The 57671-nt window shown below is 43.3% G+C and carries 63 protein-coding genes, 1 tRNA gene, 1 other RNA gene and 1 pseudogene (1 of these 66 running past the window's edge); 28 read left to right on the top strand and 38 right to left on the bottom strand.

The window, feature by feature from the left end; all coding sequences use genetic code 11:
• The first annotated feature begins 180 nt into the window (after window positions 1–180).
• The 4 genes from B5J93_RS13475 to B5J93_RS04720 all read left to right on the top strand — a co-directional run bounded on the left by B5J93_RS13475 (window position 181) and on the right by B5J93_RS04720 (window position 4014).
• Window positions 181–342, top strand: a complete 162-nt coding sequence (locus B5J93_RS13475) for a hypothetical protein (RefSeq protein ID WP_158080688.1) — start codon at window positions 181–183, stop codon at window positions 340–342.
• Window positions 343–645 (top strand): META domain-containing protein, encoded by a 303-nt coding sequence (locus B5J93_RS04710; RefSeq protein WP_079325049.1) that lies wholly within the window; start codon window positions 343–345, stop codon window positions 643–645.
• A gap of 370 nt (window positions 646–1015) precedes the next feature.
• The gene (locus tag B5J93_RS04715) at window positions 1016–3241 is read left to right on the top strand and encodes an NADP-dependent isocitrate dehydrogenase (protein ID WP_079325051.1); all 2226 of its coding nucleotides are present in this window, start codon (window positions 1016–1018) and stop codon (window positions 3239–3241) included.
• 161 nt (window positions 3242–3402) lie between these two features.
• A complete protein-coding gene (locus B5J93_RS04720; protein ID WP_079325053.1) occupies window positions 3403–4014 on the top strand; it encodes a rhomboid family intramembrane serine protease in 612 nt (203 codons plus the stop codon).
• Window positions 4015–4085: 71 nt separating this feature from the next.
• Here the strand turns inward: B5J93_RS04720 and exaC are convergent, their stop codons facing one another.
• Window positions 4086–5600, bottom strand: coding sequence for an acetaldehyde dehydrogenase ExaC (exaC, locus tag B5J93_RS04725; protein WP_079325055.1), 1515 nt, complete (start codon window positions 5598–5600; stop codon window positions 4086–4088).
• A 287-nt stretch (window positions 5601–5887) separates the two neighbouring features.
• Here exaC and B5J93_RS04730 point away from each other — a divergent pair, with 287 nt between their 5' ends.
• Genes B5J93_RS04730 through B5J93_RS04745 form a run of 4 tightly spaced genes read left to right on the top strand, consistent with a single transcriptional unit; the run spans window position 5888 to window position 7940 of the window.
• Window positions 5888–6406, top strand: a complete 519-nt coding sequence (locus tag B5J93_RS04730) for a GbsR/MarR family transcriptional regulator (protein WP_079325057.1) — start codon at window positions 5888–5890, stop codon at window positions 6404–6406.
• Between the two features lie 9 nt (window positions 6407–6415).
• A complete protein-coding gene (locus tag B5J93_RS04735) occupies window positions 6416–6913 on the top strand; it encodes a hypothetical protein (protein WP_079325059.1) in 498 nt (165 codons plus the stop codon).
• 9 nt (window positions 6914–6922) lie between these two features.
• Window positions 6923–7438 carry a hypothetical protein gene (locus B5J93_RS04740; RefSeq protein WP_079325061.1) on the top strand — a complete coding sequence of 172 codons (516 nt, stop codon included), beginning with the start codon at window positions 6923–6925 and terminating at the stop codon, window positions 7436–7438.
• A gap of 52 nt (window positions 7439–7490) precedes the next feature.
• Window positions 7491–7940 carry a thiol-disulfide oxidoreductase DCC family protein gene (locus B5J93_RS04745; RefSeq protein WP_079325063.1) on the top strand — a complete coding sequence of 150 codons (450 nt, stop codon included), beginning with the start codon at window positions 7491–7493 and terminating at the stop codon, window positions 7938–7940.
• Here B5J93_RS04745 and B5J93_RS04750 read toward each other — a convergent pair.
• From B5J93_RS04750 to B5J93_RS04760, 3 genes are all read right to left on the bottom strand, one after another.
• Window positions 7937–8221: a 30S ribosomal protein S21 gene (locus B5J93_RS04750; protein WP_079325065.1), complete on the bottom strand. Its 285-nt coding sequence runs from the start codon at window positions 8219–8221 to the stop codon at window positions 7937–7939. The two genes, B5J93_RS04745 and B5J93_RS04750, sit on opposite strands and share 4 nt — an antisense overlap.
• 108 nt (window positions 8222–8329) lie before the next feature.
• Window positions 8330–8743: a hypothetical protein gene (locus B5J93_RS04755; protein ID WP_079325067.1), complete on the bottom strand. Its 414-nt coding sequence runs from the start codon at window positions 8741–8743 to the stop codon at window positions 8330–8332.
• Window positions 8740–9072 (bottom strand): hypothetical protein, encoded by a 333-nt coding sequence (locus B5J93_RS04760; protein WP_143823493.1) that lies wholly within the window; start codon window positions 9070–9072, stop codon window positions 8740–8742. Before B5J93_RS04760 ends, B5J93_RS04755 begins: the two co-directional genes overlap by 4 nt.
• A gap of 486 nt (window positions 9073–9558) precedes the next feature.
• On the opposite strand from B5J93_RS04760, the gene metK reads away from it, so the two are divergent.
• From metK to B5J93_RS04785, 5 genes are all read left to right on the top strand, one after another.
• Complete coding sequence (metK, locus tag B5J93_RS04765) at window positions 9559–10725, top strand: methionine adenosyltransferase (RefSeq protein ID WP_079325071.1); 1167 nt, start codon at window positions 9559–9561, stop codon at window positions 10723–10725.
• Window positions 10726–10937: 212 nt separating this feature from the next.
• On the top strand, window positions 10938–11270 hold the full coding sequence (locus B5J93_RS04770) for a DUF3144 domain-containing protein (RefSeq protein WP_079325072.1): 333 nt from the start codon (window positions 10938–10940) through the stop codon (window positions 11268–11270).
• Window positions 11271–11374: 104 nt separating this feature from the next.
• A complete protein-coding gene (locus B5J93_RS04775; RefSeq protein WP_079325074.1) occupies window positions 11375–11977 on the top strand; it encodes a hypothetical protein in 603 nt (200 codons plus the stop codon).
• Window positions 11974–12570 carry a hypothetical protein gene (locus B5J93_RS04780; protein WP_079325075.1) on the top strand — a complete coding sequence of 199 codons (597 nt, stop codon included), beginning with the start codon at window positions 11974–11976 and terminating at the stop codon, window positions 12568–12570. The genes B5J93_RS04775 and B5J93_RS04780 overlap by 4 nt, the downstream gene beginning before the upstream one ends.
• Window positions 12571–12580: 10 nt before the next feature.
• A complete protein-coding gene (locus B5J93_RS04785; RefSeq protein WP_079325077.1) occupies window positions 12581–13180 on the top strand; it encodes a hypothetical protein in 600 nt (199 codons plus the stop codon).
• A gap of 64 nt (window positions 13181–13244) precedes the next feature.
• On the opposite strand, the gene guaB is transcribed toward B5J93_RS04785, so the two are convergent.
• The gene (gene guaB / locus B5J93_RS04790; RefSeq protein ID WP_079325079.1) at window positions 13245–14714 is read right to left on the bottom strand and encodes an IMP dehydrogenase; all 1470 of its coding nucleotides are present in this window, start codon (window positions 14712–14714) and stop codon (window positions 13245–13247) included.
• A 240-nt stretch (window positions 14715–14954) separates the two neighbouring features.
• Here guaB and B5J93_RS04795 point away from each other — a divergent pair, with 240 nt between their 5' ends.
• The 3 genes from B5J93_RS04795 to B5J93_RS04805 all read left to right on the top strand — a co-directional run bounded on the left by B5J93_RS04795 (window position 14955) and on the right by B5J93_RS04805 (window position 16341).
• The gene (locus B5J93_RS04795) at window positions 14955–15221 is read left to right on the top strand and encodes a hypothetical protein (protein WP_079325081.1); all 267 of its coding nucleotides are present in this window, start codon (window positions 14955–14957) and stop codon (window positions 15219–15221) included.
• Between the two features lie 72 nt (window positions 15222–15293).
• Window positions 15294–15635, top strand: coding sequence for a hypothetical protein (locus B5J93_RS04800; RefSeq protein WP_079325083.1), 342 nt, complete (start codon window positions 15294–15296; stop codon window positions 15633–15635).
• Between the two features lie 304 nt (window positions 15636–15939).
• Window positions 15940–16341 (top strand): hypothetical protein, encoded by a 402-nt coding sequence (locus B5J93_RS04805; protein WP_079325085.1) that lies wholly within the window; start codon window positions 15940–15942, stop codon window positions 16339–16341.
• Window positions 16342–16423: 82 nt separating this feature from the next.
• Here B5J93_RS04805 and B5J93_RS04810 read toward each other — a convergent pair whose 3' ends face one another.
• From B5J93_RS04810 to cysS, 3 genes are all read right to left on the bottom strand, one after another.
• Window positions 16424–16810 (bottom strand): hypothetical protein, encoded by a 387-nt coding sequence (locus B5J93_RS04810; protein WP_143823494.1) that lies wholly within the window; start codon window positions 16808–16810, stop codon window positions 16424–16426.
• Window positions 16811–16917: 107 nt separating this feature from the next.
• Window positions 16918–18033, bottom strand: a complete 1116-nt coding sequence (locus tag B5J93_RS04815; protein ID WP_079325089.1) for a DUF4268 domain-containing protein — start codon at window positions 18031–18033, stop codon at window positions 16918–16920.
• A gap of 22 nt (window positions 18034–18055) precedes the next feature.
• The gene (cysS, locus tag B5J93_RS04820; protein ID WP_079325091.1) at window positions 18056–19453 is read right to left on the bottom strand and encodes a cysteine--tRNA ligase; all 1398 of its coding nucleotides are present in this window, start codon (window positions 19451–19453) and stop codon (window positions 18056–18058) included.
• A 99-nt stretch (window positions 19454–19552) separates the two neighbouring features.
• Here cysS and B5J93_RS04825 point away from each other — a divergent pair, with 99 nt between their 5' ends.
• Complete coding sequence (locus tag B5J93_RS04825; protein ID WP_079325093.1) at window positions 19553–20680, top strand: WG repeat-containing protein; 1128 nt, start codon at window positions 19553–19555, stop codon at window positions 20678–20680.
• 113 nt (window positions 20681–20793) lie between these two features.
• Here B5J93_RS04825 and B5J93_RS04830 read toward each other — a convergent pair whose 3' ends face one another.
• Complete coding sequence (locus B5J93_RS04830; RefSeq protein ID WP_079325095.1) at window positions 20794–21753, bottom strand: hypothetical protein; 960 nt, start codon at window positions 21751–21753, stop codon at window positions 20794–20796.
• A gap of 152 nt (window positions 21754–21905) precedes the next feature.
• Here B5J93_RS04830 and B5J93_RS04835 point away from each other — a divergent pair, with 152 nt between their 5' ends.
• Window positions 21906–22679: a methyltransferase domain-containing protein gene (locus tag B5J93_RS04835; protein ID WP_079325097.1), complete on the top strand. Its 774-nt coding sequence runs from the start codon at window positions 21906–21908 to the stop codon at window positions 22677–22679.
• A 13-nt stretch (window positions 22680–22692) separates the two neighbouring features.
• Here B5J93_RS04835 and yiaA read toward each other — a convergent pair whose 3' ends face one another.
• Window positions 22693–23157, bottom strand: coding sequence for an inner membrane protein YiaA (gene yiaA / locus B5J93_RS04840; RefSeq protein WP_079325099.1), 465 nt, complete (start codon window positions 23155–23157; stop codon window positions 22693–22695).
• Window positions 23158–23410: 253 nt separating this feature from the next.
• On the opposite strand from yiaA, the gene lon reads away from it, so the two are divergent.
• The 5 genes from lon (at window position 23411) to B5J93_RS04870 (ending at window position 29922) form a co-directional block, all read left to right on the top strand.
• On the top strand, window positions 23411–25825 hold the full coding sequence (gene lon / locus B5J93_RS04850) for an endopeptidase La (RefSeq protein ID WP_079325103.1): 2415 nt from the start codon (window positions 23411–23413) through the stop codon (window positions 25823–25825).
• Between the two features lie 246 nt (window positions 25826–26071).
• Window positions 26072–27181 carry a WG repeat-containing protein gene (locus tag B5J93_RS04855; RefSeq protein WP_079325105.1) on the top strand — a complete coding sequence of 370 codons (1110 nt, stop codon included), beginning with the start codon at window positions 26072–26074 and terminating at the stop codon, window positions 27179–27181.
• A 95-nt stretch (window positions 27182–27276) separates the two neighbouring features.
• On the top strand, window positions 27277–29016 hold the full coding sequence (gene argS, locus B5J93_RS04860) for an arginine--tRNA ligase (protein ID WP_079325107.1): 1740 nt from the start codon (window positions 27277–27279) through the stop codon (window positions 29014–29016).
• 61 nt (window positions 29017–29077) lie between these two features.
• Window positions 29078–29506, top strand: a complete 429-nt coding sequence (locus tag B5J93_RS04865) for an ASCH domain-containing protein (RefSeq protein WP_211278850.1) — start codon at window positions 29078–29080, stop codon at window positions 29504–29506.
• Window positions 29503–29922 (top strand): RNA-binding S4 domain-containing protein, encoded by a 420-nt coding sequence (locus tag B5J93_RS04870; RefSeq protein WP_079325109.1) that lies wholly within the window; start codon window positions 29503–29505, stop codon window positions 29920–29922. Before B5J93_RS04865 ends, B5J93_RS04870 begins: the two co-directional genes overlap by 4 nt.
• A gap of 213 nt (window positions 29923–30135) precedes the next feature.
• Here the strand turns inward: B5J93_RS04870 and ffs are convergent.
• Window positions 30136–30232: signal recognition particle sRNA small type (gene ffs, locus B5J93_RS04875), an RNA gene on the bottom strand.
• A 423-nt stretch (window positions 30233–30655) separates the two neighbouring features.
• Here ffs and B5J93_RS04880 point away from each other — a divergent pair.
• Window positions 30656–31345, top strand: a complete 690-nt coding sequence (locus B5J93_RS04880; protein WP_079325111.1) for an SIMPL domain-containing protein — start codon at window positions 30656–30658, stop codon at window positions 31343–31345.
• A gap of 245 nt (window positions 31346–31590) precedes the next feature.
• On the opposite strand, the gene B5J93_RS04885 is transcribed toward B5J93_RS04880, so the two are convergent.
• The 4 genes from B5J93_RS04885 to dxs form a co-directional block, all read right to left on the bottom strand.
• Window positions 31591–32421 carry an inositol monophosphatase family protein gene (locus B5J93_RS04885; RefSeq protein ID WP_079325113.1) on the bottom strand — a complete coding sequence of 277 codons (831 nt, stop codon included), beginning with the start codon at window positions 32419–32421 and terminating at the stop codon, window positions 31591–31593.
• Between the two features lie 121 nt (window positions 32422–32542).
• The gene (locus B5J93_RS04890) at window positions 32543–33049 is read right to left on the bottom strand and encodes a WG repeat-containing protein (RefSeq protein WP_079325114.1); all 507 of its coding nucleotides are present in this window, start codon (window positions 33047–33049) and stop codon (window positions 32543–32545) included.
• A 107-nt stretch (window positions 33050–33156) separates the two neighbouring features.
• Complete coding sequence (locus B5J93_RS04895) at window positions 33157–34512, bottom strand: WG repeat-containing protein (protein ID WP_079325116.1); 1356 nt, start codon at window positions 34510–34512, stop codon at window positions 33157–33159.
• 24 nt (window positions 34513–34536) lie between these two features.
• Window positions 34537–36612, bottom strand: coding sequence for a 1-deoxy-D-xylulose-5-phosphate synthase (gene dxs / locus B5J93_RS04900; RefSeq protein WP_079325118.1), 2076 nt, complete (start codon window positions 36610–36612; stop codon window positions 34537–34539).
• Between the two features lie 220 nt (window positions 36613–36832).
• Between dxs and ribA the strand changes: the two genes are divergently transcribed.
• Window positions 36833–37447, top strand: a complete 615-nt coding sequence (gene ribA, locus B5J93_RS04905) for a GTP cyclohydrolase II (RefSeq protein ID WP_174700910.1) — start codon at window positions 36833–36835, stop codon at window positions 37445–37447.
• Between the two features lie 32 nt (window positions 37448–37479).
• On the opposite strand, the gene B5J93_RS04910 is transcribed toward ribA, so the two are convergent.
• Genes B5J93_RS04910 through B5J93_RS04945 form a run of 8 tightly spaced genes read right to left on the bottom strand, consistent with a single transcriptional unit; the run spans window position 37480 to window position 43225 of the window.
• The gene (locus B5J93_RS04910; RefSeq protein ID WP_079325120.1) at window positions 37480–38124 is read right to left on the bottom strand and encodes a hypothetical protein; all 645 of its coding nucleotides are present in this window, start codon (window positions 38122–38124) and stop codon (window positions 37480–37482) included.
• Between the two features lie 9 nt (window positions 38125–38133).
• Window positions 38134–38571 carry a surface-adhesin E family protein gene (locus tag B5J93_RS04915; RefSeq protein WP_079325122.1) on the bottom strand — a complete coding sequence of 146 codons (438 nt, stop codon included), beginning with the start codon at window positions 38569–38571 and terminating at the stop codon, window positions 38134–38136.
• A gap of 44 nt (window positions 38572–38615) precedes the next feature.
• Window positions 38616–39029 carry a hypothetical protein gene (locus B5J93_RS04920; protein ID WP_079325124.1) on the bottom strand — a complete coding sequence of 138 codons (414 nt, stop codon included), beginning with the start codon at window positions 39027–39029 and terminating at the stop codon, window positions 38616–38618.
• 10 nt (window positions 39030–39039) lie between these two features.
• Complete coding sequence (locus tag B5J93_RS04925; RefSeq protein WP_079325126.1) at window positions 39040–39243, bottom strand: hypothetical protein; 204 nt, start codon at window positions 39241–39243, stop codon at window positions 39040–39042.
• 28 nt (window positions 39244–39271) lie between these two features.
• Window positions 39272–39625 (bottom strand): hypothetical protein, encoded by a 354-nt coding sequence (locus B5J93_RS04930; RefSeq protein WP_079325128.1) that lies wholly within the window; start codon window positions 39623–39625, stop codon window positions 39272–39274.
• Window positions 39626–39657: 32 nt separating this feature from the next.
• Window positions 39658–40122, bottom strand: a complete 465-nt coding sequence (locus B5J93_RS04935; RefSeq protein ID WP_079325130.1) for a hypothetical protein — start codon at window positions 40120–40122, stop codon at window positions 39658–39660.
• 38 nt (window positions 40123–40160) lie between these two features.
• Window positions 40161–41969 carry a DnaJ domain-containing protein gene (locus B5J93_RS04940; protein WP_079325132.1) on the bottom strand — a complete coding sequence of 603 codons (1809 nt, stop codon included), beginning with the start codon at window positions 41967–41969 and terminating at the stop codon, window positions 40161–40163.
• 8 nt (window positions 41970–41977) lie between these two features.
• Window positions 41978–43225 (bottom strand): DUF805 domain-containing protein, encoded by a 1248-nt coding sequence (locus B5J93_RS04945; RefSeq protein ID WP_079325134.1) that lies wholly within the window; start codon window positions 43223–43225, stop codon window positions 41978–41980.
• A 101-nt stretch (window positions 43226–43326) separates the two neighbouring features.
• On the opposite strand from B5J93_RS04945, the gene B5J93_RS04950 reads away from it, so the two are divergent.
• Window positions 43327–43743: a helix-turn-helix domain-containing protein gene (locus B5J93_RS04950; RefSeq protein ID WP_079325136.1), complete on the top strand. Its 417-nt coding sequence runs from the start codon at window positions 43327–43329 to the stop codon at window positions 43741–43743.
• Window positions 43744–43905: 162 nt separating this feature from the next.
• Window positions 43906–44241 carry a hypothetical protein gene (locus B5J93_RS04955; RefSeq protein ID WP_079325138.1) on the top strand — a complete coding sequence of 112 codons (336 nt, stop codon included), beginning with the start codon at window positions 43906–43908 and terminating at the stop codon, window positions 44239–44241.
• A gap of 82 nt (window positions 44242–44323) precedes the next feature.
• On the opposite strand, the gene secB is transcribed toward B5J93_RS04955, so the two are convergent.
• From secB to B5J93_RS05000, 9 genes are all read right to left on the bottom strand, one after another.
• Window positions 44324–44764 carry a protein-export chaperone SecB gene (gene secB / locus B5J93_RS04960; RefSeq protein ID WP_029103669.1) on the bottom strand — a complete coding sequence of 147 codons (441 nt, stop codon included), beginning with the start codon at window positions 44762–44764 and terminating at the stop codon, window positions 44324–44326.
• A 53-nt stretch (window positions 44765–44817) separates the two neighbouring features.
• Window positions 44818–45078: a glutaredoxin 3 gene (gene grxC, locus B5J93_RS04965; RefSeq protein ID WP_062498975.1), complete on the bottom strand. Its 261-nt coding sequence runs from the start codon at window positions 45076–45078 to the stop codon at window positions 44818–44820.
• A 94-nt stretch (window positions 45079–45172) separates the two neighbouring features.
• Complete coding sequence (locus tag B5J93_RS04970) at window positions 45173–45598, bottom strand: rhodanese-like domain-containing protein (RefSeq protein ID WP_079325140.1); 426 nt, start codon at window positions 45596–45598, stop codon at window positions 45173–45175.
• Between the two features lie 66 nt (window positions 45599–45664).
• The gene (rsgA, locus tag B5J93_RS04975; protein ID WP_079325168.1) at window positions 45665–46711 is read right to left on the bottom strand and encodes a ribosome small subunit-dependent GTPase A; all 1047 of its coding nucleotides are present in this window, start codon (window positions 46709–46711) and stop codon (window positions 45665–45667) included.
• 150 nt (window positions 46712–46861) lie between these two features.
• Entirely contained in the window at window positions 46862–47503 is a 642-nt protein-coding gene (locus B5J93_RS04980) for a LysE/ArgO family amino acid transporter (RefSeq protein ID WP_079325141.1), read from the bottom strand.
• Window positions 47504–47559: 56 nt separating this feature from the next.
• A tRNA-Ser gene (locus B5J93_RS04985) sits at window positions 47560–47650 on the bottom strand.
• Between the two features lie 88 nt (window positions 47651–47738).
• Entirely contained in the window at window positions 47739–48458 is a 720-nt protein-coding gene (locus B5J93_RS04990; RefSeq protein ID WP_079325143.1) for a YdcF family protein, read from the bottom strand.
• A complete protein-coding gene (murB, locus tag B5J93_RS04995; RefSeq protein WP_079325145.1) occupies window positions 48458–49507 on the bottom strand; it encodes a UDP-N-acetylmuramate dehydrogenase in 1050 nt (349 codons plus the stop codon). Before murB ends, B5J93_RS04990 begins: the two co-directional genes overlap by 1 nt.
• Entirely contained in the window at window positions 49500–49982 is a 483-nt protein-coding gene (locus tag B5J93_RS05000; RefSeq protein ID WP_079325147.1) for a low molecular weight protein-tyrosine-phosphatase, read from the bottom strand. The genes murB and B5J93_RS05000 overlap by 8 nt, the downstream gene beginning before the upstream one ends.
• 240 nt (window positions 49983–50222) lie before the next feature.
• On the opposite strand from B5J93_RS05000, the gene B5J93_RS05005 reads away from it, so the two are divergent.
• Window positions 50223–50462, top strand: coding sequence for a YMGG-like glycine zipper-containing protein (locus B5J93_RS05005; protein WP_079325149.1), 240 nt, complete (start codon window positions 50223–50225; stop codon window positions 50460–50462).
• Between the two features lie 129 nt (window positions 50463–50591).
• On the opposite strand, the pseudogene B5J93_RS05010 reads toward B5J93_RS05005, so the two are convergent.
• From B5J93_RS05010 to leuS, 6 genes and pseudogenes are all read right to left on the bottom strand, one after another.
• Window positions 50592–52582: pseudogene (locus B5J93_RS05010) on the bottom strand (MacB family efflux pump subunit).
• Window positions 52583–52595: 13 nt separating this feature from the next.
• The gene (locus tag B5J93_RS05015) at window positions 52596–53897 is read right to left on the bottom strand and encodes an efflux RND transporter periplasmic adaptor subunit (protein ID WP_079325151.1); all 1302 of its coding nucleotides are present in this window, start codon (window positions 53895–53897) and stop codon (window positions 52596–52598) included.
• A gap of 513 nt (window positions 53898–54410) precedes the next feature.
• Entirely contained in the window at window positions 54411–55421 is a 1011-nt protein-coding gene (gene holA, locus B5J93_RS05020) for a DNA polymerase III subunit delta (RefSeq protein ID WP_079325153.1), read from the bottom strand.
• Between the two features lie 11 nt (window positions 55422–55432).
• Window positions 55433–55921, bottom strand: a complete 489-nt coding sequence (locus tag B5J93_RS05025; protein ID WP_079325155.1) for an LPS-assembly lipoprotein LptE — start codon at window positions 55919–55921, stop codon at window positions 55433–55435.
• A gap of 26 nt (window positions 55922–55947) precedes the next feature.
• The gene (locus tag B5J93_RS05030; RefSeq protein ID WP_078274011.1) at window positions 55948–56241 is read right to left on the bottom strand and encodes a hypothetical protein; all 294 of its coding nucleotides are present in this window, start codon (window positions 56239–56241) and stop codon (window positions 55948–55950) included.
• Window positions 56242–56326: 85 nt separating this feature from the next.
• Window positions 56327–57671 carry the 3' portion of a leucine--tRNA ligase gene (gene leuS, locus B5J93_RS05035; RefSeq protein ID WP_079325157.1) on the bottom strand. It continues 1247 nt past the right edge of the window, so 1345 of the gene's 2592 nt are visible here — the last part of the coding sequence; its start codon lies beyond the right edge, outside the window — the gene reads right to left on this strand; the stop codon is at window positions 56327–56329.

The following is a 57671-nucleotide window of genomic DNA, read 5'->3' on the forward strand; positions in this document are numbered from 1 at the left end:
TTTTGCAGGGGGTCTAATAAGTATTTTTCAATTAAAGATAATTCTAAAAACTGGGCGTATGGGGGCGAACACAACACCCAAAAATCAAGACATTACATAGAGCAAATTGCAATTTTCCCCACAAATCCATCCAAAAATATCATCAATTAGCGATATAAAATTTTTAACAAAGGTCTTTTTATGAAACGCTTAACCTCTCTATTTATCATCACCATTCTACTAAGTGCTTGTTCTGCCATGCCCGATAGCACAGCTACCCATTCCACCGCCCAAGCCCAAACCACAGATGTCTCCCACGGGTCACAGCCTAATACCACAAGCCAGCTTAACCAAGAATGGTAACTGACCGCCGTACAAGGCGTGGATTATCAAGGCAGACCTGTCGCCACACTTGACTTGACCGACCCTGCCAAAGCCAGTGGTCATGCAGGGTGTAACACTCTAATGTTTGGCATCAGCGACATCCATGATGACACCTTACACATCAGCTCGGTGGCGTCCACTCGCATGGCATGCCCTGACATGAGATTAGAGCAGATACTGGGGCAACTCTTACCCACGCTCACGCATTATAAAGTCAGTACCACCGACCTGATACTTTCTAACAGCCAGGGTCAAGCATTATACTTTAAAGTGGTAAAATAACCTCATGTTGGTAAATATGCCATTTTAAAAAGACTTATTTTTCAAAGAGCTTAAAGGGCAAATCATTTTTGCCCTTTATCAAAACCATGCCTACTAATCACCATGTCAATTTAATCACTACGCCAATCGCTCAACCCTTAATTTTAGCACATCTTTTTAAATTTGCCCCAATCATCAAAAATGACTTATGTTTGGTATTTTATTTAAAAATAATACTTGACTTATTTCACAAAAAAAGTTAGGAAAATTGGCAAAAATATGGCATAATAGGCACTAATTTTGGGTTATCTGTGAACGACTGTCATACCCAAAACAACATATTCCCTTGCAAAGCGAACTTGCATTTACAATCACCAAACTCGGAGTTTTTATGTCAAAACCGACCATTGTTTATACCTATACCGATGAAGCCCCTGCCCTTGCCACGCACTCTTTACTGCCGATTATCCAAGCCTTTACCAAAAGCTCAGGCATTGACATCACCACCAGCGACATCTCTTTGGCAAGCCGTGTCCTATCTCAATTCCCAGAATATCTAAAACCTGAACAACAACGTGAAGACAGCCTAGCCAAATTGGGCGAACTCGTCACCAAGCCTGACGCCAACGTCATCAAACTGCCTAACATCTCAGCGTCCATGCCACAGCTTTTGGCGACCATCAAAGAGCTACAAGATGACGGCTATGCGGTGCCTAACTATCCTACCGAACCCCAAGACGACAAAGAACGTGACATCCAAGCCCGTTATGACCGTGTCAAAGGCTCAGCGGTAAACCCCGTTCTGCGTGAAGGCAACTCTGACCGCCGAGCTCCCAAAGCGGTGAAAAACTTCGCCAAAAAATTCCCACATTCTATGGGCGAGTGGTCAGCCGACAGCAAAACTCATGTCTCCACCATGAGCGATAACGACTTTTTCCACAACGAAAAAGCCATCACTCTCGACAAAGCCACCACCGTTCACATCGTCTTTACCGACAAAAACGGCAACAGCAAAGAGTTGCGTAAACCCCTACCGCTACTTGCTGGCGAGATTTTGGACGCCACCGTGCTAAACAAAAAAGCATTGGTCAAGTTCCTAGACGAGCAAGTCGCTGACGCCAAAGAAAAAGGCGTGCTATATAGCCTGCACATGAAAGCCACGATGATGAAAGTGTCTGACCCCATCATCTTTGGTCATGCGGTCAAATCATTCTTTAAGCCTGTCTTTGACAAATACGGCAAAGAGCTAGAAGATGCTGGTGTGAATGTCAATAACGGTTTTGGTGATTTGCTTGCCAAGCTTGACAACCTTGACCCTGCGGTCAAAGCCGATGTTGAGAAACTCATCGATGAGACCTACGCCAACAACCCTGATGTGGCAATGGTTGATTCCGACAAGGGTATCACCAACCTGCACGTTCCAAGTGACATCATCATTGATGCTTCTATCCCTGCGATGGTGCGTAGCTCTGGCAAGATGTGGAATAAAAATGGTGAACTTCAAGACACCAAAATCATCATTCCTGACAGCACTTATGCCCCTCTATATGAAGCTGTGGTTGAGTTCTGTAAAGAACATGGCGCCTTTGACCCAACCACGATGGGTACTGTGCCAAACGTAGGTCTGATGGCTCAAAAAGCCGAAGAATACGGCTCGCATGATAAGACTTTTGAGATTGAAGCGGACGGTAAAGTTGAAGTCAAAGACCAAAATGGCAATGTCCTACTGTCTCATGACGTTGAAGCAGGCGACATTTGGCGTGCTTGCCAAACCAAAGATGCCCCCGTCAAGGATTGGGTTGCTTTGGCGGTCAATCGTGCCAGACTGTCTAACACGCCTGCGGTATTCTGGCTCAACGAAAAACGAGCCCACAGTTTTGAGGTCATCAAAAAAGTCAATGCCTACCTTGCCGAGCTTGACACTGACGGTCTAGAAATTCACATTCTACCACTTGCCGCCGCCGCTAAGTTTACCCTAGAACGCTTGGTCGCAGGTCAAGACACCATCAGCGTTACAGGTAATGTCATGCGTGATTACCTGACTGACCTATTCCCTATCATGGAGCTTGGCACTTCTGCCAAGATGCTCTCTATCGTACCGCTTATGAATGGCGGCGGTATGTTTGAGACAGGAGCAGGCGGTAGCGCACCGAAACATGTTCAGCAGTTTAATAAAGAAAACTACCTGCGTTGGGACTCACTTGGCGAGTTCTTGGCATTGGCGGTATCACTTGAACACCTAGCCCAAAAAACAGGTAATCAAAAAGCCCAAATCCTAGCCGATGCCCTAGACAAGGCAACCGAAGAGCTACTGATGAACGACAAGTCGCCACAGCGTAAACTGGGCTCTATCGACAACCGTGGTAGCCACTTCTACCTAGCCAAATACTGGGCAGAAGCCTTGTCTGAACAAACGGACGACAAAGCCCTAGCCGACGAGTTCGCTCCCATTGCCAAAGCATTGAACGAACAAGAAGAAACCATCGTGAGCGAGCTAAATGGCGTACAAGGCGAGGCCGTTGAGACCGAAGGCTACTATTTTGCCAACCGTGATTTGCTTGACAAAGCCATGCGTCCAAGCGCTACCTTTAACGACATCATCGCCAAATTGGGCTAATAAGCCAATCAAAGCATGATGTTAAAGATGATAAAAATGCCGTCCTAGGATGGCATTTTTATTTGTTGCAAATTGTAATGATGGTTGCACCCCTGTACAAATTTGATATACTGACCATCATTTAACTTATTACCACTTATCATCATTTACCATTATTTATCATGAATCACACCACTGTCATCATCATTATTACTGTCGCTGTCAGCCTTATGGCATGGCAAAACAAAACGTTTCTTGGTAGGCTCATCTTCGACCCCATCTCCATCACTCGCCATAAGCAATACGACCGTTTTTTGACCAGTGGCTTTGTGCATGGAGACGGCATGCACCTGCTGTTTAACATGATTACGCTATACTTTTTTGGGCGCACCATGGAACGGTTTTATATTCATGAGCTAGGAGCGTTAGGCTTTGTGGGCTTTTATACCCTTGCCATCATCGCTTCTAGCATTCCTGACTACATCCGCCACAAAAACAACCCACGCTTTGCCAGTCTTGGGGCGTCAGGCGGTGTGTCGGCGGTGTTATTTGCCTTTATTCTGCTAGCACCATGGCAGACCATTTATCTGTTTTTTATCCCCATTCCTGCGATTATTTTTGCCATTGGCTACATCAGTTATAGCATTTGGGCGGACAGACGTGGTACAGGACGGATTAACCATCTTGCTCACCTATCGGGGGCGGCATTTGGCGTGATTGCCACCATCATCATCAAACCTGCCATTGTGATACATTTTGTGAATGCTTTGTTAAACCCTGCTTTTTTAAGGTGATTTAAGAACAAAAACAGACAACTTTTCATTGTCTGTTTTTTGTTTAAAGGCTTTAAAGACCAAGTAAAAACTTAGACAAATCCCATTGCCTTTGGCGAATAGCTGACAAGCAAATTCTTGGTTTGCTGATAATGCTCTAACATCATCTTGTGGTTTTCACGCCCAATCCCTGATTTTTTGTAGCCACCAAAGGCAGCGTGGGCAGGATAGATGTGATAGCAGTTTGTCCACACACGCCCTGCCTGTATCGCACGCCCTGCACGGTAGGCAGTCGTGCCAGAACGAGACCACACGCCCGCACCCAAGCCGTACATGGTGTCATTGGCGATTTGCATGGCTTCATCAAAGTCCTTAAAGGTCGTAACGGTCAAGACAGGACCAAAGATTTCATCACGGAACACCTGCATTTCATTAGTGCCTTTAAAGACAGTCGGCTCAATATAAAATCCACCATCTTCGTTCTCTTTACGCTCACCGCCACCCGTCAAAAGCTCCGCCCCTTCTTTTTGACCGATGTCGATATATTTTAGGATTTTGTCCTGCTGTTCTTGACTTGCCTGAGCCCCAATCATCGTCTCGGTATCAAGCGGATGTCCTGTTTTGATGTTTTTAACCCGTTCAATGGCACGCTTGATAAACTCATCAGCAATACTCTCATGCACCAACGCACGAGACGGACAAGTACACACTTCGCCTTGGTTTAGGGCGAACATGGCAAAGCCTTCTAGGGCTTTGTCCAAAAACTCATCATCTTTGTCCATGACATCAGCAAAGAATATGTTGGGCGATTTACCACCTAGCTCCAAGGTAACAGGGATGATGTTTTCGGTTGCGTATTGCATGATGTATTGACCGACTTCGGTCGAGCCTGTAAAGGCGATTTTGCTAATGCGTGGGTTCGTGGCAAGTGGTTTACCCACCTTTAAGCCGTCCCCATTGACGATGTTTAGCACGCCTTTTGGCAAGATGTCTTCGATGAGCTCGGTCAGCACAAGGATGCTCACAGGCGTTTGCTCGGCAGGTTTTAGCACGATACAGTTGCCTGCTGCCAGTGCAGGGGCGATTTTCCATGCCGCCATAAGAATGGGGAAATTCCAAGGAATGATTTGCCCAACCACGCCCAACGGTTCATGAAAATGATAAGCCACCGTGTCATGGTCAATCTCGCTGATACCGCCTTCTTGGGCTCTAATGCACCCTGCAAAATAGCGAAAATGGTCAATGGCAAGGGGAATGTCCGCCGCCAACGTCTCACGCACAGGCTTGCCATTCTCCCACGTCTCGGCAACGGCAAGCGTCTCCAAGTTCTCTTCTAGGCGGTCGGCGATTTTTAGTAAGATATTGCTTCGCTCCATGGGGGATGTCTTACCCCAAGCGTCCTTGGCAAGGTGTGCGGCATCTAGGGCAAGCTCGATGTCTTCGCTGGTGGAGTCTGGCACTTTGGCAAAGGCTTTGCCGTCCACAGGCGAGATGTCGTCAAAATACTCGCCTTTGACAGGGGCAACCCATTCGCCACCGATGAAGTTTTCATATTGGGATTTGAAGTTGACTTTTGAGCCGTCTGTATTGGGATTGGCATAACGCATACAATTTCCTTATAAACATGGTAAACGAAAAGCAAGGTGTATTAACCTGCGACTTGCACCTATCCGCTTGCCAATTTACCTAAGTACAAATTACCTAAGTACAAACCCACCCAAGCTGTTGGCATTGCCGATATGTACAGTTGTAAATTATCTTAAAATTGACCAAATTGCAAGGGTGAAATGTTGTTTGATTGTAAAAATGATTTTGTTAAATTTCTAAATTTCAGTATTGACAGAAATTATAAAAATATCTAAAATAATCATAAATTCTAACAAGGTAAAACACCATGAAACTCTCCCCCACCACCGAAAATTTTGTCCTGCATTGGGGCGAAATGGGCAGTAAATGGGGCGTAAACCGCACGGTCGCCCAAATTCATGCCCTATTATTCATCACAGCAAAGCCCATGAACGCCGAACAAATCGTAGATACGCTCGGGGTCGCTCGCTCCAACGTCTCAAGCAGCATTAAGGAACTACAAAGCCTAAATCTTGTGCAGACCACGCACATATTAGGCGACAGACGAGACTATTTTACCACTAACACTGATGTATGGGCTCTGGCTCGGGTTATCGTAGAAGAACGCTACAAAAGAGAGCTTGCCCCTACCGTGCAGTTTTTAGATGAACTCATGAATACGCCTGAATTTGAACTGGAAAATGAAGGGGTCAAACAACGCATTAAGGACACGCACGGCTTTGTGGATACGCTCACCACTTGGGCAAATGAAATGCTAAAACTCTCCACAAATACGCTCAATAAAATCCTAAAACTTGGGGCAACGGTGCAGAAGTTTTTAAAATAAGAAAATAAAATGCAAAATAGCAAACCCTATCCCACCAAAAAAGTAATTTTTACTTATGGCTTGATTGCTCCATTTATTGGCTCATTGATTTATATACTCATGTCTTTTATGGCAAATATTGGTAATTTACCCAATTTATCAAGTCTGGGATTGGCTATTTTACAACTTATCATCATCATTGGCACTTTATTATCAATTATTCCAGCTTTTATAACAGGTTTTTGGATTGCAAAAAATAAAACATATATCAGATACAAGAAAGATTATGCTTATTTATTTGCCAAAGGTTTGATTTCTTGTTGTGTGTTTTTAATTCTGCTTGCGATTTTATTTAGCATCAATGATGTGATGTCAGGATTGCCCTTTGAGTATTTGCCGGAAAGAATTTATGTTAATTTTTTAAAAGAATATCAAGCCATGTTGATATTTGCAATCATTGGCGGAATATCAGCGATAATTTGTGGTAAATTATTTTTGCCAAAATTACCTAAAAACTTTGATAAATAGGACAGTAAAATGGCAACCAAAAAAGAAATCTTAGCTTATGCCAAACAACATGGCTTTATTTATCCAAAAGAAAAGGTGATTTTATTATTTATCTTGTTGGGCGGTGCGGTAGGTGGTTTTGTTGCCATATTATCAATGGGACTATGGCTATTATTGATATCCATTCTTAAAAATCCAAGTGGCATATTTGATTACCTTCAATATTTTATCGTCTCATTTTTAACAATACCCTTATTTATGCTTTATGGCATATTGCTTGGTTTTATTCCTGCTTTATTGACAAGCATTTATTTATCCATAAAAGAATTTATTATCATTGAGACAAAAGATTATGGATTTTTGTTTTTAATTGGTAGTTTATCCGTGTTATTTTCTATCACTATCTTAATCATCATAGCTGACCCAAATCCATTTATCTTTGATTTTAATGATACTATACTAACCATATTATTAGCTATCATTGGCGGAATATCAGCGATGATTTGTGGTAAATTCTTTTTACCAAAATTACCCAATAATTTTTAATTTTTTTTGCATTATTATTTCTGTTTTAACAGAAATTTCAAAAGGAAATATCATGAAACTCACCATGTTCTATGACAGCAGTTGCACCCTATGCCGTAGCGAAGCAATGTCTTTATGGCATCTGAGTGGTGGCGATATTATCATCATCAGCGTATCGGACGGTCAAAACGAGCTTGCCCAAGCAGGTATCAGCTACCAAGAAGCCATGACTCATCTGTGCGTCAAAAACGAATGGGGAGCTTGGTACAAAGGCATGGAAGCGGTGCGAGTGTTGTATAAAACGGCAAATATACGACTATTTGGCGTGGGGGCGTTTTGGTTATTTAATCTGCCCGTAATGTATGCCTTATTAAATATCGCCTATCCGTATTTTGCCAAACGCCGTCATTTAATCCCTGCCTATTTGGTAAAATGGTGGTATGGGGCGGTTTATGATATAAAATTAAATAAAATCAATGACTTATGTGATACTGGCAACTGTTATATTTATCCAAAACCTTAACGCCCAACGGCATTGGGGGCATCTCGTGCTAGGCTTTTATCCAATTCTATTTTTAGCCAGAGATTGGGTAATGGGCTATCACAAACACGGGCATTATAAGTTTGTCGTTGGCTCAATAGACGTTTCATTTTTTGGCGTTTGCGTTTTAGAACGGACGGTTTTTCATAACAGCCCAAACGTTTTTTATACCAACGCCTTGCTTTATTATAATAGACCTTTTGATGAAAGTTGGTTAAGGCATTATCAAGAGTCTCAAAATCTTGGGGGTAAATGGTTGTCAAAGTAGGTATTTTTAGACTTATGTTTGTCTTTTAGAAAGGTTTATCATAGCAGGTTTTTATAACATTAACAATCATTACATTTTAAAAATACTTTTTAACTTTTTAATTTCACGTTTTAATTTTAAAAACAATCCATGACAATATCAAAACAAAAGCAGACACCAACAATCCCGACATAAACATCAGCATAAAACCCTTAAAATATGGTATATAATAAAACCCTGCTATCATCGTTAAAATTTTTATCGCCAATAACGCCACCACAAATTCTGTAAGAATGCTAAATTGTAATAAAATCCTACCCATTGCCATGTCATGTAATATCAGACTAAATGTCGGATAATGTGCTAAGGCATATTTATCTATCATCACATAAATAGGCACAAATACCAATACGCCCAATATTAAACTTAATATCTCCACCCAATGACTAAAATAACCCCCAAAAGACCCCAAGAATAAAAATCCAACGATTGCATTGGAGCATACCAGACCTGTCCATTTTAACCAAATATTATTCATCTTTTATCCCCATTATTTTTTAAATAATCACCAAAAGTCATTATTGTCATAAGCACCACCGTTAATATCGCCCCCACAAAGGACAATACCCCACCTGTTACCACCGTTAAGAAGAACGCCCCAAAAAATCCTATGTCTGCTGGGTGAGTACTTACATCAAAACCCATGATGCCGCCAACCAATACAAATGCCATACCACCTGCAAATATATCCACAACCATAATTAACTGCATGAATACTCGAATAACCACGCTAATCCATAAAAATTTTCTAAATCGTTCATATTGATAATCCAACGCATATTTATCCAAAAATACATAGATTGGCACAAATACCCAAATCCCAAAAAAGATACCTGCACAATATGTCAAATCGCTAAAACCAATAAAAAATCCATTGATTGCCAACCCAAAAATGGCATTTAACCATACCAATGCCGTCCATTTTAATCAAAGATGTTTTATGTTATATTCTGTTGCCACGTTATGCCTTTTTGTGTTGATAAATTGGTAGTATTATAATCACTTGCTCTTTGTATGATTGTGAAAAAATCATGGAAAAGTCATGGAAAAATAACAAACCCTACAGAATTTTTCATGGTTTGCCAAATTTTTTTCATCTATTTTTTTACATTTATCCGCCAAAATGGGGTATAATTTTCCGCCAAATATCTATGTAAAATTCAGATATTCTCGCCTTACGATGTAGAGTTTTGCTCATTCTGTCAAGCCTAGATTTGCCCTTTTGTTTTTTGGCAAATAATGAAAAGCCACCAGAATGTCGTAAGTTTTTTTAATCTATTTAAGTGATTTTTTATGAATTATCAATTATTTACATCAGAGTCCGTTTCCGAAGGACACCCTGATAAAATGGCAGACCAAATCTCAGATGCCATACTTGATGAGATTTTGACCCAAGACAAGGACGCTCGTGTGGCGTGCGAAACCCTGACCAAAACAGGGGCGGTTGTGCTTGCGGGCGAGATTACCACCACCGCCAACATTGATGTGGAAGCCATCGTCCGCCGTACGGTCAATAAAATCGGCTACAACCATAGCGATTTGGGCTTTGACGGGTCAAGCTGTGCGGTCATCAACATGATTGGCAAGCAGTCGCCCGAGATTGCCCAAGGCGTGGACAGAAGCCACCCCGAAGAGCAAGGGGCAGGCGACCAAGGCTTGATGTTTGGCTATGCATGCGTTGAGACAGACGTACTTATGCCTGCTCCCATTCAACTCTCACACCGCCTAATGGAACGCCAAGCCGAACTGCGTAAAAACGACACGCTGTCATGGCTACGCCCAGACGCTAAGGCACAGGTAAGCCTACGCTATGATGACAATCATCGCCCACTAGCGGTAGATGCGTTGGTACTATCCACTCAGCATGACCCCGACATCAGTCAAGCCGACCTATATGAAGCGGTCATGGAAGAGATTATCAAACAAGTCATTCCTGCCGAACTGCTCCACGCAGGCACAAAATACCACATCAACCCAACGGGCAAATTCGTCATCGGCGGTCCTGTGGGGGATGCAGGTCTGACTGGACGTAAAATCATCGTGGATACCTATGGCGGTATGGCTCGTCATGGGGGCGGTGCGTTTAGCGGCAAAGACCCGTCCAAGGTGGACAGAAGTGCTGCCTATGCAGGGCGTTATGTCGCCAAAAACATCGTGGCGGCAGGGCTTGCCGACCGCATTGAAGTGCAAGTGTCCTATGCCATTGGCGTGGCAGAGCCGACTTCTATCTCGGTCAATACCTTTAACACAGGCAAGGTGTCTAATGATGAGATTATCCGCCTTATTCGCACCCATTTTGACCTACGCCCCTATGGTATCACTCGTATGCTAGACTTGCTACAACCCATGTACGAAATCACGGCAAGTTATGGGCATTTTGGGCGACATGGCACGGACAATGCCTTTACTTGGGAAAAAACCGATAAAGTAGAAGCGATTAAAGCGGATACGAATTGGTGATTTGCCAAAATATATCCAACAAATTTGATGTTTACCACAGGCTTTGTGGGGCGTGCTTTCCACGCCCTTGATGATATGGCGATTTATCGGACATGCTTAGCACGTCTCTACACCCACATATTATAAATTTGTGGCAATTTTAAAGTTCTTTATCTATAAAAGCCAGTCAAAAACTGGCTTTTGTTAATTTTTATCAACCTTATGGAAAATTTATGTCAAACCTTAACGAACAAATGACCAACAACACCGCCGAATTACCCCAAGATGCCAATGCCTTTTTTGAGCGGGCGGACAGCGTGATTACCCTTGCCAACAGCCAATTATCGCCAAACTCCCACGCAGGGCAAGTGGCAGCGTCTTTGACTTATGCCGCTGCTCGTTTTGCGGTGTCAGCAGCGAGCATTGGTTTTGTCAAGGGGTCGGATTTTGTCAAAGAAAAAGTGGACATTATCGCTTTTTATACCGAGCGATACCAAAAAATGCTTAGCGATAATATCGATGATTATGCCGAGAATTTTGAGAAATACACAGGGATTAAAAAGTAGCGTTAATGATATTTTAAAACCAATGGTATCTTAAAAAGATTGTTAGGGGCGGATATAAATTATTCGCCCTTATGATAGCATTTTAAATTACCCCAGACATAACCATGAGCGATAAAATCCCCCTACCCTTAATCTTATACCCCAAAAAGCGAGTGCATTGGGTGTTGATTGTGTTTTATATTTTTTTGGCGGTATTATTTGGTTTGGGATTTTGGGTTGCCAAAGATGAATTTTTTATCAGAATTTTATTTGGTGTTTTATTTTTGATTGCTTTGGGTTTTGCTTTTTATCAGTTTTTTAAAGTGGTCAGAGATGAGTTTTTCTTTGTTATTGATAAAGACCACCTTTCATTTTTTCACATCACACAGCAAGCAATTTATTTTAGGGATATTCAAGCCCACAACCAAGATGTTGGCATATTGGATTATCAAAGCTATCGTGATTTTAAATTTTGGCACATACAAATCCATAAAAATAATGATATACAACAAATATCTTTGAATGCCTATCGCCACAATCATTTACATCTTGATGAAAAACAGCTATTTGACCTAATCAATCAAGCCTATCAGGGTCGAGATGTTTTAATCATTCCCACAACAAAAATGGGAATTTTTGACAGAGTCAATGTAGGCGGTTTATTGATGATTGTCTTTATGACAAGTATGCTATTATTGGCGATTATCATGGGAATTAAACACGCATGAGCAATAAAATCCCCCTACCGATAGAGCTTTATCATTCCAATAAATTCCTGCTATTTTCTTTGGCTTTTGGCAGTGCGATGTTTTGGCTTGGGCGGACTGTTAGTGTGATTGCTGACGAATGGTTTATTATTGTCATCTCTATTATATTCATGGCTTTTGGAGCATTGATTGTCTTGGTATGTATCATCTCTTTCATCAACCCCAAGCCCGTTTTGGTAATTGCCCGTTATCGCATTAGTGGCGGACATGAATTATTAAAAAGATTATTTAATAAAAATAACGCCATTGCTTTTAAAGACATTCGCTCGTTAGAATTGGATTATCATACTCATCAAGACGTGAAACATTGGCATATTGCTATCTTATTAAATACTGGCAAAAAATTACACCTGCCGATTAGAAGTATGAAATATGAAACAGTAATGATAAATGAAAAAGAAATCTTTCATCTTATCAATCAAGTTCATCAAGGCAACATACCGCCCACATTTGAAGATTTTGATATGGACATTCATGACCGAATGACAACATGGGGATTGTTTATGATTGGTTTTGTGGTGCTGATATTGGTTGTTGGTCATTTGATGAAATGACGGTAAAAACATGGTTAATTTTCGCTTGCCCCTATATCTATATCCTACCCAACGCTCCCTTGTGATACAGCTTTTTATTTTTGCCGTTTGTATCGGGGCGACTTATTGTTTTTGGTATGTGTTATCTGATGTTGGTAGTTGGTTTATCAATGGGGCTATTTTATTATCGGGCTTGTTTTGGTTATTTTTTCTGATTATCTTTTTAAAAAATTTAATCACCAAAAAACCCATGCTTATCATTGATAAAGATTATATCATTGGTCGGGGTATTTTTAATGATAAACTCATAGAGTTTGACGACATTGCGGATTTATCACTGCACATTCAAGCAAATCACCGTTTTGGATTTATGGTGTATCGCATGGATATAAGCTTAAAGACAGGCGATGATGAATTTTTGGTATTAAATACTTGCCGTTATGGACGAACACTCATCAACGAGAAAGAGATTTTTGCACTCATCAAACAAATTCATAAAGGCACAACACCGCCACGTTATGAGCCGTTTTATATCGGTAATGACGAACGCATGACATCAACCGCCAAAGTGTATTGGACGGTTATGGCGATTGGGGCGGTATGGGTTGCATACAAGATATATACGCTATAACAAAAATCCGCCCAACCTTGATTGAGCGGATTTTATCATCTTGCAAATTGGCTTTGATAAGTCTTTAACTTTGACGATAATTCGGAGCTTCTTTGGTAATCTGCACATCATGAACGTGCGACTCTTTCATGCCTGCCGATGTTACTTTGATAAACTCAGGTTTGGTGCGTAGCTCTTCGATGGTGGCACAGCCTGTATAACCCATGGACGAACGCAGACCGCCCGCAAGCTGATTGATGATGCCTGTTACCGAGCCTTTGTATGGCACACGCCCTTCAATGCCTTCTGGGACAAGTTTTTCCACGCCTTCTTTGGCATCTTGGAAATAGCGGTCAGACGAGCCATTTTGTCCGCTCATCGCCCCAAGCGACCCCATGCCACGATACGCCTTATAATAGCGACCTTGATACAGCTCCATCTCCCCAGGGGCTTCTTCTGTCCCTGCTAAGAGTCCGCCCACCATGATACAGCTTGCCCCTGCCGCCAGAGCCTTTGCCATGTCGCCAGAAAAACGAATACCACCGTCAGCGATGAGCGGAATACGCTCTTGCAAGGCAGTCGCCACATTATCAATGGCACTAATCTGTGGCACGCCAATGCCTGCGATGATACGAGTGGTACAGATAGAGCCAGGTCCAATGCCGACTTTGACAGCGTCCGCCCCAGCGTCTAGCAGAGCAAGGGCAGCATCGCCTGTGGCAATGTTACCGCCGATGACTTGAATATGGGGGTATTTTTTCTTGACAAAGGCGACTTTGTCAATCACGCCACGGCTATGACCGTGAGCGGTATCCACCACAATCACGTCCGCGTTCGCTTCCACCAACGCTTCCACACGAGCTTCGGTGTCCGCCCCTGTACCAACTGCCGCCCCCACACGCAAGCGACCTTGGGCATCTTTGGCAGCGTTCGGGTTGTTTTCGGCTTTGCTAAAATCATTGACAGTAATTAGCCCTTTTAGGCGAAATTCATCATCAATCACAATCACTTTTTCAATGCGGTGCGTGTGCAGTAAGCGTTTGATGTTCTCGGTAGATTCGCCTTCTTTGACGGTAACGAGCTTATCTTTTGGGGTCATCACATTTTTGACAGGTTGGTCAAGGTTGGTCTCAAAACGCAAATCACGGTGCGTTACAATCCCCACCACTTGACGGTTGTCATCCACCACAGGCACGCCTGAGATGTGGTTTTCACGAGTAATGCGAAGTAGCTCGCCCACGCTTGTGTCGGGGCTTACAGTAATGGGGTCGGCAACTGTGCCTGCTTCAAACTTTTTGACATGGCGGACACGGCTGGCTTGACGAGCGATGTCCATATTTTTGTGGATAATACCCATACCGCCAAGCTGTGCCATGGCGATTGCCATTTTTGATTCGGTAACGGTGTCCATCGCCGCCGATAGGATTGGCAAATTTAGGTTAATCTCACGAGTCAGGCGAGTGGATAGACTCACATCTTTGGGTAACACTTCTGAATAAGCAGGTAGTAGCAGTACATCATCAAAGGTCAATGCTTCATAACTTAGTCTTAACATAACAGCCCCTTATGGCAAAAAATGAAAAAAATACACATCAAAAAACCGAAAAAGGCTAAGCAGTCATCTGCCTAGCCTTTGGATATACGGTTGCTTGTTCGTTTTAGCATTGTGTATCGGTTTGTGCGTGTAAAATTAGCGGTGCATTATACGCCAGATTATCCGATTTGGCAAATGTTTTTTTATGATTTATAATAGGGCTTACCATCCCATCCAATACAGACCAACTTTGGACTAATTATGAGATACTTTATTCTTACCTGTGCCTTAGCATTAACCGCTTGCACCGCCCCAAACACTGCGGATAACACCAATACACCCACCACCCCAAAGCCCACGCTTGATGTTGAACAGCCTGTTTGCACCATGGAATATATGCCTGTGTGTGCCACGCTTGAACAAAACGGACAACAGTTTACCAAGACCTTTGGCAATCGCTGTTCGGCTCACAGTTTTATCCCAAAAGATACCAAAGTCATCAAGGTAGATAATGGGGCGTGTGAATAAGGTGCCAAGAAAGGTACTTGGTACGCACCATAAAACATCACATCAACCCTTACCCCATTTTGGAATACAGCAATGAAAACCCAACATCTTATTTTGGCACTAGGCATGGTGCTGTCCATTACCGCCTGTTCTACGCCTAGCACCTCTTCTGTCTCCACCACCATCTCCCAGCCCACTCATGATGACACACCTTTTAATCATGGCATGCCAAAACTAAAAAAGCCCATACGACATTGCACCATGGAATATATGCCTGTGTGTGCCACGCTTGAACAAAACGGACAACAGTTTACCAAGACCTTTGGCAATCGCTGTTCGGCTCACACTTTTATTGATGAAGGGGTAACTGTCGTAGATGTGCGTGATGGCGACTGTGACCCAAGCAAACAAGCACTGATGAGATTCAGTCGTTGATAACAGAAATTTAATACAGGTTGAATGTCTCCCATCGCAAGCTCTGCCATATATGAATTTTATATAAATACGGAGAAAATATAATGAAATTTATTATTATAACAATATTAATGACTTCATTGTTATCTTGCGGTTATGATAAAACTCAGCATCATGTCACTTCAAAAATTAATACTACTAATACAGACAAGAGTACGACCGTTATGTCATACAAAAAATAAATGACATCGCAATAAATAGCGTCATTGATGATAACGAAAAAACGAAAAGACTGTTGTTGGACTTGGTGCCAGAAGCAGATCGCATGAATGATGAGAATGAAAAATACAAAGCATTATTACAAATATATACATTAACAGATGTTCACAAAGCCATAGATTTTATTGATGAAGTTCTTAGGAAAAACCCCGATCATTGGTTACTTATTTATAAATGCCAACTTATGAAAATCAATAATTACGACAATGATAAGGTAACAAATTGCTTTTCTCATATCGCCAAAAAAGCAAAAGAAGAAATTAAGAAAAATAACTATAACAAAAAAGACAACCCAAAAGAAATTTTGTCTTACTATCTGTCTGAAATAAATGCTGGAAATGTGGCGTATATTCAAAAATCAAGAGATTTATTGGATGAAATATCAGACACAAAAAAGAAAGATGAGTTGTATCAAATTTTTAATAGCCAAATAGATATTGAAAATTAACATCTTTATTATTTGGTTTTATGTATTAAAATCACCCATAAATAATGACGTAAAGCTGTTAATATCACTAAACAATAAACCATTACACCCCCAACACATTTATCAATAGCCCCACCGCCCAACCGATCACTATCGCCAACAGCCATATCATCTCACTTCTTTGAGTGCGTTTGGTTTTGTAAAACCGCCAAGACAAAGGCGTGGCGATAAATGCAACGGCAAATCCTACCAACATATGACCTGTTGGCATGACACAACGTTGTATCCCAGTGTTATCGATAAAGCAGTTAGAGCCAAACAAAAAGGCAAACAAAGCACCACCAAACCAAAACACCCAAACCCCCACCACAAAAAACAGCACGGCAAAAATACCGTCAGCGACTTTTTTGGCTTCTTTGGCAAAGACAATATAAGCAGTCATCACAAACATCATCATACCCAGCACCATCAATCCGCCAAATGTCATCACATCATTTGCCAACAATGCACTACCACCGCCAATAATAAGGCGATGATATGGGTAATAATCATGGGCGTTTTATTACCATCTATTCCTTACTAATGAAACTTTAAAATTTATTGCAATACATTCTTTCTAATATGTTCAATACAAGGTTTAAATACCTGAGAAAGCACCTTCATTTCATCAATCAGAAAATCAACTGCTTTTTGCCAAGTGTCTTTATCAGCCAATCCAACGCCTGACAACTCCTTTTTGATTCGACAAGCATTTTTATTATCCAACCTTCCCCAAATTAAAGCTCCTATCTCTTTTTCAATACTCTCTTTTTGCTCATGCAATGTATCAAAAATCAATTTATTTTTCTCAGCTTGACTGGTAATTGAAATATACAGTTCCACCCTTGCACAGTTTTTATTAAAAACCAAATTAAAACTTAATCCAGAAATACCTGCTCCTGCCGAAATCCAATTCTGTGGCAATGGGCTAATTTCAGAAAACAGATGAAAATTTTTATCTTTGCATTGACTGATAACTAAATTCCAAAACTCTATATGTCTATCTCGTAAATTGTTTTGAATAATTTGCTCTTCTTGATTTTTTTCAGCCATTCTAATCATAAACTCTTCCGTTTCTTTAATAGGAATAATTTGCTCCATATCCAAAAAGACCTGCTCATTCAATTCATAAAGTGTAGCTTTAAAACATTGAATACGCATATTGCATTTTGTCATTAACCAAAGTACAGTTGAAGTTACTTCTTTTCGATAGTCTCCTGAAATTAAAATGATACGTTGATTTTTATTTAATTGAATATCATCAAAGCTATCCACATCAAGAAAATCCGATATTGATTCTTCGGGGTCTTTTTCACTCATGCCATTTTGAACTAGATACTTTTGATAAATATCTTTAATTTGATATTTTGACAAAGTAGAGCAATAAGATGCATATTTTAACGCTTGCCATGTAGCATCACGACCACTATCATCACGTTTATTTTCAATAATAACCAAATTACCTTCTTTATCCAACGCCAATAAATCTAAACGCTCCTTAGTGCCATCAAATCCATCAAATTCTTTTTGGATAAAAAGTAAATCCTCTCCTAACGAATGTGGATTCTTTTCAATCCAAACTTGCAAATGACTAAGCTCCGAAAAACCTAATTCGGCAAATTTTTTTGATGAAATTTCAGAAATGGAATTGGTTTGTCTATCTACGGTAAACACTTAAAATCTCCTCAAAAATAACTTAAATTCTCCGCCAGCTCGTCCCCGCCCTGCTGTCTTCTAGCTCCACGCCTTTTTCTTTTAGCTCGGCACGGATTTGGTCGGCAAGGGCAAAATCCTTATCAGCTTTGGCTTGTTTGCGTTTATCAATCATCGCCAAAATCTCGCTTTCAGAAATGCTCTCATCGCCAATTTGGGCTTGCAAAAAGGTTTGGGGGGCGGTTTGGGCGATATTTAGCACGCTTGCTAGGGTCTTTAACATCACGGCAAATCGCTGTCCGCCTGCCATGTCGTCCGCCTTGACCGCTTTATTTATCTCGCCTGCAATCTCAAACAAGATACTCACCGCTTGGGCGGTGTTAAAGTCGTCATTCATCGCACGCACAAAGGCTTGCCCGTACTCACTTCCCCACGCTGTCTCGTCCGTGCCTACCGCATCAAACGGTTTTAGGGCGTGATATAGGCGTGATAAGGCGGTGTGGCTTTCTTTTAGGGCGGTGTCTGAGAAGTTAATCGGACTGCGATAATGACTAGATAGAATAAAAAAGCGAATGGTCTCGGCATGAAAATCCTGCAACACTTCACGAATGGTAAAGAAGTTGTTTAAGGATTTGCTCATTTTTTCTCCGTCCACATTGACAAAACCAACGTGTAGCCAGTTGTTGGCGTAGGGTTTGCCTGTCGCCCCTTCGCTTTGGGCAATTTCGTTTTCATGGTGCGGAAACTGCAAATCATGCCCACCGCCATGAATGTCAAAACTCTCGCCCAAACAGCAGGTACTCATCGCACTGCACTCAATGTGCCAACCAGGGCGACCCAAGCCCCACGGACTTTGCCAATGCGGTTCGGACGGTTTGGCGGATTTCCACAGCACAAAGTCAAAAGGGTTGTCCTTGTCGTCCACCGTCTCCACCCTTGCCCCTGCTTGCATGTCGGCAAGTTTGCGTTTGGAGAGTTTGCCATAGTCGGGGAAATTTGCCACCTTATAATACACATCGCCACTTGCCCCCTGATAGGCTAAGTCTTTGGAATGTAAGGTATTTATCATATCCAGCATCTGGGGAATGTGGTCGGTCGCTTTGGGTTCGCTGGTCGGACGTAAGCACCCTAGACGGTCAGCATCTTCGTGCATGGCTTTGATAAAACGCTCGGTCAGCTCGCCAATGGTTTCGCCGTTTTCGCCTGCTCGTTTGATAATTTTGTCATCAATGTCGGTGATGTTGCGGACGTAGTTCACGTCAAAATAACGAGACAACCAACGATAAATCACATCAAAGCTCACCATGACCCGAGCGTGTCCGATATGACAATAATCGTACACCGTCATGCCACAGACGTACATACCCACTTTGCCGTCATGGATAGGAACAAACCGCTCTTTTTGTGCCGATAGGGTGTTATAAAGGTGTAAATCGCTCATGGTGTGCCTTTTGGGTAACTGGTGTAAATAAAAGCCTTTATCATAGCAGAATTTGGGGGAAAGTGCTATAATTTACCAAAAATTAACCAAGGTCATCACATGAGATATTTACCACTGGCATTACTTGGCTATGCCATGTGTGCATCGGCAGTCAATGTCTATAACCCAAATGATTTTTCCGATATCAAGACCTTGGATAACGTCAGAGACGTTGTGTTATATGGCGTACATTTTGACCATGTGCTACTGCAAAATACAGAAGCCTGCATAAAGCCTTCTGCCGATTTTGAATTTGTAGAATGTCCAAATCACCAAAGGCTTGCTCGGGTCGGTAATTATGTCCAAACCCCTTTTGGTCAAGCCCCCTACCCTTTGGGCATGATAGACAAAGACGGCAAATTATTGCTAGATAATATTTACCACAAAATCCATATCCCCGAAAGCTTACAAGCCATCGCCACCGATGTCAGCCCCCAGTCTTTTGTCATTACCACCTTGAACCTTGACGGCTTAGATAAGTTAAAGGCAAGCGATGAGTCTGATACTGCAACCATCATTGATGAGAGAATGCGATACGCCTTGGTTGATACCAAAGGCAGAATGATTGTGCCATTTGGGCGTTATGATAACATCATCAATGGGCACGATGATGTATTTACTGTCGAAAAAGACGGGCTGTATGGTGTGATAGACGCACACGGTCATGAAATCATCACACCCATGCATGACAACCTAGTCATGTTTTATCAAGGATTTTCAGGTTTATATAAAAATGGCAAATATGGCATCATCAATTTAAATAATGAAACCGTGATTGATTTTAAATACAACGTCATTTATATGCTTAAAAGCGACAGTGGCGATATGTTTTTTAATGCGGTGATGGACAACACGTCTTGTTTGTACAACAGTCAAGGCGAAAAAATTTTTGAATTAACCTACCCTGATAAGCATGAGATTTTTAGGGATGACATCAATACATTTCAAGGTAAGGATTTTTTTATCATCGCTCCTGATTTTTATAAATCAAGCGGTCAAGTGGGACTAATAGACACCACTGGCAACGTGATATTGCCTTTTGAATATGACGGCATTTATCCATTTTTGACGGGTCTTACATCTGACCTTGACATGGATGATAACCCACAATACATCAAAGCCATTAAAAAAGATGGGGTTTATTTTTATGACACCACAGGCAAACTCATCAAGCATACTCATCCTTGACATTGATGAGCATTATTAGGACAATGGATAAATTTTGACTTTAAAAAGCACCACAAAAAAATACCCCAAATCACTTTGGGGTATCTTGCCTTTTTATCACTTACCACAAAAGATTAGTAAGTCTCATCCGTCTCAACGATGGTAATCTCGTTACTGGCAGGCTTTTCTGCCTTAGGCTCGGGTTTGGGTTCAGTTTTAGGCTCAGCTATTGGCTTGGACTCTGTTTGAGCTTGGGTATCCGCTTTTGGCTTGGTCTCAGATCTTGGTTCGGACTTTGGTTCAGGTTTGGGCTCTGGGTTTGGCTCGGTATTTTGTGGTGTGCCACTTGGGACATCCTCAGGCTGCAAAATCGCCTCCTCAGGTCTTGGTGTCTGGGTAGGTTCAGGCACTGATGGCAATTCCACAGGGCGGATTTGCACCGTTGGGGCAGGCACGATGTCGCTTAATGATTTGCCAATTTGGGCAGTTTCACGTTTGGCATTGGCTTGGTTTTGGCGATTCATCGAACGCACCGCTGTCGCCATGGTTTCAGACGCCAGTGCGATGACGGGTGTATTGTTATCAATGGCAAGCGCCTCGCCGTCCGCTTGGAAGACAAAATCTCCCACCAGACGATTACCACCCATGAGACTCACGTCTTTTTCGATGGCTTGGTCTTCTAGGCTTGCCACGCCTGCCCCGCTAAACGTCTTATTGGCAAAGGCAATCTCTTCGTTAGGCAGGACGACATGAAGCTGTCCACGGCACTCACCACCGTCTTCGCTGACGTTTTGCAGGTCAATGTCTAGCCCCGACAGGCGTGCCTTTAACTGCAATGACAGCTCATCACTCGCCCCATTGCCCAGTCCACGCACAGATGCGGTGTAGAGCTCATCACGCACAAGGCTGACGACACGGTTTTTTAGGCTGACATCATCACAGACCACCGCAGGACGATCGACCACTTCGGGGGTCGCAACCTCAATCTCTGCCTCGGCTTGTGGCTCAAGACTGTCTTTTTTAGTGCAACCAACCATGCCAGTCAATGCAAGGGCAACGGCAGACACACAGGCTAAATGGTTAAACGTTTTCATGGCTTATCTCAAATTTGGTTTAAAATTCACTTATAAAATAACTTTAAAAAGTGGTCGCCACTTGATACAATGACGCCCAACAAGGCGGTATCATCAAGGCAAAACGTAGCCATTATACCACGCCAAACCTATTTGCCAAATTATTTTTTATCATGAATCAGCCTATCCCCCACGCCCATTTTAATGACCGTAATTTTAATGACATTGCCGACCATTTTGCCAAAAAAGTCTATGGCGGTCTCAAAGGTCAAATCCGCCTTGCCGTGTTAGAGCGAGATTTGTCTGAGCATTTACCCAACCGTCCGCTTCGGGCGTTGGACGTGGGAGCAGGACTTGCCCAAATCAGCCTAAACCTTGCCACCCGTCATGACGTCATCATCAGCGACATCTCCGATGAGATGATACAAAAAGCCCAAACCACCGCTTGTAAGCTTAACGTTTCGCCCCGTTTTATCGTGGCTCCTTATCAAGAACTCACAAGCCTTTTAAAGGGACAAACATTTGACCTAATCTTATGCCATGCTGTCCTAGAATGGCTTGGCGAACCTGCCAAAATCATGGCGTTTTTTGATGAATTTTTGGCCGATGATGGTTATTTGTCGTTGTGCTTTTATAACCCTGCCAGCATGATTTATCGCAACCTTATTATGGGCAATTTTTATCAATTAGAACGCCCCAAGCCTGCCGACAATAAAAGCCTAACCCCAAACAATCCTGTATCTTATGACACGGTCAAATCATGGCTTGATGACGGGGGATATACCACCCTTTGCCAGTCGGGGATACGAGTGTTTTCTGACTACGCTCCCTTAAAACGTGGCGGACACAACAACCCTGATGATGTCGTGGCAATGGAGCTTAACTATTCCCAAACCCACCCTTTTTGGCAAATGGGGCGGTATTTGCATATTTTGGCGAAAAGATAGGAGCTAAAAACACTTACCCTTTTTCTTTTGAAAAAACATCTTTTTCCAAAAAGACATCGCCCTGCTCATAAGGATTTTCATACTCCTTGACCGCTTGCAAGTCCCGAATGTTCTTTTGAATGGTAATCACCGCAAAGAGCGACAAGGTAAACGCCATAAAATAATAACCCTTCTCGCTAAGTAGCAAAGTGGCGTTCCATAGACCCACGGTCATCAGTAACACCGCAAGCCCCAACGCCACCCAACTAATGCCATAATAAATCCCCGACACAGGGATATTTTCTGCTTTATCACGAATGGTCTTTTGTAGGCTAATCGCCGCATACAGCCCCAATGCCAACACCGCAAAATAATAACCCTTTTCGTTTAACATCATCTCGGCATTCCACAGACCAACCAAGAAGCCAAGCACACCCACGCCCAGCACCGCCCAAGACGCACCGACATAAGCCGATGTTGGTTTATTAATGATTTGCATGGTTTTTCCTTTTATCATTTAAAAAATTGATAGATATTTTTAGAATTTTGAATAATATAGCAAAATAAAGCAAAACGGACAAGTGTACTTTATGGCATGATTTGGCTTTTGGCATTGACCATGTTATAAACAATTTATAAACAACAATACGATTTTTGACCCAATTTTTCATAAAATCATCGCACTGCCTTGCAATTTGCCACGCCCGCCACCATAACAGGCTGACATTATAAGAATTTATTTGGAGTTTATCATGTCTGATAACCAAACCTTGCCCCTACTTGCCGTGCGTGATGTCGTGGTCTATCCACACATGCAAATCGCCCTATTTGTGGGGCGTGAGCAGTCCATTAACGCCATACAGCTTGCCAATGAGAGCTTTGATGGTCATCTGCTTGTGGTCTCACAAAAAGACTCGCTGTCAGAAGAGATTAACACCGACAATCTCTACCGCTTTGGCACGGTGTGCAGAGTCATTAGCACCATGCCCCACGACGCTGACGAAAACTGCCTAAAAGTACTCATCGAAGGACAGACTCGTGCCGAAGTGGCAGGCGTTGATATTGATGAGACACATAACGCTTTTGTGGCGGTATTTCATGAACAGCCTGTTACCGACACGCTCGGCGATGATGACAAAGAAGCTCACAAAAAGGTATTGATGGATTTTTTTGCCAGTTTTGCCGAAGAGAACCTACGCAACGGGCGTGAGATTACCCGTGTGGCAGGCAAGATTAGCGACTTGACCGAACTCATGTACTTTATCGCCACTCGGGTGTCCATGCCCCTTGACAAGAAACAAACACTCCTTGAAGATGGCGACATTATGGATTATTACCACACGCTGACCGAGTTTTTTGTGAGCAATCATGCCGAGCAGTCGCTTGAAAATGAACTCCAAGAAACCGTGCGTAAGCAAATGGAAAATAATCATCGTGAGTATTTTTTAAATGAAAAAATGAAAGCGATTAAATCCGAGCTGTCCGATTTAAATGACGGGGCGGACGAAGAAGATGGCGAGCTTGAAAAACGCCTAAAAGAAGCCGACCTACCTGATGATGTCCGCAAAAAAGCCGAAACCGAATTTAAAAAGTTAAAGCAAATGCCCCCAAGCTCATCGGAGGCGTCTGTGGTGCGTGGCTATGTGGAGTGGATACTTGACACCCCATGGAAAAAAGCAAGCAAGGTGTCTATTGACCTAAATAAAGCCAAAGAAACCCTCGACAAAGACCACTATGGGCTAGATGATGTCAAAGACCGCATTGTTGAGTACCTAGCGGTGCAATCTCGTGTCAAAAAACTGCGAGGCCCTATCCTGTGCCTAGTAGGTCCCCCAGGGGTTGGTAAAACGTCGCTTGGCGAGAGTATCGCTCGTGCCACAGGGCGTAAGTTTGTGCGTATGGCGTTGGGCGGTGTGCGTGATGAAGCTGAGATTCGTGGGCATAGACGTACCTATATCGGAGCGATGCCTGGTAAAATCGTACAGTCCTTGGCAAAAGTAGAAGTTAAAAATCCGCTATTTTTGCTTGATGAAATTGACAAAATGGCACAGGATTATCGTGGCGACCCTGCGTCTGCTTTACTAGAAGTGCTTGACCCATCTCAAAACAACAGTTTTAATGACCATTATCTTGACTTAGATTTGGATTTGTCGGAGGTCATGTTTATCTGTACTGCCAACAGCATGAACATACCGCCAGCCTTGCTTGACCGCATGGAAGTCATTCGTCTGCCCGGCTACACCGAAGACGAAAAAATGAACATCGCTCACAACTATCTCACCCCCAAAGCCCTAGAACAAAACGGACTTGGTAAAGATGAGCTGGACATTACCGATGATGCCATTCTTAGCATTATCCGCCACTATACTCGTGAGGCAGGCGTGCGTAACCTTGAACGTGAGATTAACAAAATCAGCCGTAAAGCGGTGCGTTCGCAGGTTGAGACTTATGGCATTAAACCCAAAAAAGGCACGAAAATTGAGCCGTTATCGGTAACGGACGACAACATTGCCGATTATTTGGGGGTTAAACCCTTTGACTTTGGCTTGGCAGAAAAAGAGCCTGAGATTGGGCGGATTACAGGGCTTGCGTGGACATCGGTGGGCGGTGAGCTACTGACCATTGAGACCGCCACCATGCAGGGCAAGGGCGAGCTTGTCTTTACAGGGTCGCTTGGCGATGTCATGAAAGAGTCTATCCGTGCCGCCATGAGCGTGGTGCGAGCAGGAGGCGAACGCTTTGGTATCAGCTATGATAAGTTCAAAGACACCGACATTCATGTGCATATGCCCGAAGGTGCCACGCCCAAAGACGGTCCGTCCGCAGGTATCGCTCTAACCACCGCTTTGGTGTCCGCCTTTACAGGCATTGCCATTCGTGCCGACATCGCCATGACAGGCGAAGTTACTTTGCGTGGTAAAGTGCTAAAAATTGGCGGTCTCAAAGAAAAACTGCTTGCCGCCCACCGTGGCGGTATCAAGCATGTGCTTATCCCCAAGTCCAACGAGCCTGACCTTGCTGACATTCCTGACAACGTCAAAGAAGGCTTGACCATTCAAGCGGTTGAGACCATTGACGAAGTCCTAAAAGTCGCCCTAGTCGCCCCGCTCATGCCTTTAAAGCCGAGCGTGGTGGTGAAGGCAGGCGAGCAGGCGCTCAGAAGCTGATTAAAAAAGAAGCCTTAAAGCACCCCAAAACCCTGTCCATTGGCAGGGTTTTGTTGTGGGTACATTTTGGCTTGTCTCTATATCCAAAATCCGCTAAGATAGGGAGAATTTCTCTTATTTTTCCTAACTTATCTTAATTGGCGATAACCATGAAACAACTTCCAAACCCCCTTCTCATCGCCCTATCCCTTTTATCCTTACCTGCTTTGGCGTGTGAAATGCCAAAGGTAACGGGGGTATGATTATGTGGGTTGTTTATCAGAAGACTTGGCGGTTGTACAAAAGAACAGCAAATATGGCTTTATTGACAAAACGGGTGAAATCGTCATTCCCGTTCAATATGATTTGACTTGGGATTTTGCAGAAGGACTGGCAAAAGTAAAACAAGAAGGCGAATGGGGGTATATTGATAAAACAGGCATGGTAGTTGTTCCTATTTATTATGATGACATGGAGAGCTTTCTAGTAGGCGACTTGGTACTCGTAAAACAAAATGATAAATACGGCTTGATTGATAACATAGGCAGGATTGTCGCCCCTGTGCAATATGATGACATTTGGAGTTTTTTAGATGACACTATAAGAGTACAACAAGATGGCAAATACGGTTTTTTAGATACAACAGGCAGGGTGATTGTTCCTATTCGATATGATGAAGTTTGGAGTTTTTCAGAAGATTTGGCACTTGTAAAACAAAATGGCAAATACGGCTATGTTGATAAAACAGGCAAAGTGGTTATTCCCATTCAATACGATGATGCTAGGCATTTTGAAGACGGTACAGCCTCTGTTTTACTAAACAAAGAACGCCTACTTATAGATAGAACAGGTAAAGCATTTATCTCCATTGAATATGGGTGGCTTGGGAATTTTTCAGAAGATTTGGCATTTATAGAACAAAATGGCAAATATGGCTATGTTGATAGGACAGGAAAAGTGGTTATCCCCTTTGAATATGATATTGCTTGGTCTTTTTCAAAGAGCTTGGCAAAAGTACAACAAAATGGTAAACATGGTTTTATAGATAAAACAGGTAAAGTGGTTGTTCCTATTGAATATGATGATATTTATGATTTTAAAAACGGTTTGGCGCTCGTAAAACAAAATAATAAATACGGTTTTGTAGATAAAACAGGTAAAGTGGTTATTCCCATTCAATACGATTTTGCTTGGGGCTTTTCAGACGGTTTGGCAGGAGTAAAACAAAATGGCAAATGGGGTTTTATAGATAAGTCAGGAAACATGGTCATGCCTGCTATCTATGATATAGTTCAAAGTTTTGAAACTGGCAATACCTTAGTAATACTAAATGGCGAAACTTTTTATATAGACAAAACAGGCAAACGCCTAGACTAGCCCCCCAAGCGGTTTTGTGATGATTTTTGCCAAAACCGCTTTATTTTTAGTATAATAATCCGTTTTAAGTTTTAACATCACTTTTAAGAGCTGTCATGACTATCCAATCCCTACTTCACACCCACCTACAAACCGCCATGATAAACGCAGGGGCGGACAAAGACACCGACCCTGTCATCAAGCAATCAGGCAAGCCCCAGTTTGGCGATTACCAAGCCAATGGCGTGATGAGCGTCGCCAAAAAACTTGGCACAAACCCACGAGAATTTGCCCAAAAAGTGCTTGATGAACTGGCAAATAGCCAAGTCTTGGACGGCATTGCCGAAAAATTAGAAATCGCAGGGCCGGGCTTTATCAACATCTTTCTTGACAATGATTTTCTAGCCAAGTCCGCTCACACCGCTCGCACGTCCGACCGCTTGGGCATTACATCCGACCACACTGAGACGGTTGTCATTGACTATTCATCGCCAAACGTTGCCAAAGAGATGCACGTTGGGCATTTGCGTTCTACCATTATTGGCGACAGCTCGGTGAGAGTGCTTGAGTTTTTGGGCGACACCGTCATTCGTGCCAACCATGTGGGCGACTGGGGGACGCAGTTTGGTATGCTCATCGCCTACCTTGAAAAAATGCAAAATGAAAATGCGTCCGATATGGAATTATCTGACCTAGAAGCCTTTTATCGTGATGCCAAAGCGACTTATGACAGCGATGCCGACTTTGCTGAAAAAGCTCGTGGCTATGTGGTCAAGCTCCAAAGTGGCGATGAGTATTGCCTTGCCATGTGGCAAAAACTCGTTGCCATTACCATGAGCCAGAACCAAGCCAGTTACGAACGCCTAAACGTAACCCTAACCGATAAAGACATCATGGGCGAGAGCCTATATAACCCCATGCTCCCCGACATCGTCAAAACCTTAAAAGAAAAAGGCGTGGCGGTAGAAGATGACGGAGCGACCGTGGTATATCTGCCCGAATTTAAAAACAAAGAAGGCGAGCCACTTGGTATCATCATTCAGAAAAAAGACGGCGGATTTTTGTACACCACCACCGACATCGCCGCCGCAAGCTATCGCTATCACACCTTACACGCTGACCGTGCCATTGTCTATTCTGACACTCGTCAAGCCCCGCACATGGCACAGGCGTGGGCGATTGCACGGCTTGGCGGATTTGTACCCGATACGTTCAAATTAGAACATCACAATTTTGGCATGATGCTTGGTAAAGACGGCAAACCATTCAAAACTCGTACAGGCGGTACGGTCAAACTTGCCGACCTGCTTGATGAAGCGGTTGCCCGTGCCACCGTCTTGATAGACAGCAAAAACCGAGACGTAACTGCCGATGAGCGGACGGCACTCATTGATGCGGTTGCCATTGGAGCGGTCAAATATGCCGACCTATCCAAGCACCGCACGACCGATTATGTGTTTGACTGGGACAGTATGTTAAACTTTGAAGGCAACACCGCCCCTTATATGCAGTACGCTTACACCCGTGTGCGTTCTATTTTTGCCAAAGCAGGGGTAAATCCTGACACACTAACAGGCGAGATTGTCATCACGGACGACAAAGAGCGAGCATTGGCGGTCAAATTGCTACAATTTGAAGAAGCCCTACGCCAAGTCGCCAAAGACGGTACGCCCCATGTGTTGTGTGGCTATCTGTATGAATTGGCTGGTATTTTTTCATCGTTTTATGAAGCCTGTCCGATACTGTCGGCAGATGATGACACCAAAAACAGCCGTCTGCAACTGGCAGATTTGACCGCTAAGACTTTAAAAACAGGCTTGGATTTACTCGGCATTAAGACGGTTGAGAAAATGTAATTAACAATTCAAGATTGCCATTAGGTTGTCCTAATGGCAATTTTTTAAATTAGAAGCACTTATGTTTGACAAATTTGGCAATATGAGCACCGACAATTTGGACATTACCGCCCTGCCCCATTGGTCATTTGGCGACAGCCCCCAAATGGCAGACGAACTTGTAGGGCTTGTCCTAGACGGCAAAAAGCGAGCCACTTGCACCGCTCTGCATTGGCATTTGGACGAGCCAGCTTATCCCGTTGGTAGCCTACAAGTCATCACAGACGGACAAAACCGCCCACGCTGTGTTATCCAAAACACCGCCCAATTCATCATTCGCTTTTGTGATGTTGATGAAAAATTGGCACGTCAAGAAGGCGAAGGCGATTTGTCGCTTGATTTTTGGCGGACGGCTCATCAAGAATTTTTTGAGCGGTTTGGGGTATTTGATGATAAAATGTGGTTATTGTTTGAAACCTTTGATGTTATAAAAATACTGGACACCCCATGAAAAACCAAACCAATCAAGAACCCCAAACCCTAAATAAAGTCCGTGCCGACAAATGGCTGTGGGCGGCACGATTTTTTCGCACTCGCACCCTTGCCAAAGAAGCGATAGAAGGCGGAAAAGTCCACATGAACGGTCAAAAAATAAAAACGAGTAAAGAACTACAAGTGGGCGACACCCTAACCATTCGCCAAGGTCATGCCAGCGTCCAAGAACAAAAAACCATCATTATCAAAGCCTTATCTGACAATCGGGGCAATGCCACCATCGCCCAAACGCTATACGATGAGACGGACGAGAGCATTGCCACCCGAGAGTTTTTTGCCGAGCAACGCAAATTACAAAACCTTGCCAGGCCATCCACCAAACCCGACAAAAAACAGCGTCGGGACATTGAGAAATTTAAAAATAATTGGTGAAGATTGTACGCAGGAATGTGCCAAAGAAATGGTATCAGGATGGATTACCTCATTCTCAACGTTATATGAGTGCTTGATTTATCAAGGGTGAATTGCAATTCACCCCTACAACTCACAAAATAATGAAGTAATAATCAATAGATTGCAATTTTAAGTTGAGATTGGAGTATAGATTACAAAAAGAGAGTTGCCAAATTTTAGGCAAAAAAATGACTTCATCAGCACATCTTCGGCACACTTTGGGATTACTACCGTTGCTACCTTCCGGTCCTGGCGGGGTTCATAAATCAAAGTTGCGAAGCTACCGATGAAGCCAAGATTAATTATACATGATTTTTTTAAAAATGCAAGAAATTTTTTTAGATTTTATCAATTTAAAAGCACTCAAACCTCACAAATAATTTTAAAAAATAAATCCATGCTATTTGTTAGGGCGTGCCTGCCTTTTGTATTTGCAATGAAAAATAAGAAAAATCACACGTTTTTCAAGGAAAAGTCCGCCGTTGATATTGGAGTATCACCAAGGATTTTGACTTCGAGCCACAAGATTTAGCCATTTTTCATGCAAAAACACCGTTGTACTACTACAACATTTTCTAAATTTTAAATTGTGTTATAAAGGGCAGGCACGCCCTACATTAAAGCAATAATCAGATACAAATTAGCACAACAATCAAGAATAAATTGTATTACAATAATTTAGTTTTTGTTATATTCTATCACGGAGTAATTCATGCGTGCATCAACAATACCCTTACTGCTTAGTTTGGCATTAGCAGGTACTCACGCTCACGCCCAAAGCTACAACCAAATCAGCTTTAATGTCGAGACCGCCAAAACCATCGCCAACGATGAGCTGACTGCCACACTCACCAAATCAGCGGACAACGCCAATGCCAAAACGCTGGCAAATATCCTAAACACCACCGCCAACAAAGCCCTAGCCATCGCCCAAAAATATCCCAATGTCAAAGTCACCACAGGTCGCCATCACACCTACCCACGCTATGACAACAAAGGCAAAATCAATGGCTTTACAGGTTCATCATCAATCAACATCCAAAGCCAAAACTTCGAAGAAGCCAGTGAGCTCATCGCTGAGCTACAAAGCTTTATGACGCTTAGCAGTCTTGACTTTGATGTATCCGAAGCCACCCAAAAGGCAGTAGAGAATGAACTCAAAGCCCAAACCATCCAAAAATTCACCGATGAAGCCAAAACCATCAGCACTGCCTTTGGGGCGAGCGATTATAGAATCATAAAAGTGGACTTAAACAATGCTGGCGGTCGTTTTGGTGTCAGTCCCGTGATGGGTTATGCTGCAGCCGCAGCACCCGAAAGCTCAGTCGCCACCCAAAGTTATGAAGGCGGTGAAAGTCGTCTTAATTATGAAGCCCAAGGCGTGATTGAATTGGTTAAATAATATTTATCAGTTTGGGACAGGTAAGCCCTAGCCCTATCAAAAAACCACCAAACGCCTTGTTTGGTGGTTTTGATTTTTAAATATACACCCAACCAACTTCATATTTACCACGGGTTTGTAGGAGTGTGCTGAGCACACCCTTTGATGATATTACTGCACAAGGCGTGCACAGCACGCCCCTACATCCAAACATCATCACGTTTGTGGTAATTGTAAAGTTTTTTGGATGTAATGTTAATATCTTATCACGCCAATGCATTTTCCCATGTCGGGATGACCGCTTGCATGAGTGGTTTTAGTAGTTTGGCATTACAAGCAAAGACCGAACCTGTACGCATGGCATTGTTTGCCCCTTTGTGGTCAACCACCACCGCTCTGGCTTCACTGGCAATCAGCTCGCCTGCACACACGTCCCACGGCTTGATACTCATCTCAAAATAGCCATCAAAACGCCCTGCCGCCACATAGCACAAATCCAGTGCCGCCGACCCTGTACGACGAACCTGCCCGCCCTGCTCACAAATCACCGCCAAACTGGCAAAGTGCTGACGGATAAAGCTCGTGCGAGTCTCGCCCGTCATGCGTTCGTAAGGATGTCCTGTGGTGAACAGTCCGCCCGCTATCGTGGTACGCTCTGAGACCGACAGACGACGTTGGTTCAATCTCGCCCCACGTCCACGACTGGCAGTAAACAGCTCATCACGCACAGGGTCATAGACCACGCCATGTTCGGTCACGCCTTTGTGCTGAATGCCGATAGACACACAAAAATGCGGTACGCCATGCACGAAGTTCTGCGTGCCATCTAGCGGGTCAATGACAAAGCACCAATCAGCATCCGCCCCCTTGCCTTCTTGTAAGCCAAACTCTTCACCCAAAAATGAGTGCTTAGGATAGCTTTCTTTTAACAAAGAAATGGTCAGCTCTTCGGCATAACGGTCAATCTTCGTTACCAAGCCATCAAGCCCCTTGGACTCAACACCCAAATCAATACGATGACGGTTCTCATGAGCCTTTAAAATCTCATGACCAACTTTTTTCGCCACTTCGGACGCAATCACCACCATAGGTTCCATAACACACCTTACAAACGTTTATTGAATTTAAATAATGCTTTTGTATTCATCATACAAAGACGACCATTATAGCCCAAAATGGGCAAAATTGCGACCAAAATTTACCACTTGCCAAATTAACCTAGTAGCTTGGTTCTGGTATCACAGGCTCGCCAGAGAGTAACTCATGAGCCAAATCCACGGCAGGCACATTGACCGTATCAGGTATTGGCATGGCAGGTGTCTCATCTAGCACCCTTTGACCCTGCCCATCCACCATAAAATACTCATCATCCCTACGAACCAGTGCCGTGCCATTTTTAAAAAATCCCACATCATCATATTTTAGTGGCACGACCAGTAGTCCTTGATGATTGATAAAACCAAATCTATCTTTGTACTGCACCCTAGCCACGCCATCATAGAATACGCCCATCTCATCAAACATGAGTGGCGCGATGACAATCCCCCTATCATCCATCATGCCATATTTGCCGTTTTGGGATATTTTAATCAATCCATCAAACACACACTCGCTGGTGTCATAAGCAGTATCAGTAGGCATGACGCATTTATGAGCATGAACAGTCGTAGTAAAACTGCCCATACACAAAAAAATCAATAAGCCTTTTATTAATGACATTTTCATGGAATTATCTTAACATCAAATTACACCATTATCCGCCCTTATTCCATCACTGGCACATCAGATAAATATTTGGCAATTTTTTAAATATGCATTATTAATCATATCATTTAGTAACCTTTTAATATATCATAAATCTCTTGATAAGTGTCATACCGAACAGGTACAATCTCATTGCCATTCATATCAAACACTCCATATTTATCGTCCTTTTTCACGGTAAAATATTCATTGCCATTCCACTGCACATGATATCTAATATGCTGATATTTGATTGGTAAAATGACATTATTATGATTATCCACAACACCAAATAAATCGCCTTGATTGGATTTGTGTTTGACAAGAAAGCGATGATATACTCTTTTTAGGTTAGATTTTTGAAAAATATCAATCTCATCATATTGTGGTGGAATATGAATATTTCCTTTAATGCCATTCACATCAAACAAGCCCACTTTTTTATTTTTTTGCACATAAAATCCCCCATTGCCTTCAAAATCATAATTTTCTACATAAATCACTTTATCATAATATGAATAATAAGCACTTTGATAATCAAAAGGCACAATAATATGATTGTTGATATCAATCATGCCTGACAGTGACGCACCCTTTGAGGCACTAAATAAAAGCACGCCATTATCCTCCGACATTTGTAAATAATGATAATCAAAAGGAATGACAGTATTGCCTTGATTGTCCAGCACGCCATAGCGAATTTGATTTGCACCCAATGTTTCATCAATTTTTGTCGCCAACACCCATCTACCATCACCGGAAATATAAGCCCAATGTGCGTATGTAAAATCGCCAACTTCCTTGCCTGTCTTTTTATCCAAAAATCCATAAAACTTATCTTTTTTAGCAAAATATAAATCGGCAGTGCCACGCTTACCATCATCGCCACATTTAGAACATCTAAACCGTTTAATATCGTCATAAACAAAAGCAGTTTTTGCTTGATTGTTAATATCAATCAGTCCCCATTTACCATCTCGTTTGGCTCTCCACAAACCATCGCCAAATTCTTTAATGTCCTCATACTGAAAATCAATGAGTAATTGGTTGGGTAATTGAATCAGCCCCCAATACTCCCCTCTTTTTACCTTTGCCAAACCACCATAAAACAACGCCACTTTATCATAATCGCCAATTACCATGACAGTAAGATTATTTTTATCAATAATACGCCACTCTCTACCCTTTCTCACCAGTCCATGAACATCAAAAGAGTAGGTCTCATCATATTCTAGTGGAATGATGAGTTTTTCACGATGATTTTGACCATCATACGCCACATAGCCCCATTTGCCATTTCTACTGGCAGGAACATAAATATGACCCGGAGACCAAAATTCCACCACATTGTCATAATTATGAGAGCGAAAAAACACATAATCAGAGGCGGTGGCAATTTGTCCAAAACACAATAAAAGCACCAACAACATTTGATAAAATTTCATTATCAATCACTCCTTGTCATGCCATCACACACCCAAAAATTCCCCCAAACTCGCCAAAATCCCCCGCTCATCAAGCCCACATTCGGCTAACTGCTCGCCATGACTGCCATGAGCGATAAATTCGTCCCCAATCCCAAGATTTTTAATCGGTAAAGTTATGCCACGACTTGCCAAATATTCATCCACCGCAGAGCCTGCTCCGCCCATGATTTGATGTTCTTCTAAGGTGGCGATGTGGGTGGCAGTTTTGGTAAGTTTATCAATCAAAGCAATATCCAAAGGCTTAACCCACCGCATGTCGCAGACGATGGCCGAAATATTATCCAATTTTTCAACCGCTTTTAAGCCGTCCGCAAGCCTTGTGCCAAAATTTAATAAAACCAACTGTTTATTGCCGTTTACTTGCTTTTCAAGGACAATATTACCCTTACCAATGGCTAATTTTTCATCATCTTTAATAATCTCACGCTCCACGCCTGCCCCTCGTGGATAGCGAATGGCTGATGTGCCTTGATACTCATAACAAGCGTTCAATAGATGATAACACTCATGTTCATCTGATGGGGTGGCGATGATGACATTCGGCACACAGCGTAAGTATGCCAAATCAAACACGCCTGCATGAGTCGCCCCATCTTCACCCACAAGCCCCGCTCGGTCTATGGCAAAGGTTACGTCCAAGTTTTGTAAGGCGATATCGTGAATCAGCTGGTCATAGCCACGTTGTAAAAAGGTAGAATAAATCGCCACCACAGGTTTTAATCCGCCTGTCGCCATGCCCCCTGCTAAGGTTACGGCGTGCTGTTCGGCAATCGCCACATCAAAAAACTTGGTAGGATAAGCCCTGGCAAACGCTACCATGCCCGAGCCTTCACACATGGCAGGGGTAATGGCAACCATGTGGGGGTCAGCTCCGTTGTCCATAAGCCAGTCGCCAAAGATGTCTGAATATTTTTTGGCTTTAGGGGTGTTGTCCGTTTTTGGCACATCTTTTTTGGGCAACTCATTTTTGGGCAATTTGCCAATGGCGTGATAAGTAATGGGGTCAGCTTCGGCAGGCAAAAAGCCCTTGCCCTTGACCGTGTGAACGTGAATCAGTACCGCCCCTTTAAGCTGTTTGGCACGTTCAAATACTTGCAAAAGTTTTGGCAAATCATGTCCGTCAAAAGGCCCAAGGTAGGTAAAACCAATCGCCTTAAATAAATTATCAGGGAAAATATGATCATGTACTTTTTCGGCAATTTTGTCCGACAGCGGCATGGGCGGAGCGTTTCTGCCAAACAAGCCACCGATATTTTGCACCAGATTACCGCCCAGTTTGGCAGGGATTTTTTCTAGGGTTTCTTTTGCCCCATTTGCCATATGCAAATAGTGGCGAACCCGTCTGTCATCAGGGCTAATCTCACGCTTTATCATCAAGATATTGCCGTGTTTGTCAATGTCAAAGGCAAGCCCACGTTGCCACAGCCGTGCCAAATGGCGACTAAATCCGCCAATCGCTTGCGAGATTGACATGTCATTGTCGTTGAGTACCACCGTCAAATCGGCATTTTGCTGAACAGCGTCATTCATCGCTTCAAACGCCATACCCCCCGTCATCGCCCCATCGCCAATGATGGAGACCACTTTACGATTTTCGCCCTTGATACGGCTAGCAAGGCTCATGCCAAGCCCTGCCGAGATGGATGTAGAGCTATGCCCCACGCCAAAGGTGTCGTACTCGCTCTCGCTCCGCTCGGGAAATGCCGTCAGACCGCCTTTGGCACGGATACGAATTAGCTCATCACGCCGACCTGTCAGCACCTTATGGGCGTACGCCTGATGACCCACGTCCCACACGAGCTTATCATAAGGCGTATCATAACTGGCGTGCAGGGCGACCGTCAGCTCCACCACGCCCAAATTTGCCCCAAAATGTCCGCCACTTTGACCGACCGAGTAAAGCAAATATTCACGGAGTTCGTCCGATAATTGGCACAGCTCATCGGTGCTTAATGCCTTTAAATCTTTGGGCAAGCTAACCTTATCCAAAAGCGGTGTCGTGGGGCGAGACGTGGGCAGGTGCGTGAAGGTGCGTGGTGCGTGGGCAGAAGTTGGCATGGGGCTAGTGTTCCAGATTTTGATTTTTTAAAAGTTGTCTTTAAAAAGTTATGTTAAGTTATAACAATTTTTGCGGTATAATGCCAAACTTGGCAATGGCAAAGCCAAACTTGAATCAGGGGTTATTTTACAAGATAGCCTTTTAATTTGCCATAGTAGCACCATTTAATTCACAAATAATCCACAATACTTTTAAAAATTTGCATTTTTGGGGAAAATTTTGTACCAATTTATCAGCAAAGCCAATCTGCCTACCGTGCATGGCGATTTTATCATTCATGCGTTTGAAAATGAACACGGTCAAGAACACGTCTTACTAAGTGTCGGCTTGCCGTCCACCGACCCCGACAAAATCCCACTCATTCGCATTCATTCTGAATGTCTGACGGGGGATGCTTTTGGCTCATTAAAATGCGACTGTGGCCCCCAGCTCAACACCGCCATGCAAATGATACAGGCTCACGGCTCGGGGGCGATACTCTACCTACGCCAAGAAGGACGTGGCATTGGACTGGTGAACAAAATCCGAGCCTACGCCCTACAAGACCAAGGGCATGACACGCTAGATGCTAACCTTATGCTTGGCTTGCCAGCGGACGCACGCACCTATGAGATGTGTGAGATTATGCTAAAACACGTCGGCATTACCCAAGCCAAACTTTTGACCAATAACCCAAACAAACTTGCCTACCTGCAAGAATTGGGGATTGATGTGGTGGAGCGAGTGCCGTTGTTAGTGGGGGTTAATCAGTTTAATGCCGAATATTTGGCGATTAAAGGGGCAAGAATGGGGCATTTTATTCCTGCAAAAGTGGATATTAGTCCGAAGATTTAATGGGAAAATAAGGGCGGATCAACCGCCCTTTCTTAATTGACGATTTTAAAAGACTGCGTGCCAAATTCAGCACCCCCTACCCCGACTCGGATATGATAAATACCTTTTGGGGTATTAGCAGGAAAAGACCAACAAGCATCTAGCTGATTTTGGGTGGTATAAATTTGTCTGCCAAATTTGGCGGTATTTGAGCTTGTTTGCACACTACTAATTAATTGATTATTGGCATTTTGTCCTGCATTGCCTGTAAAGGTTGCATTGATAGGCATTGTAAACAGCTCGCTCACTTGATAAGTTTGAGTACTGTTTACAGGGGTTACCGCCCAACACAACAAGTCATTTTTCTTTAAGGATAAATTCATATGACCTTTATCCTTGCCTGTTTTTTGATTGATGACTTGCACATACAATCTGGGTTCTGGCAAGCTGTCTTGATAGCTGTATTCATAATAACCACTTTGCCCGCCCATTCTTTGTTGTATTTGCTGTTCTTGTCTTTGCCTTTCTAACTGCTGGCGTCTTAATTCTTCATAATAATAAGCATCCTGCTGATTTTCATATCTGGCACGGCTCGCCCCTTGTTCGTATGCACCAAATAGGTCGGGGATATACATAGCGTGAGCGGTGAGAGTGGATAATAATAAAGTTGATAGAATGATTTTGGGTAGGGTTTTCATAGAATACTCCTATTGGTTTTTCATTATTGAATAAGATGTGCAAGCCTCCTCAAGCAAAGCTTCGCCAATTGAATTTGGTATAGCAGTATCCCAACTTTGAGATGAAGACAAAGAGTGTTGTGCTTTTGCAGACCAAATTACACCTCCATTATAGTAACGATGTTGCTCTACAATAAGCCATTTTCTGTAGTCGCAATCAAAGTAGTTCAGTGTTGTCTCTGAAGAATACACTCTACCGTCAGGCAGTCGTCTAAGCACAGGATAATCTTGTTTAACCCAAGCACTCACATAGATGTTTTGGTTAATTTTGACAGCACCAAAAGTATCTAAATCAATATAGGTTTTCTCGTTATCTCTTTTTGATGATAAGCCCACATCTATCCAATTCACCGCTAACGTCATTTGGCTACTCGCCAAAATTAAACCTGCTAAAATTAACTTTTTCATAAAAGCTCCTAAAATAATAATACTCAAAAAAAATTAATTGCTTGCTAATTTCTAGAGCAAGTCATTATCGCTTGCATCATTGCTGTAGCGGAACGCTGTTGAATATCATTCATAGTATTGGTTGATACATATTCAGCAGGCAATAGCATTGTTTTTAAATCACTGATTGGTAACTGTTGTACCATATTATCCATAACGCAATTGCACACCGTACTTGCATTGGGAATATTTTGGGATTGAAACTCACTCATACACTGACCAATATTTTGCCTTTTAAAGATTTGTTGTATTTCACCATCGCTCTTTTGATTATAGTAAGCAAACATTTCATTTTTTGTTGGGGCTTTTTGGTTTGATTGTTCAATGCTATTCGTGTTTGAGTTTAATTCTTGACTAGAATTATTATCACACCCAAGTAAAAGCAAAGTCGCTAAGCATCCTACCAATAAAAATCTCATCATTACCTCCTTAAAATAAATACATTAGACCACGAATGGTTCCAACTGGTACAAACAAAATAAAGTCAGCGATTGCCCACATAATTTTGCCATTTTGCACATCTTTTATCATGGCATAAATTGGCATAATAACACCTAAGAAAATTTTAACCGCCATTATAATAAATACATAAGCACTAACAGCTACATTTTCTTTTTTATTTAAGTCAGACATCAAAATCTCCAATTAAAAATTCTAAAAATCAATAACAAAACCCATAACTATTATCAGACAATTGCCATTGGCGACCATTTTGGTCTATGCCATTGGTGTTAATCAGCATACCACCTGCCACATGAAAATTAAGCTTAATGATACTGGCTTGACCCCTATCCCACCAAATGACGGCATAATGGCTAAACATATCATAATTGCCAAAATAGGGATTGCCTGTGGCTTGATTTAACTCTTGCCCTGTATAAATCTGTGTCCGTACTTGATATGCCTGTGACCAACTATAATTGGTCATATATTTAGCACAGACATTTTTAACTTCATAGGCGTGGGCATGATTTATTGCCAATATTGCCATTAATGCTAAGAAAAATTTTTTCATAAAAGACTCCGATAGATAAGACATGCAAAAAACTATCTTTCAATAAAATACAAAATATCACTTGAAAATTTGTGGTAATGATAAGCTATATAAAAAGCCCATAAACCATAAAGAATTGAAAATCCTTGATGAATATCCTTATGAGCGTCCATAAAGATAAAACAATAAATTCCCACAGTAAAGAAATATGACAAAAAATAATATTTTATCTTTGCAATTCTATCTTTGAGATATTTGCACTTATAAATCATGACATTTTGATTGTCATATATTTTAATATAATCATCATAATCACCATAACGATGATGACTATCTTGACACAACAAAGCAAAGACAACCCACCCCAATATAAATAAAATCATTCCCAACACACCACCCAATATTTTCAAGGTAAGTATAACCAAAAAAGCACTGGAAAATCCAACCATTGTCATAGCCTGACCTTCTATACCACTTAGTTTTTTGACGGAATAATTGATGGATTGCACATTAGACATAGAAAACACCAAAAAATTGCTAATTTAAGATATTAAAATCAATAAATATCTTTTAGTTTACCATTATCGAAAGTAAAACCATTATTCGTCGTTATAGATGGATAACAATCAGGGTCTTCATGCTCGCTATAATATTTTGATTGAGCATTAATCACACCATCATGAGCTACCCTAATACTTAAATCAATACCTAGCGTACGAATATCACCATAAAGATATTGGTTGTTGCCTACACCTAAATACACCGCCAACTCTGATGATTTGGTTGTGGCATGACAATTTATCACTTCACAATAACGCAGTGCCACCACTGCATCTTTGATACCATCGTTATTAACATCAGCATAAGTAATATCATGATTATCTAATTTATGACTGTATCCATCATAACTGGCACTGTCTCTATCTAAAAATAATAAAGATTTTTTAACCGTATCATTGATTAAATAATTTAAATGATAACCATTTTGACTGCTTTGCTGATTTTGATAATAAGCAGGTCCAACATTTTTAGGTGTAGGTGGCGTTACTACCGTATTTAATTGTGTTTTTAAAAACTCCACTCTCTCATTTAATTGTGGTACTTCGCACGCATAACGATACGCCTTTGCCAAATCCTTGTCCGTGCTTTGGGCATTACCGTAGGCAGTGCAATCAGCCTCTCGTTTTTTGTTAATGGCTCGTTGCTCTGCTCGCAAAAAGTCTTGGATGCTTGGGTGTAGGCTATTCCACACTGCATTGATATTGGCGACGGCATTGTTATAATTATTTTGAGCTTCTGCCAAAACAAGCTGTGGACTTAATTGCGGTTCGTTATTAATATTTGGTGTGACAATATCATTAGGGGAGATATTGGGTGTTTGCGTATTGCTAGGCTGATTGTCTTGATAAGTCGGTGTGTTATTTTGACGATTTTCATATTTTTGCTGTTCATCAATCATTTTAGGAGATAACACAAGATTGTAAAATAAAAAAATTGCAACACCAATCCAAATAGAATTGTCTTTTTCTATTTCTATCTCATCATCAAAATAATCATCTCTTGGGTCAGCCCCAAAACGATTTGCCCCTTGTGTGGGCTTCCAAAACCACATCGCTATCACAACAAAAGGCATTACAATCCACCACGCTTTATAATTACAATCGTGAAGTCTTTTTGCACCGATAAATGCCAAAAAAGACCAAGGCACTAACTCAATCATTGTTGCAATTAACAAAGATGCAAATGATGGCGATGAACCAAGACCGCCATAAACTGCTATACGAACAATCATTAAAATAAATATCGTTGGTATAGACAATATAATATAAGTCGTCCGCCTCATTCTCCCAAAGGACCAAAATGACGGTTTATTGGCTATCTTTCTATCATCATTATAATTATCATTTTTATAGTAATGTTTTTGTTGATTATTTGAATTGTGCTTATCATCATTTTGATGGCTGTGCTTGTCTTGATTGCCATTAGCATACTCATAATACCTTTGGTAGCCATTTGTTTGATGATGCGTGTTTTGACTGGCATGCTCATTTGAGTGACCAGCAGATGATGAACCACTGGCTGTATTTTGATAAGCATTAGAGCTTTGATTTGTGCTTTGGTGAGATTGCCCCGCCCATCTTTCTTGCTCATCTATCCATTTGTCGTGTTCGGCACGGCGAATGGGGTCTGATAAGACCTCATAAGCCTTATTGATGATTTGCATAATCCGCTCTGCATTGGGGTTATCAGGATTTCTGTCGGGGTGATATTTTTGGGCAAGAGCCTTATAAGCAGCTTTGATTACGGCAATATCTGCCGTTCTAGCGACATTTAAATTATCATAATGCGTGCGAAATTTTTTCATAAATTACCCTACAAAGTTGCCCCAACCATACGATAAGACCCCGACCATACGATAAGAAAAATAAATAAAGCAAATAAACTCACCGCATAACTTATACCGACATAAGGGTCATTTTCTATATCTTCATCATCATTCTGTCTTGGAAAAAAATTTGTCATTGCAAGCGACACAGCAAACAATGCACCAAAAAACGGAATAAATGACACCAAACATAATGCAGGGTTACTGCCACTATCATTTAAGCGTTTGACTTGCAAATACAATAAATTAATCACCGCCAATAAATAAGACACCCACAACCAAAAATCTTGACCTGATGTTAATTCTCTAATTTTTGTTCCCATAGAAAATATAGGTATGGAGATATTTGGCGGGAATAAATACATACTGTCATTAATTGCTAAAATCAAAAAACAAGGAATGATCGCAGATAAAAAATACTGCAATGGGTTTAAATTCCCCTCAAAAAAATTTAGACTTGACTCTGAACTTGACTGACGATAATCTTGCGTTTTATGGTGTTTTTTTGATTTATGACTGGCTAAATAAATCAGCTCATCAATAAAATCCACCACACCATTTCTAATTATCAATGCTCTTTGTCTTGTGCCTTTTTTGTCTTGATTTTTTGCAGTTAAAAACTTATCAAATTCTGTTCTCTCATCTGTATCATTACTGATTAATGAAAGCATAATCATTGATTTTTCATCAAAAATCTCTGAACGCATCATTTCAATGCTTTGCGATAGATAAATAAACTGCATTGACCCTTCCATTCCCCCCTTGGGCGTTCTACCAAGCTCATCGTTAAGATTGATTGTTATATTTTCTAAAAATTGTTGATATAACTGATATTTATATTCTACTTCATAATCATAGACGCCATTGACTTTTTGATTTAAAATATTACTAATGATTGATGTATAGTTTATGGATTTTTCTTTTGCCTTTTGGATAATAAAAATACGATTTTGGTGCGTATTTTCCATTTGTAGCACATCCATCATCGCCAATGTCCATTGGTTTGTGGCTTTATTGAAAATATCCTCACCCTTATCACCTTGAACAGTAACTAAAAGATCCACATACACATTAAATAGCAAATAAAAAAGCTCTTCCACGATGGCTCTTAGCCAAAGCGGTTTACTTTGATATATTGATATTGGGAATTGATCGCTGATAATATTGGTGTGTTTTGCGATGAATTCTACCACATTAGAAGTTTTATCCATGCCTGTCAATAATTTATTTGCCAAAAAATTTCCCTTATGTTACAATAATTTACTAAAAAGTTAAACCAACCCACACTCTACATCTGCCAACTGACAGTGGTCTTTTATTAAAAATAGGTTTTTTTATGATTGATTTTGACACCATTCGTGAACTTCGAGAACAACGCCAATGGACACAAGAACAAATGGCAGAGAAATTGGGGCTAACTCGCAACGGCTATGCCAAAATAGAAACAGGAAAAAGCATGCCTAGTCTTGAACGATTGGACGAAATCGCAGGCTTATTTGGGGTGAAATTGTTTGAACTATTAAAATTAGATGGTCAAAATGTCGTTTATCAAATTGGCGAAAATTATCACGGCAACAACAATTATTATAATAATAACGAAAAACTACAAACCGAAATTGACAAATTAAAACTAGAAATAGAAAAATTAAATTTAATCATCGCTCACAGGGATGAATTGTTAAAACAAAAAGAGGATTATATTCAAGTTTTAAAAAAACTTGTTAGTATTGGCGAGGAATTACCAGAACTATAATTTTTTATTTTTAAAAATAAAAATACATGAAAAGTTATTATGAACATCTCAAAAATTCATCCTTTTGAAATTCTATAACCTTTACTTTGTGGCATGATGTGCTTAGAATATTGACATTGATTATCATCAATACTGTTGATTTTTCATTTTAAGGAATACATCATGACTTACACCATTCACGCCAATCACGACCACGTTCACGGCACAGGCTGTGGACACACCGCCATTCGTCATGGCGACCACGTGGACTATCTACATGACGGACATTTGCACCATGTGCATGGTGACCACGTGGACGAACACGTCTTAGAAGTCAGCGAACAAAACCCTGCCGAGTGCAACCAAGCTCACCACTGCACGGGCCACGTTCATGGCGAAGGCTGTGGACATGAAGCCGTGCCGCATGGCGACCACATTTGCTATATCGTGAACGGACGTTTGCACTATCAGCATGACGACCACTGCGATGACCACGGTGCGGTAGAGATTGTTGCTTGATATTGTCACGCATGAAAAAACCCAAAAGCATGAGACTTTTGGGTTTTTGTTTTATCAATCAAATGATAAAGTAGCCTAGCGATTAGGCATTGCCTTCGGCTTGGGCTTGGCTTTGTAGGAACGCTTGGTCAAAATTGACAGGAGCAAGCAGAAGTTGTGGGAAGCTACCACGAGCGATGATGTCGCTGATAACCTCACGAGCATAAGGGAACAGCACGTTCGGGCAGTAGGCGTTCAATAGATGTGGCATGTCCGCCTCTGGGATATTGCGTAACAAGAAAATACCTGCTTGTTGTACCTCAGCGATGAATGCGGTGCTACCTGCATTTTTGGCGGTAACGCTCACGGTCAATACCACTTCTTTGTGGTCTTCGTCTAGGTCAGAGCTGGTGGTGGTCAGACCGATGTCCAGCTCAGGTTGCCACTCTTTGGTGAACACTTCGGCACTTGGAACTTCAAGTGAGATGTCTTTGACATAGATACGCTCTAAACCCAGTTGTGGGGCGGTTTGTTCGTCAGCCATGATAGCCTCCTTTGACTTAAAATTAAACTTACATTAAAACTAAATTAAACCATTTAGGCACTTAACATCTCGTCAAGTTTACCTTCTCTGTCTAGTTTGTTTAGGTTATCAAAACCGCCGATAAAGGTGTCGCCAATAAAAATCTTTGGCACAGTGCGGTAATGATTGGTCTTAACGGCAACTTCTTCAAGCTCTGTCTCGCTCATCTTAGTCACGTCAAACTCGGTGTACATCACGCCCTTATGTTCTAGCAGTCGCTTGGCGTTAATGCAATAGGGGCAGGTTTGTTTGACATAAATGGTTACAGGTTTCATGTTATCTCTTTTTGGTAAAAGTACAGATTCTTAAATAGGGGCGGTTGGCATAACTTCAAGACCGCTCATCTTGGTATTGATACATTCTAACAGGTTATTTTTTGCCTTTTTTGTCTGTCGCTCCGATCAGTGGCAAGCCTTGTGCTTGATAATTGGCAATGCCCCCTTCTAGTCGCATGGCATTGGGCTTGGCAACCAGTTGCACCGCCATGCCCGCCTGCATACCAATATCACAGATAAAGACGATGGGGGCGGTCATCGCTTGTAGTTCGGGCAGATGATTTTTTAGCTCAGTAAAAGGAATGTTGCGAGAACCTGCAATGTGCCCTGTGGCAAATTTATTAGCAGGGCGAATATCAATCAATGTCGCATTGTCGTTATTGACAAGTAACCCCAACGCTTGAGGGGCGATTTTTTTACCGCTACGTTTACTTTCAATACTAAAAAACATGATGGCAAGGACAAAGAGTAGCCCGAATAAAAACGGGTGATTGCCCATAAACTCAAACCAACGCTCCATGACTGCTCCAAAATTTCAAAAGCTGATATTATACCTGTTATTTGTCATAAATGCACTTATTTTGGGCTATTTTATCACACTTGCCCCTTGCTTGGCTTCTGCGACCAGCTCATTAAAGCTCTCCACACGCCGAGACAGCAACGCTCCGTCCGCCACCGCTTGCCAAAACGCACAGCCTTTGGCGTTGGGAGCATGGCTACAATCTCGAAATTGGCACGTCCCATGCAAGTCATTTAACTCATCAAACCCCTTTAAGATGTCATCTGCCGATAAATGCCAAATGCCGTACTCACGAATGCCAGGGGTGTCAATAATCCCGCCTTGAGTCAAATCGCCCACATCATAAGCAAGCAGGCGACTGGTGGTCGTGGTGTGCTGACCCAACTGCGAGCCTGCCGAGATGATGTTCGTGGACTGCTCGGCATGGGGCAGGATTTGGTTGATTAGGCTTGATTTGCCCACCCCTGACTGCCCTGCAAAGATGGCAAGTTTGCCTGTGATGTGCGATATCAGGGTATCTAGCCCCGTCCTATCCATGCTCGAACTTTGGATAACATCAAAGTCGTATTGCTCTCCAAGTGCTTGATATTCTCGATAAATCTGAACCACATCGGGGTGTTCATCTAACAAATCTGCCTTATTTAGCACAAGCAAAGGCGTAACGCCTGCCAGCCGTGCCACGAGAATATAACGGTCAATCAGCCCTGTGGCAGGCTTTGGCAAGGGGGCAAAAATAATCGCCAAAATCGCCACGTTACTGGCAACAGGCTTGACCTTATGATAACGGTCTGGGCGAGTGATTAGGGTCGTGCGTGGCAGTAGCTGTTCAATGCGTCCTGTGCCTGCAACATCATCAATGCTAAACTTGACCGTATCGCCTGTGGTCAGCATGGGCAGATTGGTGCGAACATGACACCGCCATATCTGCCCGAGTACCAACGCCGTCTGTGGCATGATGTCGGGCAAGGCAGTGATTTGCACGTCTAACTGCTTACCAAAATGCGACACCACCACCCCTGTGGCAAAAGTGCCGTCATCGATGATGGTCTCTTGGTTTTTTTGGATTTGGCGGGTTTGGTTTTTGGTGAGTTTGCGTTTACGGATAAGGGACATGATGATTTTTGGGAAAAATTTCACACATTTTAGCCCAAAACCACCCAAAAATAAATGACTTTATCCCAAATGGCGTGATTGGGTCTGGTAGAGTGGGTTGATTTAAAAGACGATTTTATTCTAAAACATTTTTAAAACATAATGATAATTTTAACCCGCCCATACCCCATAAGCATATTTTATCAGTCCCAGTGCAATCGCCCACATCACGACACCAATAAGCGTGTCCAGCACTCGCCATGTTTTGGGTTTGCTAAACAACGGGGTCAATAGCCTTGCCCCATAGCCTAAGCCAAAAAACCACACCCCTGATGCTCCCACCGCCCCCAACAAGAACAACTGCTTTTGGTCAGCAGTCAAAGGGGATGCGATACTCCCGACCAGCACCAACGTATCTAGATAGACGTGCGGATTTAGCAGGGTCAGTGCCAAGGTGATGCCCACGCTCTGCTTGATGCTCTTGCCACCGCCATCTTTATCACTTTCAGCCGATACCATCAGATTTGCCCCGCCCTGCCATGCTGATTTGAACGCACGCAAACCATACCAAAACAAAAACAGCACGCCAACCACAGCAAGGATAAGCAAAGCGGTCTTACTCTGTCCGATAAGCGTGCCAAACCCCAACACGCCTGCACTCATCAGCACCGCATCACACAAAAAGCAGGTCAGGCACACCCAAAAAATGTGCTGTTTTAGCAGTCCTTGTTTTAGGACGTGGGCGTTTTGGGCTCCGATAGCCACAATCAACCCAAATGACACCCAAAATCCATGAAAAATATACGTAAACATCATTCCTTTCCCAGTCAGCACAAAAAACCGCCCCTAAGGACGGTTTTTTTAAATAATGGCGGAAGCTGAGAGATTCGAACTCTCGGTGGGCTACAAACCCACGCCGGTTTTCAAGACCGGTGCATTCAACCGCTCTGCCAAGCTTCCATGGGTGCGTATTATAGCTAAATTTTTAAATAATGCAAGCCTTTTTTGTAAATTTTTAAAAATATTTTTAAAATAATAGGCGCATGATTTAGAAAAATATTTTGGGTTCACGTCTGGGCGTGCTAATCTCTTCTAGGCTAATCTCATCCGCCGTACGGCAGTTGTCCTGCGGGCGAAAAATGTCCCGTGCCAACGCCACCATCTCATAAATCGTCCGCCGTGAATGCGTCCAGTTATTATCCCTGTCGCCCCATGTCAGCGGTACGGCAAGCGGTGCAGGTTGTGGGGTAGTAGCGATGCCTGCTCGTGCAAATTGTCGCCTTGCCCGTGCCATGTGATAGCGGTCAGTGATGAGATAGACACTTTTGGGCAGTTCGTGATGGTTCATGAGTTTGGCGGTAAAGGTGGCATTCTCGCAGGTATTCATGCTGGCATTATCGCTCACGATGACCGCTTCGGGGTGGGCGGTTTTTATGTGTTCTCGTAGCCACGGCGACTCAGCTCCGCTTGTGATGATGGGCAGGGGCGTTTGTGCGTACAATGTAATGACGGTGTCAGCACGACTTTGGCTATAATGATTCAGCACAATCACGCCATCTTTTTTGGTAAGTCCGCCCCCCAGTAGCACGATGGCGGTCGGCGGGGTGTGGCTCGTGCCTAGGGTGATTTTACTAAATGCATCAAGGGCAAATACCCCGACGTTAGAAAAAATGGGTGTGAATACCGATAGGACGGTCAATCCACCGACTACTATCAGCACTTTGGTCGTCCGCCAAATCCACCGCCCCAAGCTTAGTCCCAAGCTCATCAATCCACCCACACAGGCTCACGCACCAAGGTTACGCCAAATTTGTCTTGCACAGCACGCACGATAAATTCCTGAGCCGTGCGAATGTCGTCTTGCGTGGCGGTGTGTGGGGCGTGGTTGGTTAGCACCAGAGCTTGCTTGTCGTGCGTCAAAATCGGAGCAACCCCCTTGCCCTTTAACCCTGCCCTGTCAATGAGCCAGCCTGCGGGAATTTTGATAACATCGTCATTGATAGGATAGCTTGGCAAATCGGCAAACCGCTCTTTTAGGGCGATAAACTCGCTCATTGGGATGATCGGATTTTGAAAAAACGAGCCACAATTTGCCAAAACGGCAGGGTTTGGCAGTTTGCTATTACGAATGGTAATGACTGCATGAAATACATCAATGGGGTGGGGGGTATCTCGTCCGTTTTTATTGGCAAACTCTTGTGCCAAACTTGCCAAATCACCATAATTGGTTAGGGTTTTTGGCTGTTTGTGAAGCGTAAATACCACATGGCTAATCAAATACCGCCCTGCATTGTCCTTAAAAAAACTGTGGCGATACTCAAACTTGCAAGCGGTGTTGTCAAACTCGCATTTTTGACCATCCGTCAAATCGTAAGCGATGACTTTGGTAATAAAATCAGAGACTTGCACGCCATAGGCTCCGATATTTTGTACAGGACACGCTCCCACAAGCCCGGGGATTAGGGCGAGATTTTCAAGCCCAAAATAGCCTTTATCTAGGCAGGTTTTGATAAAATCGTGCCAATTTTCTCCGCAAGCGACTTGCAATGTTACACGTTCATTATCTTCTTGCAAAATCTCAATGCCTTGTATTTTTGGTAATAAGACAAGGGCGTTTAGCACACTTGGCAAAATCACGTTACTGCCATAGGATAGGACAAATAGTGGTAAATCGTGGCGTTTGGCAAAGGCTATGGCGGTCGTGATGTCATCGCCAAGCGTGTCAATGTCGTCCAACATCATCGCATGGCGAGCGATGCAGGACAGTGCCATGGTGTTGTTGTGCGATAAGTCGTGGTTATTTAGAATATTAGCCATGATGATTTCCGTGCTGATTTGTACTTTGCCAAAGGTCTAGCCATTCACGGCTGACACGCTCAATATGCTCAAACATCGCCTGAAAGTCGCTCACATCGCCATAATACGGGTCGGCAACTTCTTGTTTGGTAAAGTCATCAAACAGCATAACTTGGGCGGTAGCATCGGACGGCATCACCTTTTTGATGTTGGCTAAGTTGTTGTTATCCATCGCAAAAATTATGTCAAACTCATAAAAATCCTGCTCGGATAGCTGTCTTGCCCTAAGAGAAGTCAAGTCAAAATCAAGCGTACCGCCAACGTCTATCGCACGTGGGTCGGGGCGTTCGCCTGTATGGTAATTTGCCGTACCTGCCGAGTCAAAGCGGATAGTAAGCCCTTGATTTTTGGCAAGTTCTGTCATGACGGCTTCGGCAGATGGGCTACGGCAAATATTGCCAAGACAAACAAAAAGAGCGGATTTTGGGGTAGTCATGATAAGGTCATTACTGGTGGATAACGAAAGGTTATTTTATCACAACTTGACAAGTTTTTTTTAAAAAATAGCGTATGAGCAACACCGTCAATCCCATCAATTTTACTGTTAGATTACGGCAATATCATTTACCAATGGATAAACAAAGCACCGATGAAATACATGCAAGTATTATTTTTATGCAAAATTAAACCCGTACAATCATCACACCGATTATCAACCCTACTCTAAGGAGCTCTTATGAAAGCCAAACTACTCACTGCCGTATGCGGTGCTAGCCTACTACTGACCGCTTGTGCCAGCAATCCTTACCAAACCACTGACGCCCAAACTCGTAACACTGTATTGGGCGGTGCTGCCCTAGGTGCCGCCATCGGTGCATTAAGCCAAACTGATGATGGCAACCGTAAAGACATCGGTAAAGCCGCCGCCATCGGTGCTGCGGTTGGTGCAGGTGCAGGCTACGCCACCACTCGCTAACCTACCACTGTCAATATAAAGCCATACCGTTGGGTGTGGCTTTTTGCATTTTAAAACACTTAGAAACAACCGAAACAAATACCAAAGAAAAGAGCGATAATCCGCGCTTTTCTCTTTTTACACGCCCTGTCAATTATGAGCCAACGCATCCACAGGGTTAAGCCTTGACGCATTACGGGCGGGCAAAAAGCCAAACACAATGCCGATGAGCGTTGAGCAGACAAAGGCAACCACGATAGATAAGGGCGAATAAATCACACCCACGCTGTCGCCCCCAAATTTATTGACAAGACTGCCCACACCAAAGGCAAGCAAAATCCCTAAGACACCGCCCAAGATACACACCAATACCGCTTCTATCAAAAACTGCCCTAAAATATCCGACTGTCTTGCCCCCACCGCCATGCGTACACCAATCTCGCTCGTGCGTTCGGTCACGGACACGAGCATGATGTTCATGACGCCAATACCACCCACGATAAGCGAGATAATTGCAGGACGAGATGAGCATGGTCATGGCGGTGGTGGTGGATTGCACCGTTTCTTTGATGCTGTCGGTGTTCATGATGTTAAAATCGTCCGTGCCGTGCCGTGATTTGATAAGCTCTGAAATGGCAGTCTCGGCAATGGCGGACGGCGTGTCATCATCAATCAGCACAACAAAGCGGTCAAGGGTGTTTTTGCCAAGCATACGATACATGACGGTGGTATAAGGCAGATAGACGGTGGGCGAGTTACTGGTGCGGGCAAAGGACGATGTTTTTTTCGGACAACACGCCCACGATACGGGCAGGGACGTTACCGATGAGCAGGGTTTGCCCAATGGGATTGCCTTCGCTGTTAAAATAGGTCTTGTAAGCGTTTTGGTCGATGATGACATCTTGGGCGGACGTGGCGACACTGGTTTCATCAAACATCTGCCCCATGGCCAATTTTTCGCCCGTAACGGACAAATAGTCCTTACCCACGCCCGTTACTGTACCTGTCGTGTCTTGGTTTTGGTAGCGGATATTGACCGATTTGTTTACCATGGGGCTGACCGACACGGCATAAGGCTGGTCGGCTACGGCTTGGGCGTCCGCCACAGTCAGATTGTCCCGCCCAAACCGCCGTCTGGGGTCGCCAAAGGGATAGCCGTTCATCACGGTAATGGTGTTGGTGCCTAGGGCGTTGATGTCGGCTAGGATTTTGGCTTGTGAGCCTTGCCCAAGCCCCACGATGGACACCACAGAGGCAATGCCAATGATGATGCCAAGCATGGTCAAAAGTGTCCTCATTTTGTGGGCTTTCATGGCATAGATAGACATTTTAAAGGCTTCTTTTAGGCGGTCTATCACACCAAATAGGGCATTTTTTGAGCCAAAGGTGTTTTTGCTTGTGGCGGTATTTTGAGTATTGTGATTACTATCTTGCTGTTCTTGATTTCTGGCATTATCGGTATAATAATCAGCAATGATATGCCCGTCTTTTAGCTCAATCACTCGCTCGGCTTGGCTTGCCAAACTTGGGTCGTGCGTTACCATGATGATGGTGTGTCCGTCATCTTTTAGGCGGTGCAAGATGTTCATCACTTCCTTACCAGAGCCACTATCCAACGCCCCTGTCGGCTCGTCCGCTAGGATAATATCGCCCCCATTCATCAATACCCTTGCGATAGAGACACGCTGCTGTTGTCCGCCTGAGAGCTGATTGGGGCGGTTGGTGGTTTTCTCGCCCAAGCCCAATTGGGTAAGAAGTTTGGTGGCTCGTTCACGCCTTTTGGTGGTATCCATGCCCGCATAGACAGCAGGGACGGTAACATTATCAAGGGCGTTGATGTCGCCAAGCAAGTGGTAACGCTGAAAAATAAAGCCAAAATGCTCACGCCGAAGCTCGGCAAGCTCCTCTGAGTCCATATCGTCCACAGATTTACCAAAAATAGTATAGCTTCCGCTTGTAGCTTTGTCAAGACAACCCAAAATGTTCATGAGCGTGGATTTGCCAGAGCCTGATTGCCCGATGATAGCAACCATTTCGCCTTGATAAAGCGTTAAATCAAGCCCGTGCAAAATGCGAATATTGGTGTCGCCAGCAGGGAACTCACGCACGAGATTTTTGACTTGTATGAGTGGGATTTTCATGATTTTCTCCCAATCATCTCATCATCGGTGGGCGGTTTTGACGTTGTCCGCCTTGACCTGTTTGACTTGCTTCGCCAATCACGACTTTATCGCCAGCGTTTAGCCCTGATTTGATTTCGGCATTGACACGGTTATTTAGCCCTACTTGTACGTCTACAGGCTTGGCAATGCCGTCCGCCCCAACCACTTGCACGCTGTATTTGCCCCTGCCCTCTTTTAGGGCAGATGACGGTATGGTAAGTACGTTTTTGACTGAACTTGTGATGATATTGACCTGTGCGGTCATGTCAATGCGAAATTTGCGTTCGGCATTATCCACGTCCAAGTAGCCAATATAATACACCGCCGAGTCCGTGCTACTGGTCGTGCTGATGTTCTCAGGGGCGGGTTCTACGCCTGCCAGCGTGGTGTCAAACTGCTGCTGGGTATTGCCAATGATGTTAAAGCGAGCAGGCATACCTGCACTTACGTTTACCACGTCTGCTTCTGAGATTTGGGCGTTAATGCGGACACGGCTAAGGTCGGCAAGCGTGACAATGGTCGGGGCAGACTGCATGGCATTGACCGTTGTGCCTTCTTTTTGGGTAACGGAGACGACCGTACCGTCCATCGGGGCGACAATGGTGGTATAGCTTAAATCTTCGGTGGCAGTGGATAGGTCGTTTTGGGCTTTGTTAATGCTGGCTCGCTGGCTTTGGATGTTCGCCTGTGCGGTGGCAACGTCATTTTTGGCGTTTTGCACACCTGCCCTTGCCACGTCCACGTTGGCACGAGCGACTTCCACCGCACTTTGGGCGTCATCATAATCTTGGCGACTGATTGCATCAATTTGTAAAAGGCTCTCCAAACGAGCAAAGGACTGTTCGGCTTTTTTGAGTTCGGCAAGGCGAGCTTGTAGGGTGGCTTCTGAGCTTGCCACATTGCCTTGACTGGACGCCAGATTGGCTTGGGCTTGGGCAAGGCTCGCCTGGGCTTGTTGTAGATTAGCACCCGCATTGGAGACGGTGTTTTTTTGTTCCACTTGGTTGATTTGGGCAATCAAATCGCCTTTTTTGACTTCATCGCCCACGTCCACATACAGCTTGACAATCCGCCCTGACACCTGAGCCCCCACGTCCACGCTGTAAATGGGCTTGACTTTGCCTGATGCCATGACCGTGTTTTCAATGTCGCCCATGACCGCATCGGCGGTTAGGTAGGATGGTGGGGCTTCTTTGGGCTTAAAAAAATAATAGGCAAGGACAATCAGTGCAATGGCAATAATGGCAATGATAAGCCATTTTAGGGGGAATTTGGATTTTTTGGCGATGGACATGGTTTTTCCAAAAAAATAGCAGAATAGAGATTGATTTTAAAAAAATTGGTATTTTTAAAAATAGGTAAATGGTTAATTAATGTTAAACTTCCTGCAAAACTAGGTTTTTCGTTCGCCCTGAGCTTGTCGAAGGGTGGCGGAAAACCGTTATGGTTCGACAGGCTCACCACGAACGGTTTTCCTTGTTTTTAGGTTTTGCAGGAAGTTTAATGGGTAAATGGTTAATTAATATTGATAAAAAAATAAAGTTTTTAAATTTGACATGGTTAATGATAGGGTTGCAGAATAAATAACAATTTGCCCTATGTTATGATTGATTTTTAAACAATTCATTTACTTCTAATTTTGTCAAATTTACATTTGTCTTAAAAAATCTAAGTATAACCAACGCAATTTTTAAAAACCCAGCAGTCATTATAAAATTTTTGTTTTAAACAACAATTAAACCCTAAGTATTTTTTATAAATTTTTATGGTGAAATGGTAACGTTTTGTAATTAATGATGTCCGCCATTTACCCTTGCCTTGCCCCCACCCCACACACCGACAGCACCAAATCGGTCAGCAGTTGCCACACGTCTTTACCGCTCACGCCCTTGATTGCCTTATCAATGGCATAGACATCGGACAGCCACCGTCCGCCCTGCCCGTGCAGTCGCCGTGCCGTCTGCTCGTAGATGTATGCCTTGCTTTGCCAAATACCCAGCTCGCTTGGGGCTTTACCTGCCTGAATTTGCAGAATCAGCCGTACATCTTTGGCAATCGCCCACAGTACAATGCTTGGGGCGGTGTCGGTGCGTTTTAGGTGATGTAAAATAGCAAGGCTTTTTTGAGCATCTCCTGCAAGTATGACATCCGACAGATGAAACACGGTAAAATCCGCCCCGTCCACAAGCGACCGTTCTAGCTCGTCCACGCCAATCATCTGTCCATGCGTGTATAAAAAGGACGTCCGCCACAGGGTCTGATATGCCGACAACAGATGATGTTCGGTGTGCGATAGGAGCATTTGCCACGCATCAGGGCTTAGGATTAGCCCCAGCTCTTGAGCTTTGGCGGTCAAAATGTCGGTACGCACTGACTCATTATAGACATTGCCGTCAATGATAAGCCCTTGATTATCAAAGAATTTTAGGGCTTTGGTGGCAAGTGATTTTTTGTCTTGCTTGGGCAGGCACCAGATGAGATGATTATGGCTATGCCCGCCTGCCACGTCATCAGCAAAGGCAGTAAGGCGAGCGATTGCCTTAGTGTCGGGCTTGTGATTGCCTGTAACTATCAAGGCGGTACTGTCACCAAACAGCGATAAGTCATTTAGCTCAGCGACCACGTCCAGCCATGATTTGGCGGACGAAAGCTCTATGCGTTTGATGAGTTGGTTATTTGCCGACCATTGGGGGCGACAGGCGTCAATGAGCCATTGGTGCAGAAGTGGCTCATCACTGTGCATGACCCACAGCCCCTGTGTGGGCGTGGTGTTGTCGTTTTTGAGATGATGAAAAAGCGGTAAAAATCGCTGTTGCACGGTCTGCTCGCTTAGCGTGCCATGGCTCGGTAACGCTCGGCAATGCGTTCGCCTAGTTGGTCATAGAGCCAGCCCCTACTCTCTTCGCCCTGCTGGTCAAGCGTTACCACACTCGCTTCGTTATATTGATAGCTTTGCTCCACTTGCATGGGGGCGGTGGTGGTTTTTGTGCCAACGGTGATTTTGACGTCCGCACTTAGCGCCAGACGAATCTCGGTCAAAGTGCCGACCAACTCATAACGGCGAAACCGCAAGTTATCTACACGGATTTGGTTGGTGCTAAGCCCTGTTTTTAGGTGCATAAGCTCCAAATGCTTGGTCATGGCTCGTTTTAGGTGCAAGTTTTCCTGGCTGTCATCTAGGCTTAACTGCACGGTCTGATAAGCAGGGGCTATCTGCAAGCTCTCGCCTGTCCCACGCAAGGCAAATCCGCACCCCGATAAAGTTAGGGCAGATAAGACGGCTAATGCTAACAATGGAGCGGTTAAAAATTTTGGCATGGTTGTCCTTTTTATATCATATCAAATCACTTCACAAAATACGCCACACCAAAACCCACCCAATAAATCGCCACTGCCAAAATCACCGCCGTAATTACGCTTGCGATATTACGCACGACAGGCGGGGCAATGCTGGTTTGGGTGGTGTTTTCATCACGCACAGTGCTTTCGCTTTCTGCCTTTAAATAGCCCAGTCGAAGCACGGCATGAATGACGATAAAGACGGCAATGACCGCCCAATGAATTTGCAAAAATCCCACGACCAGATTGGCTAAAATGGCAATGTTAGATAATAGGCTAAACAGTTTGGTTTTTGGCATAATAAATCATGTAATGGATAATTTTAATAAAATGGATTGGACGTGTGGGGCAAATTATTTACCCCACACGTCCATTTAAACACAATCAAACAACCACACTCACAAGCTTATTTGGCACCACAATCACTTTTTTGGGTTCGCCTGTGATAAATTTGGCAACGCTCTCATGCGATAGAGCCAGTTGTTTAATGGCGTCGTTGTCCGTGCCTGTCGGTACGTCAATCTCGCCACGCACTTTGCCATTTACTTGCACCGCCATGACAATGCTGTCGCTCACGAGAGCCGATTTATCAAGCGTTGGGAAGGTAAGCGTGCGACTGTCAAACCCAAACACTTCTAGCAAATGCTCGCCAACGTGCGGAGCGTATAGTGATAGGATTGTCAAAAGCGTAATAATCGCTTCATGACGTACCGCCAAATCGCCACCGTCTGCTACATCAAACGCTCCAATGTCATTGGCAAGCTCCATAAGGGACGATACAGGCGTGTTCAGAGCCAAATGCTCGCCCAAGGCGGTGTCAATTCTGGCAATGGTTTCATGGGTCTTACGGCGTAGGGCTTTGGCGGATTTGGATAGGCTGTGGTTTGCCACATCTAGGGCGGATTTATCCACGTTACCAATCGCAGTCAAATGCTCATCGGCAAGTCGCCATACTTTTTTGACAAAATTATAAGGACCTTTTAGGGCAGAGTCTGACCATTCTAGCGTTTGGTCAGCAGGGGCGGTAAACATGGTGTACAGTCGTACTGTGTCCGCTCCGTATTCGCCCATGATGGTCTGTGGGTCTACACCGTTGTTTTTGGACTTTGACATTTTTTCAATTTTGCCAATGGTAACAGGCTCGCCGTCCGCTATCAGCACCGCTTCGTTGCCACGCACTTCCACTTCATAAGGGAAATAGTAGGTTTTTGAGCCGTCCGCTTTTTCACGATAAAACGTCCCTGCCAGCACCATGCCCTGAGCCAGCAAGCACTCAAACGGCTCACTACCGCCAACCAGGCCTTCATCACGCATGACTTTATGGAAAAAGCGAGCGTACAATAGGTGCAAAATGGCGTGTTCAATACCGCCCACATATTGATTGACCGACAGCCATTTGTCCGCCCCTTGTCTGCCGACCATTTGGGTGTCATCGTGGGGCGTGGTAAAGCGTTGGGCGTACCAACTACTCTCCACAAAGGTGTCAAAGGTATCGGTCTCACGCTCGGCAGGTTGTCCGCATTTTGGGCAGGTGCAGTTCACAAATTCGGGCAGTGATTTTAAAGGATTGCCACGACCGTCAGGCACGACATCGGTAGGTAGCACCACAGGCAAATCACTCTCAGGCACAGGCACCGTTCCGCAGTACTGACAGTTAATCATCGGAATCGGACAGCCCCAGTAGCGTTGGCGGGACACGCCCCAATCACGCAGGCGGTATTGAATGGTG

The sequence above is a fragment of the Moraxella equi genome (genome assembly GCF_002027555.1).
Lineage (GTDB): Bacteria > Pseudomonadota > Gammaproteobacteria > Pseudomonadales > Moraxellaceae > Moraxella > Moraxella equi.

Bases quoted from the DNA above. Each gene is read 5' to 3' on its own strand.
- B5J93_RS13475 (WP_158080688.1), top strand. From the start codon at position 181: ATGAAACGCTTAACCTCTCTATTTATCATCACCATTCTACTAAGTGCT.
- B5J93_RS04715 (WP_079325051.1), top strand. From the start codon at position 1,016: ATGTCAAAACCGACCATTGTTTATACCTATACCGATGAAGCCCCTGCC.
- B5J93_RS04720 (WP_079325053.1), top strand. From the start codon at position 3,403: ATGAATCACACCACTGTCATCATCATTATTACTGTCGCTGTCAGCCTT.
- exaC (WP_079325055.1), bottom strand. From the start codon at position 5,600: ATGCGTTATGCCAATCCCAATACAGACGGCTCAAAAGTCAACTTCAAA.
- B5J93_RS04730 (WP_079325057.1), top strand. From the start codon at position 5,888: ATGAAACTCTCCCCCACCACCGAAAATTTTGTCCTGCATTGGGGCGAA.
- B5J93_RS04735 (WP_079325059.1), top strand. From the start codon at position 6,416: ATGCAAAATAGCAAACCCTATCCCACCAAAAAAGTAATTTTTACTTAT.
- B5J93_RS04740 (WP_079325061.1), top strand. From the start codon at position 6,923: ATGGCAACCAAAAAAGAAATCTTAGCTTATGCCAAACAACATGGCTTT.
- B5J93_RS04745 (WP_079325063.1), top strand. From the start codon at position 7,491: ATGAAACTCACCATGTTCTATGACAGCAGTTGCACCCTATGCCGTAGC.
- B5J93_RS04755 (WP_079325067.1), bottom strand. From the start codon at position 8,743: ATGAATAATATTTGGTTAAAATGGACAGGTCTGGTATGCTCCAATGCA.
- metK (WP_079325071.1), top strand. From the start codon at position 9,559: ATGAATTATCAATTATTTACATCAGAGTCCGTTTCCGAAGGACACCCT.
- B5J93_RS04770 (WP_079325072.1), top strand. From the start codon at position 10,938: ATGTCAAACCTTAACGAACAAATGACCAACAACACCGCCGAATTACCC.
- B5J93_RS04775 (WP_079325074.1), top strand. From the start codon at position 11,375: ATGAGCGATAAAATCCCCCTACCCTTAATCTTATACCCCAAAAAGCGA.
- B5J93_RS04780 (WP_079325075.1), top strand. From the start codon at position 11,974: ATGAGCAATAAAATCCCCCTACCGATAGAGCTTTATCATTCCAATAAA.
- B5J93_RS04785 (WP_079325077.1), top strand. From the start codon at position 12,581: ATGGTTAATTTTCGCTTGCCCCTATATCTATATCCTACCCAACGCTCC.
- guaB (WP_079325079.1), bottom strand. From the start codon at position 14,714: ATGTTAAGACTAAGTTATGAAGCATTGACCTTTGATGATGTACTGCTA.
- B5J93_RS04795 (WP_079325081.1), top strand. From the start codon at position 14,955: ATGAGATACTTTATTCTTACCTGTGCCTTAGCATTAACCGCTTGCACC.
- B5J93_RS04800 (WP_079325083.1), top strand. From the start codon at position 15,294: ATGAAAACCCAACATCTTATTTTGGCACTAGGCATGGTGCTGTCCATT.
- B5J93_RS04805 (WP_079325085.1), top strand. From the start codon at position 15,940: ATGAATGATGAGAATGAAAAATACAAAGCATTATTACAAATATATACA.
- cysS (WP_079325091.1), bottom strand. From the start codon at position 19,453: ATGAGCGATTTACACCTTTATAACACCCTATCGGCACAAAAAGAGCGG.
- B5J93_RS04825 (WP_079325093.1), top strand. From the start codon at position 19,553: ATGAGATATTTACCACTGGCATTACTTGGCTATGCCATGTGTGCATCG.
- B5J93_RS04830 (WP_079325095.1), bottom strand. From the start codon at position 21,753: ATGAAAACGTTTAACCATTTAGCCTGTGTGTCTGCCGTTGCCCTTGCA.
- B5J93_RS04835 (WP_079325097.1), top strand. From the start codon at position 21,906: ATGAATCAGCCTATCCCCCACGCCCATTTTAATGACCGTAATTTTAAT.
- yiaA (WP_079325099.1), bottom strand. From the start codon at position 23,157: ATGCAAATCATTAATAAACCAACATCGGCTTATGTCGGTGCGTCTTGG.
- lon (WP_079325103.1), top strand. From the start codon at position 23,411: ATGTCTGATAACCAAACCTTGCCCCTACTTGCCGTGCGTGATGTCGTG.
- argS (WP_079325107.1), top strand. From the start codon at position 27,277: ATGACTATCCAATCCCTACTTCACACCCACCTACAAACCGCCATGATA.
- B5J93_RS04865 (WP_211278850.1), top strand. From the start codon at position 29,078: ATGTTTGACAAATTTGGCAATATGAGCACCGACAATTTGGACATTACC.
- B5J93_RS04870 (WP_079325109.1), top strand. From the start codon at position 29,503: ATGAAAAACCAAACCAATCAAGAACCCCAAACCCTAAATAAAGTCCGT.
- B5J93_RS04880 (WP_079325111.1), top strand. From the start codon at position 30,656: ATGCGTGCATCAACAATACCCTTACTGCTTAGTTTGGCATTAGCAGGT.
- B5J93_RS04885 (WP_079325113.1), bottom strand. From the start codon at position 32,421: ATGGAACCTATGGTGGTGATTGCGTCCGAAGTGGCGAAAAAAGTTGGT.
- B5J93_RS04890 (WP_079325114.1), bottom strand. From the start codon at position 33,049: ATGAAAATGTCATTAATAAAAGGCTTATTGATTTTTTTGTGTATGGGC.
- B5J93_RS04895 (WP_079325116.1), bottom strand. From the start codon at position 34,512: ATGAAATTTTATCAAATGTTGTTGGTGCTTTTATTGTGTTTTGGACAA.
- dxs (WP_079325118.1), bottom strand. From the start codon at position 36,612: ATGCCAACTTCTGCCCACGCACCACGCACCTTCACGCACCTGCCCACG.
- B5J93_RS04910 (WP_079325120.1), bottom strand. From the start codon at position 38,124: ATGAAAACCCTACCCAAAATCATTCTATCAACTTTATTATTATCCACT.
- B5J93_RS04915 (WP_079325122.1), bottom strand. From the start codon at position 38,571: ATGAAAAAGTTAATTTTAGCAGGTTTAATTTTGGCGAGTAGCCAAATG.
- B5J93_RS04920 (WP_079325124.1), bottom strand. From the start codon at position 39,029: ATGAGATTTTTATTGGTAGGATGCTTAGCGACTTTGCTTTTACTTGGG.
- B5J93_RS04925 (WP_079325126.1), bottom strand. From the start codon at position 39,243: ATGTCTGACTTAAATAAAAAAGAAAATGTAGCTGTTAGTGCTTATGTA.
- B5J93_RS04930 (WP_079325128.1), bottom strand. From the start codon at position 39,625: ATGAAAAAATTTTTCTTAGCATTAATGGCAATATTGGCAATAAATCAT.
- B5J93_RS04935 (WP_079325130.1), bottom strand. From the start codon at position 40,122: ATGTCTAATGTGCAATCCATCAATTATTCCGTCAAAAAACTAAGTGGT.
- B5J93_RS04940 (WP_079325132.1), bottom strand. From the start codon at position 41,969: ATGAAAAAATTTCGCACGCATTATGATAATTTAAATGTCGCTAGAACG.
- B5J93_RS04950 (WP_079325136.1), top strand. From the start codon at position 43,327: ATGATTGATTTTGACACCATTCGTGAACTTCGAGAACAACGCCAATGG.
- B5J93_RS04955 (WP_079325138.1), top strand. From the start codon at position 43,906: ATGACTTACACCATTCACGCCAATCACGACCACGTTCACGGCACAGGC.
- secB (WP_029103669.1), bottom strand. From the start codon at position 44,764: ATGGCTGACGAACAAACCGCCCCACAACTGGGTTTAGAGCGTATCTAT.
- grxC (WP_062498975.1), bottom strand. From the start codon at position 45,078: ATGAAACCTGTAACCATTTATGTCAAACAAACCTGCCCCTATTGCATT.
- B5J93_RS04970 (WP_079325140.1), bottom strand. From the start codon at position 45,598: ATGGAGCGTTGGTTTGAGTTTATGGGCAATCACCCGTTTTTATTCGGG.
- rsgA (WP_079325168.1), bottom strand. From the start codon at position 46,711: ATGTCCCTTATCCGTAAACGCAAACTCACCAAAAACCAAACCCGCCAA.
- B5J93_RS04980 (WP_079325141.1), bottom strand. From the start codon at position 47,503: ATGTTTACGTATATTTTTCATGGATTTTGGGTGTCATTTGGGTTGATT.
- B5J93_RS04990 (WP_079325143.1), bottom strand. From the start codon at position 48,458: ATGAGCTTGGGACTAAGCTTGGGGCGGTGGATTTGGCGGACGACCAAA.
- murB (WP_079325145.1), bottom strand. From the start codon at position 49,507: ATGGCTAATATTCTAAATAACCACGACTTATCGCACAACAACACCATG.
- B5J93_RS05000 (WP_079325147.1), bottom strand. From the start codon at position 49,982: ATGACTACCCCAAAATCCGCTCTTTTTGTTTGTCTTGGCAATATTTGC.
- B5J93_RS05005 (WP_079325149.1), top strand. From the start codon at position 50,223: ATGAAAGCCAAACTACTCACTGCCGTATGCGGTGCTAGCCTACTACTG.
- B5J93_RS05015 (WP_079325151.1), bottom strand. From the start codon at position 53,897: ATGTCCATCGCCAAAAAATCCAAATTCCCCCTAAAATGGCTTATCATT.
- B5J93_RS05025 (WP_079325155.1), bottom strand. From the start codon at position 55,921: ATGCCAAAATTTTTAACCGCTCCATTGTTAGCATTAGCCGTCTTATCT.
- B5J93_RS05030 (WP_078274011.1), bottom strand. From the start codon at position 56,241: ATGCCAAAAACCAAACTGTTTAGCCTATTATCTAACATTGCCATTTTA.